General features: G+C 65.1%; 56 protein-coding genes, 1 other RNA gene, 1 pseudogene and 1 riboswitch (1 of these 59 cut by a window edge). Of the genes and pseudogenes, 29 read left to right on the top strand and 29 right to left on the bottom strand.

Going from position 1 to position 55,543, the window contains the following annotated elements:
- Both AB3X89_RS31030 and AB3X89_RS31025 read right to left on the bottom strand, forming a co-directional pair.
- A pseudogene (locus AB3X89_RS31030) lies at positions 1-577 on the bottom strand (translocation and assembly module protein TamB); its annotated part reaches 1,033 nt to the left of the window's first position; the annotation flags it as partial.
- 44 nt (positions 578-621) lie between these two features.
- Positions 622-2,469, bottom strand: coding sequence for an autotransporter assembly complex family protein (locus tag AB3X89_RS31025; protein ID WP_368586682.1), 1,848 nt, complete (start codon positions 2,467-2,469; stop codon positions 622-624).
- A gap of 267 nt (positions 2,470-2,736) precedes the next feature.
- On the opposite strand from AB3X89_RS31025, the gene AB3X89_RS31020 reads away from it, so the two are divergent.
- From AB3X89_RS31020 to panD, 4 genes are all read left to right on the top strand, one after another.
- A complete protein-coding gene (locus AB3X89_RS31020; protein ID WP_013088716.1) occupies positions 2,737-2,922 on the top strand; it encodes a DUF3460 family protein in 186 nt (61 codons plus the stop codon).
- Positions 2,923-2,942: 20 nt separating this feature from the next.
- Positions 2,943-3,866, top strand: coding sequence for a ScpA family protein (locus AB3X89_RS31015; protein ID WP_368586681.1), 924 nt, complete (start codon positions 2,943-2,945; stop codon positions 3,864-3,866).
- Positions 3,867-4,125: 259 nt separating this feature from the next.
- The gene (gene panC / locus AB3X89_RS31010) at positions 4,126-4,959 is read left to right on the top strand and encodes a pantoate--beta-alanine ligase (protein WP_013088714.1); all 834 of its coding nucleotides are present in this window, start codon (positions 4,126-4,128) and stop codon (positions 4,957-4,959) included.
- Between the two features lie 60 nt (positions 4,960-5,019).
- Entirely contained in the window at positions 5,020-5,406 is a 387-nt protein-coding gene (gene panD / locus AB3X89_RS31005; RefSeq protein WP_018431692.1) for an aspartate 1-decarboxylase, read from the top strand.
- A 44-nt stretch (positions 5,407-5,450) separates the two neighbouring features.
- Here the strand turns inward: panD and AB3X89_RS31000 are convergent, their stop codons facing one another.
- Entirely contained in the window at positions 5,451-6,089 is a 639-nt protein-coding gene (locus AB3X89_RS31000; RefSeq protein WP_368586680.1) for a ParA family protein, read from the bottom strand.
- Positions 6,090-6,334: 245 nt separating this feature from the next.
- Here AB3X89_RS31000 and AB3X89_RS30995 point away from each other — a divergent pair, with 245 nt between their 5' ends.
- Entirely contained in the window at positions 6,335-6,754 is a 420-nt protein-coding gene (locus tag AB3X89_RS30995; protein ID WP_368586679.1) for a PaaI family thioesterase, read from the top strand.
- A 56-nt stretch (positions 6,755-6,810) separates the two neighbouring features.
- Here the strand turns inward: AB3X89_RS30995 and AB3X89_RS30990 are convergent, their stop codons facing one another.
- Positions 6,811-8,337, bottom strand: coding sequence for a cobyric acid synthase (locus tag AB3X89_RS30990; protein ID WP_368586678.1), 1,527 nt, complete (start codon positions 8,335-8,337; stop codon positions 6,811-6,813).
- 89 nt (positions 8,338-8,426) lie between these two features.
- Between AB3X89_RS30990 and cobU the strand changes: the two genes are divergently transcribed.
- The 4 genes from cobU to AB3X89_RS30970 are packed head-to-tail and all read left to right on the top strand — an operon-like array spanning position 8,427 to position 12,037.
- A complete protein-coding gene (gene cobU, locus AB3X89_RS30985) occupies positions 8,427-8,981 on the top strand; it encodes a bifunctional adenosylcobinamide kinase/adenosylcobinamide-phosphate guanylyltransferase (protein ID WP_368586677.1) in 555 nt (184 codons plus the stop codon).
- Positions 8,981-9,922, top strand: coding sequence for an adenosylcobinamide-phosphate synthase CbiB (cbiB, locus tag AB3X89_RS30980; RefSeq protein WP_368586684.1), 942 nt, complete (start codon positions 8,981-8,983; stop codon positions 9,920-9,922). Before cobU ends, cbiB begins: the two co-directional genes overlap by 1 nt.
- Positions 9,923-9,955: 33 nt before the next feature.
- Positions 9,956-11,032 (top strand): threonine-phosphate decarboxylase CobD, encoded by a 1,077-nt coding sequence (gene cobD / locus AB3X89_RS30975; RefSeq protein WP_368586676.1) that lies wholly within the window; start codon positions 9,956-9,958, stop codon positions 11,030-11,032.
- Between the two features lie 54 nt (positions 11,033-11,086).
- Positions 11,087-12,037 carry a cobalamin-binding protein gene (locus tag AB3X89_RS30970; protein ID WP_368586675.1) on the top strand — a complete coding sequence of 317 codons (951 nt, stop codon included), beginning with the start codon at positions 11,087-11,089 and terminating at the stop codon, positions 12,035-12,037.
- 53 nt (positions 12,038-12,090) lie between these two features.
- On the opposite strand, the gene cobC is transcribed toward AB3X89_RS30970, so the two are convergent.
- The 6 genes from cobC to AB3X89_RS30940 form a co-directional block, all read right to left on the bottom strand.
- Positions 12,091-12,681, bottom strand: a complete 591-nt coding sequence (cobC, locus tag AB3X89_RS30965) for an alpha-ribazole phosphatase (protein ID WP_176121149.1) — start codon at positions 12,679-12,681, stop codon at positions 12,091-12,093.
- A complete protein-coding gene (locus tag AB3X89_RS30960; RefSeq protein ID WP_368586674.1) occupies positions 12,666-13,442 on the bottom strand; it encodes an adenosylcobinamide-GDP ribazoletransferase in 777 nt (258 codons plus the stop codon). The genes cobC and AB3X89_RS30960 overlap by 16 nt, the downstream gene beginning before the upstream one ends.
- A 73-nt stretch (positions 13,443-13,515) precedes the next feature.
- Complete coding sequence (gene cobT, locus AB3X89_RS30955) at positions 13,516-14,577, bottom strand: nicotinate-nucleotide--dimethylbenzimidazole phosphoribosyltransferase (RefSeq protein WP_368586673.1); 1,062 nt, start codon at positions 14,575-14,577, stop codon at positions 13,516-13,518.
- Positions 14,578-14,612: 35 nt separating this feature from the next.
- The gene (locus tag AB3X89_RS30950; protein ID WP_368586683.1) at positions 14,613-15,467 is read right to left on the bottom strand and encodes an ABC transporter ATP-binding protein; all 855 of its coding nucleotides are present in this window, start codon (positions 15,465-15,467) and stop codon (positions 14,613-14,615) included.
- A complete protein-coding gene (locus tag AB3X89_RS30945) occupies positions 15,464-16,528 on the bottom strand; it encodes a FecCD family ABC transporter permease (RefSeq protein ID WP_368586672.1) in 1,065 nt (354 codons plus the stop codon). The genes AB3X89_RS30950 and AB3X89_RS30945 overlap by 4 nt, the downstream gene beginning before the upstream one ends.
- A gap of 39 nt (positions 16,529-16,567) precedes the next feature.
- Positions 16,568-18,499, bottom strand: a complete 1,932-nt coding sequence (locus AB3X89_RS30940; RefSeq protein WP_368586671.1) for a TonB-dependent receptor — start codon at positions 18,497-18,499, stop codon at positions 16,568-16,570.
- 89 nt (positions 18,500-18,588) lie between these two features.
- Positions 18,589-18,853, bottom strand: a riboswitch (cobalamin riboswitch).
- A 221-nt stretch (positions 18,854-19,074) separates the two neighbouring features.
- On the opposite strand from AB3X89_RS30940, the gene AB3X89_RS30935 reads away from it, so the two are divergent.
- From AB3X89_RS30935 to AB3X89_RS30915, 5 genes are all read left to right on the top strand, one after another.
- The gene (locus AB3X89_RS30935) at positions 19,075-19,434 is read left to right on the top strand and encodes an ATPase (protein ID WP_368586670.1); all 360 of its coding nucleotides are present in this window, start codon (positions 19,075-19,077) and stop codon (positions 19,432-19,434) included.
- The gene (locus AB3X89_RS30930; protein ID WP_013088698.1) at positions 19,431-19,745 is read left to right on the top strand and encodes a cell division protein ZapA; all 315 of its coding nucleotides are present in this window, start codon (positions 19,431-19,433) and stop codon (positions 19,743-19,745) included. The genes AB3X89_RS30935 and AB3X89_RS30930 overlap by 4 nt, the downstream gene beginning before the upstream one ends.
- Positions 19,746-19,823: 78 nt before the next feature.
- A non-coding RNA gene (ssrS, locus tag AB3X89_RS30925) (6S RNA) lies at positions 19,824-20,005 on the top strand.
- 139 nt (positions 20,006-20,144) lie between these two features.
- Positions 20,145-20,603, top strand: coding sequence for an EVE domain-containing protein (locus AB3X89_RS30920; RefSeq protein WP_176121144.1), 459 nt, complete (start codon positions 20,145-20,147; stop codon positions 20,601-20,603).
- A gap of 256 nt (positions 20,604-20,859) precedes the next feature.
- Complete coding sequence (locus AB3X89_RS30915; RefSeq protein ID WP_368586669.1) at positions 20,860-21,588, top strand: SIMPL domain-containing protein; 729 nt, start codon at positions 20,860-20,862, stop codon at positions 21,586-21,588.
- A gap of 114 nt (positions 21,589-21,702) precedes the next feature.
- On the opposite strand, the gene lgt is transcribed toward AB3X89_RS30915, so the two are convergent.
- The gene (gene lgt / locus AB3X89_RS30910) at positions 21,703-22,608 is read right to left on the bottom strand and encodes a prolipoprotein diacylglyceryl transferase (protein ID WP_176109317.1); all 906 of its coding nucleotides are present in this window, start codon (positions 22,606-22,608) and stop codon (positions 21,703-21,705) included.
- A gap of 58 nt (positions 22,609-22,666) precedes the next feature.
- Entirely contained in the window at positions 22,667-23,653 is a 987-nt protein-coding gene (locus tag AB3X89_RS30905; RefSeq protein WP_368586668.1) for a LysR family transcriptional regulator, read from the bottom strand.
- Between the two features lie 159 nt (positions 23,654-23,812).
- Here AB3X89_RS30905 and ilvD point away from each other — a divergent pair, with 159 nt between their 5' ends.
- On the top strand, positions 23,813-25,486 hold the full coding sequence (ilvD, locus tag AB3X89_RS30900; RefSeq protein WP_368586667.1) for a dihydroxy-acid dehydratase: 1,674 nt from the start codon (positions 23,813-23,815) through the stop codon (positions 25,484-25,486).
- Positions 25,487-25,632: 146 nt separating this feature from the next.
- Positions 25,633-25,971, top strand: a complete 339-nt coding sequence (locus tag AB3X89_RS30895; RefSeq protein ID WP_368586666.1) for a c-type cytochrome — start codon at positions 25,633-25,635, stop codon at positions 25,969-25,971.
- Positions 25,972-25,995: 24 nt separating this feature from the next.
- Here AB3X89_RS30895 and AB3X89_RS30890 read toward each other — a convergent pair whose 3' ends face one another.
- From AB3X89_RS30890 to AB3X89_RS30880, 3 genes are all read right to left on the bottom strand, one after another.
- Complete coding sequence (locus AB3X89_RS30890) at positions 25,996-26,787, bottom strand: DUF2486 family protein (RefSeq protein WP_368586665.1); 792 nt, start codon at positions 26,785-26,787, stop codon at positions 25,996-25,998.
- A gap of 85 nt (positions 26,788-26,872) precedes the next feature.
- The gene (locus AB3X89_RS30885) at positions 26,873-27,289 is read right to left on the bottom strand and encodes a DNA polymerase III subunit chi (RefSeq protein WP_027196963.1); all 417 of its coding nucleotides are present in this window, start codon (positions 27,287-27,289) and stop codon (positions 26,873-26,875) included.
- Between the two features lie 52 nt (positions 27,290-27,341).
- Positions 27,342-28,853: a leucyl aminopeptidase gene (locus tag AB3X89_RS30880; protein WP_368586664.1), complete on the bottom strand. Its 1,512-nt coding sequence runs from the start codon at positions 28,851-28,853 to the stop codon at positions 27,342-27,344.
- Between the two features lie 137 nt (positions 28,854-28,990).
- Between AB3X89_RS30880 and lptF the strand changes: the two genes are divergently transcribed.
- The 3 genes from lptF to AB3X89_RS30865 are packed head-to-tail and all read left to right on the top strand — an operon-like array spanning position 28,991 to position 31,668.
- Positions 28,991-30,088: an LPS export ABC transporter permease LptF gene (gene lptF / locus AB3X89_RS30875; protein WP_368586663.1), complete on the top strand. Its 1,098-nt coding sequence runs from the start codon at positions 28,991-28,993 to the stop codon at positions 30,086-30,088.
- A gap of 3 nt (positions 30,089-30,091) precedes the next feature.
- Positions 30,092-31,240, top strand: coding sequence for an LPS export ABC transporter permease LptG (gene lptG, locus AB3X89_RS30870; protein WP_368586662.1), 1,149 nt, complete (start codon positions 30,092-30,094; stop codon positions 31,238-31,240).
- A gap of 47 nt (positions 31,241-31,287) precedes the next feature.
- Complete coding sequence (locus tag AB3X89_RS30865) at positions 31,288-31,668, top strand: sirohydrochlorin chelatase (RefSeq protein ID WP_368586661.1); 381 nt, start codon at positions 31,288-31,290, stop codon at positions 31,666-31,668.
- 57 nt (positions 31,669-31,725) lie between these two features.
- On the opposite strand, the gene cobA is transcribed toward AB3X89_RS30865, so the two are convergent.
- From cobA to AB3X89_RS30835, 6 genes are all read right to left on the bottom strand, one after another.
- Entirely contained in the window at positions 31,726-32,481 is a 756-nt protein-coding gene (cobA, locus tag AB3X89_RS30860) for a uroporphyrinogen-III C-methyltransferase (RefSeq protein WP_368586660.1), read from the bottom strand.
- Between the two features lie 88 nt (positions 32,482-32,569).
- On the bottom strand, positions 32,570-33,886 hold the full coding sequence (locus tag AB3X89_RS30855; RefSeq protein ID WP_368586659.1) for a sulfate adenylyltransferase subunit 1: 1,317 nt from the start codon (positions 33,884-33,886) through the stop codon (positions 32,570-32,572).
- Positions 33,887-33,910: 24 nt separating this feature from the next.
- Entirely contained in the window at positions 33,911-34,873 is a 963-nt protein-coding gene (gene cysD / locus AB3X89_RS30850; protein ID WP_013088683.1) for a sulfate adenylyltransferase subunit CysD, read from the bottom strand.
- 99 nt (positions 34,874-34,972) lie between these two features.
- Positions 34,973-35,719: a phosphoadenylyl-sulfate reductase gene (locus AB3X89_RS30845; RefSeq protein ID WP_176366992.1), complete on the bottom strand. Its 747-nt coding sequence runs from the start codon at positions 35,717-35,719 to the stop codon at positions 34,973-34,975.
- A complete protein-coding gene (locus AB3X89_RS30840) occupies positions 35,716-36,261 on the bottom strand; it encodes a DUF934 domain-containing protein (RefSeq protein WP_368586658.1) in 546 nt (181 codons plus the stop codon). Before AB3X89_RS30840 ends, AB3X89_RS30845 begins: the two co-directional genes overlap by 4 nt.
- Positions 36,262-36,283: 22 nt before the next feature.
- Complete coding sequence (locus tag AB3X89_RS30835; protein WP_368586657.1) at positions 36,284-37,963, bottom strand: nitrite/sulfite reductase; 1,680 nt, start codon at positions 37,961-37,963, stop codon at positions 36,284-36,286.
- 243 nt (positions 37,964-38,206) lie between these two features.
- On the opposite strand from AB3X89_RS30835, the gene AB3X89_RS30830 reads away from it, so the two are divergent.
- From AB3X89_RS30830 to AB3X89_RS30815, 4 genes are all read left to right on the top strand, one after another.
- Positions 38,207-39,148 (top strand): CysB family HTH-type transcriptional regulator, encoded by a 942-nt coding sequence (locus AB3X89_RS30830; RefSeq protein WP_368586656.1) that lies wholly within the window; start codon positions 38,207-38,209, stop codon positions 39,146-39,148.
- Between the two features lie 51 nt (positions 39,149-39,199).
- A complete protein-coding gene (locus AB3X89_RS30825) occupies positions 39,200-40,369 on the top strand; it encodes an ABC transporter substrate-binding protein (protein WP_368586655.1) in 1,170 nt (389 codons plus the stop codon).
- 137 nt (positions 40,370-40,506) lie between these two features.
- Complete coding sequence (locus AB3X89_RS30820; protein WP_368586654.1) at positions 40,507-40,917, top strand: DUF302 domain-containing protein; 411 nt, start codon at positions 40,507-40,509, stop codon at positions 40,915-40,917.
- Positions 40,918-41,014: 97 nt separating this feature from the next.
- A complete protein-coding gene (locus AB3X89_RS30815) occupies positions 41,015-41,779 on the top strand; it encodes a ParA family protein (RefSeq protein WP_368586653.1) in 765 nt (254 codons plus the stop codon).
- Positions 41,780-41,791: 12 nt separating this feature from the next.
- Here the strand turns inward: AB3X89_RS30815 and AB3X89_RS30810 are convergent, their stop codons facing one another.
- Complete coding sequence (locus AB3X89_RS30810) at positions 41,792-42,556, bottom strand: hypothetical protein (RefSeq protein WP_368586652.1); 765 nt, start codon at positions 42,554-42,556, stop codon at positions 41,792-41,794.
- A 54-nt stretch (positions 42,557-42,610) separates the two neighbouring features.
- Positions 42,611-43,294, bottom strand: a complete 684-nt coding sequence (locus tag AB3X89_RS30805; RefSeq protein WP_368586651.1) for a class I SAM-dependent methyltransferase — start codon at positions 43,292-43,294, stop codon at positions 42,611-42,613.
- 90 nt (positions 43,295-43,384) lie between these two features.
- Between AB3X89_RS30805 and AB3X89_RS30800 the strand changes: the two genes are divergently transcribed.
- Positions 43,385-43,645 (top strand): hypothetical protein, encoded by a 261-nt coding sequence (locus tag AB3X89_RS30800; RefSeq protein WP_368586650.1) that lies wholly within the window; start codon positions 43,385-43,387, stop codon positions 43,643-43,645.
- 39 nt (positions 43,646-43,684) lie between these two features.
- Here AB3X89_RS30800 and AB3X89_RS30795 read toward each other — a convergent pair whose 3' ends face one another.
- From AB3X89_RS30795 to AB3X89_RS30770, 6 genes are all read right to left on the bottom strand, one after another.
- A complete protein-coding gene (locus AB3X89_RS30795) occupies positions 43,685-44,836 on the bottom strand; it encodes a Gfo/Idh/MocA family protein (protein WP_368586649.1) in 1,152 nt (383 codons plus the stop codon).
- A 16-nt stretch (positions 44,837-44,852) separates the two neighbouring features.
- Positions 44,853-45,902: a sugar phosphate isomerase/epimerase family protein gene (locus AB3X89_RS30790; RefSeq protein ID WP_368586648.1), complete on the bottom strand. Its 1,050-nt coding sequence runs from the start codon at positions 45,900-45,902 to the stop codon at positions 44,853-44,855.
- A gap of 68 nt (positions 45,903-45,970) precedes the next feature.
- Positions 45,971-46,933, bottom strand: coding sequence for a substrate-binding domain-containing protein (locus AB3X89_RS30785; RefSeq protein WP_368586647.1), 963 nt, complete (start codon positions 46,931-46,933; stop codon positions 45,971-45,973).
- Between the two features lie 101 nt (positions 46,934-47,034).
- The gene (locus tag AB3X89_RS30780) at positions 47,035-48,048 is read right to left on the bottom strand and encodes an ABC transporter permease (RefSeq protein WP_368586646.1); all 1,014 of its coding nucleotides are present in this window, start codon (positions 48,046-48,048) and stop codon (positions 47,035-47,037) included.
- Positions 48,029-49,516 carry a sugar ABC transporter ATP-binding protein gene (locus AB3X89_RS30775; protein ID WP_368586645.1) on the bottom strand — a complete coding sequence of 496 codons (1,488 nt, stop codon included), beginning with the start codon at positions 49,514-49,516 and terminating at the stop codon, positions 48,029-48,031. Before AB3X89_RS30775 ends, AB3X89_RS30780 begins: the two co-directional genes overlap by 20 nt.
- Before the next feature lie 3 nt (positions 49,517-49,519).
- Entirely contained in the window at positions 49,520-50,608 is a 1,089-nt protein-coding gene (locus AB3X89_RS30770) for a LacI family DNA-binding transcriptional regulator (protein WP_368586644.1), read from the bottom strand.
- A 285-nt stretch (positions 50,609-50,893) separates the two neighbouring features.
- Here AB3X89_RS30770 and AB3X89_RS30765 point away from each other — a divergent pair, with 285 nt between their 5' ends.
- From AB3X89_RS30765 to urtA, 5 genes are all read left to right on the top strand, one after another.
- On the top strand, positions 50,894-51,547 hold the full coding sequence (locus AB3X89_RS30765; protein ID WP_368586643.1) for a protein-L-isoaspartate O-methyltransferase: 654 nt from the start codon (positions 50,894-50,896) through the stop codon (positions 51,545-51,547).
- 89 nt (positions 51,548-51,636) lie between these two features.
- On the top strand, positions 51,637-51,960 hold the full coding sequence (locus AB3X89_RS30760; protein WP_018431735.1) for a rhodanese-like domain-containing protein: 324 nt from the start codon (positions 51,637-51,639) through the stop codon (positions 51,958-51,960).
- Positions 51,961-52,382: 422 nt separating this feature from the next.
- Positions 52,383-53,120: a LysM domain-containing protein gene (locus AB3X89_RS30755; protein WP_368586642.1), complete on the top strand. Its 738-nt coding sequence runs from the start codon at positions 52,383-52,385 to the stop codon at positions 53,118-53,120.
- An 11-nt stretch (positions 53,121-53,131) separates the two neighbouring features.
- Positions 53,132-53,533, top strand: a complete 402-nt coding sequence (locus AB3X89_RS30750) for a hypothetical protein (protein WP_368586641.1) — start codon at positions 53,132-53,134, stop codon at positions 53,531-53,533.
- A 539-nt stretch (positions 53,534-54,072) separates the two neighbouring features.
- Positions 54,073-55,371, top strand: a complete 1,299-nt coding sequence (gene urtA, locus AB3X89_RS30745; protein ID WP_368586640.1) for an urea ABC transporter substrate-binding protein — start codon at positions 54,073-54,075, stop codon at positions 55,369-55,371.
- The last annotated feature ends 172 nt before the right edge of the window (positions 55,372-55,543 follow it).

The following is a 55,543-nucleotide window of genomic DNA, read 5'->3' as shown; positions in this document are numbered from 1 at the left end:
CCGTCGTCGACGCGCCCTGGTGCAGCAGCAGCCACTCGACCCGCACGTCGCGGATCTCCAGCTGCATCGGCAATTGCAGATCCTGCGGCAGTTTCATCGGCTCGTTGCTGCTCGGCGACGATGGGCCCATGCGCGCCTCGATCGTGCCGACGTGCAGGTAATCGATCGTGAACCGCCACGGCTCGCGCGCGAGCGCCCAGCTGCCCGCGACGCGGTCGATCTGGATGTCGGTGCCGTTGCCGTCGAGGCTGCGCCAGCGCACGTCGCGCAGTTGCACGCCGTGCGCGAGCGTGCCGCCGTCGAGCGTGCCGGCGAGCCGGCCGCCCAGCAGCTTCACGGCCGCGTGCCATGCGTACGCGGTGCCGCGCTCGGTCGTCAGCGCGCCGTACAGCAGGCCGACCGCGAGTACGGCCAGCAGCGCCAGCATGATCACCGTGCCCGCGATCGCCTTCAGCAGCAGCCGGCCCCAGCGCCGTTTCGGCGGCGGCGTGTCGGGCGGCTGCTGCCCGTCCGGCGGTCCTGGCGGCGTGGCGCCGGGCGGCTGCGCGGGGGGCGGGTCGGTGACGTCGGTGGTCATGCGTGAATACGGTGGCAAATAAGGTGGCGGGTTGTCGTCAAACGTCAGAACGCGATGCCGAGCGTGATGTACGGCCGCACCCTGTTGTCGCGAATCCCGTAGGCGACATCGAGATTGACCGGGCCGACCGGGCTGCGCCAGCGCGCGCCGACGCCGGCGCCAGGATAGAAGATTTTCTCGCCCCAGGTGTCGGTCGCGGTGCCGATGTCGAAGAACACGGCCGCGCCCCAGTTGTGCGAGAACCAGTGCTGGTATTCGGCCGCGCTCGTCACCAGGTATTTGGTCGGCAGGACCGAGCCGGCGACGTTGTTGCCGATGCTCTGGAAGCCGTAGCCGCGCACCGAGTTCGAACCGCCCGCGCGGAACAGCAGCGACGCCGGAACGCCGCTCGAGCTGCCGCTGGTGAATACGCCGCCGAGCTCGGCGCGGATCAGCACGATGTCGTTGTCGCCGATCGGGAAGTACTGCTGGCCGCGCGCGTAGCCGCGGATGAACGACTGGTCGGCGAGCACTCCCTTGACCGCGAAGCCCGCCTCGACGTGGATCAGGTTGCCACGGCGCGGGAACAGCGGGTCATCGGTGTCGCGCCGGGTCCAAGACCACCCCGGCACCAGCGCGTGCGCGCGGGTCGGCGGCGCGGCGTTCTGGTTCAGCTGATCGTTGTAGAACAGCAGCGAATAGCTGTAATCGAGGAACTGCGACGTGCGCGAGCGCTGCACGCCGCCGCGGATGCTGTAGATGCGCGTGTCGGAGACGTCGGTGGTCGTGTACGACGCGAGCACGCTGTTGGTCCAGCCGCGTTGGCCGGGCGGCATCGATAGCTGGACCTGGCCGTATTGCTGCGTCTGGTCGGCGCGGCCCTCGACCGTGAACGGCCACGCCGCGCCGAACGTGTTCAGATACGTGTAGCCGCCCTGCACGAGCGGACCGTTGTCGGTCGAATAGCCGACCCCGCCGCGGAAGCTGTGATACGGAAACTCCGACACCTTCACGTGCACCGGCGTGTCGAGCGGCTTGCTGGGGTCGTTGTCGAGGTCGATCGCCACGCTCGCAAAGTACGGCGTGTTCTGCAGTTGCCGCTGCAGTTCGGCGACGGTGCGCGTGTCGTAGATGTCGCCCGGCGAGATCGGATTGACGTTATGGACGATGCGTTCCGGATAGCGCTTCGTGCCCTGCACGTCGAGTTGGCCCATCGTGAAGGTCGGCCCGCTGTCGTAGATCACCGACAGCTTCGCGGTGTGCGTGCGCGGATCGATCAGCGCCTCCGAGTGGTAGATCTTCGCGGCGAGGTAGCGGCGCGATTGCAGCTCGCGCAGCGACGCGTTCTTCGCGTCGTCCCAGTCGCTTTGCGAGAACGGCTGGCCCTCGTGCAGCGAGAACGCGAAGCGCGTCGCGTTTTCGCGCGACGGGTCTTCGGTCAGCACCGCGCCGCGAAACGACAGATCGACCGACGTGACTTTGGTCTGCGGGCCCGGCTCGACGCGCACGGTGACCTGGCGGATGTTGTCGACGGTGCGCACGTCGGTGCTGACGAGCGGTGAGAAATAGCCCTGCGTCGCGGCGAGATCGCGCGCCTGCTGTGGCGTCGCGGTGATCAGGAACGAGAACTGGTCGTCGCTGACGTCGGGGCGCTTCGCGAAACGCGAGATATCGAGGTGCTGTTGGAGCAGCCGGCGCAGCGCGCGCGGCTCGGCGACCACCTCGACTTTATAGCTGGGCGCCTTGCTCGCCGCGTAGGCCTCGCCTCCGGCGAGCAGCAACATCAGGAGGCCGAAGGCGAACGACACGCGCAGCCAGCACCGCGCGAGCGCCTCGCGCTCGCGCGCGGGCCCTCGCGTCTGGCCGGTCTCGCCGCGCCACACACGCGGCTTGTCGATCGTACCTCCCGCCAAACAGGACCTCCGGCCTCAATGAGTGAATTCTTGCGCCCCGGCCGCGCCGCGCGATCGAGGCATGCTATTTGACCACAATGCGACCCCAATCGGCCCGTATCGTGCTCCAGGCGGCACCCCGCGCTTCATCTCAAAAATAGACGGCTTGCGGCGATTTTCGACCGCGCGCGGCGCATGCGGTAAAATCGCGGATGACGGCGCCCTCCTAGCGGCACCGCGCAGCGGCCAGCGGAGAGCCGCCACCTTACCCACCACGGACGTCGAGCCATGTATCAATCGGACATCACCCAGTTCCTGAACCAGCTCAAGCAACAGAAGCCCAATCTCGAGGCCGAGCAACGCAAAGGCCGCGCACTGCTGTGGGACAAACAGCCGATCGATCTGGAAGAGCGCGCCGAGCAGAAAGCTTCGCGCGTGCAGCAGACGCCTTACTCGTACTACCAGAACTTCTAAGCGCCCCAGTCACGCCGACGATGAGTCACGCTGACGAGGTGCATGGTCCGCTTCACGGCCCAGTTCACGAACCGGTCCACGGCCCGGTTCATGGCCCAGCGCCGGCACCGTCCGCCACCGCGCTTTCCACGCCCGCGACCGATTCGACGCCCGATACGGTCGACGGCGTCGCTTTCGCGCGTCTGTACGGCGAGCCGCTGTTCAAGCTGCCGAACGACCTGTACATCCCGCCGGACGCGCTCGAAGTGTTCCTCGAAACCTTCGAGGGGCCGCTCGACCTGCTGCTGTACCTGATCCGCAAGCAGAACTTCAACGTGCTCGACATCCCGATGGCGGACGTCACCGAGCAATATCTCGGCTACGTCGAGCAACTGCGCAAGACCAATCTCGAACTCGCGTCCGAGTATCTGCTGATGGCCGCGATGCTGATCGAGATCAAGTCGCGCATGCTGCTGCCGGTCAAGAAGGCCGACACCGGCGAAGAAGCCGAAGACCCACGCGCCGAACTGGTGCGCCGCCTGCTCGAATACGAGCAGATCAAGCTCGCCGCGCAACGCATCGATCAATTGCCGCAGCTCGGGCGCGACTTTCTGCGCGCCGAGGTCTACATCGAGCAGAGCGTCACGCCGCGGTTCCCGGACGTGAACAGCGACGACCTGCGCGCCGCGTGGGCCGACGTGATCAAGCGCGCGAAGCTGGTCCAGCATCACAAGATTTCGCGCGAGGAACTGTCGGTGCGCGAGCACATGAGCCTGATACTGCGGCAGTTGCAGAACGCGCGCTTCATCGAGTTTTCCGATCTGTTCGACACGAGCCGCGGTGTGCCGGTGGTCGTGGTGAACTTCATCGCCGTGCTCGAGCTGTGTCGTGAATCGCTCGTCGAAATCACCCAGGCGGAGCCGTTCGCGCCGATTTACGTGCGACTGGCGTATCTGCCGGCCTGATTGCGAAATAGCGGCCGGACCGCGGGAAAATCGTTAGGAACCGTCGCAGCGAAGCCTGGCGGGCCTCCGCGGGAACCGCGCGGCAAGCTCGCGGCGCGCCGCTCCGAGGAGCCGCCGCGATTCGGTGCGCCCGCTGCCCAAATCCACTACAATCCGCGCTCCGAACCCGTCATTTGCCGGCGAGGCGATGACCCGCGCGATTCCGCCAGGTGTCGCGCCAACCGGATCGCGCGCCGCGCGAGCCTTTCCCTGTCCGATCATGAAAGTCATCAGCTCGATCCATGAATTGCGCGACCAGTTGCGCGGCCAGAATCGCACGGCCTTTGTGCCGACGATGGGCAACCTGCACGAGGGCCATCTGTCGCTGATGCGCCTCGCGCGCCAGCATGGCGACCCGGTCGTGGCGAGCATTTTCGTCAATCGCCTGCAGTTCGGCCCGAACGAGGATTTCGACAAATATCCGCGCACGCTCGAAGCCGACATCGAGAAGCTGCAGAAGGAAGGCGTCTACGTGTTGTTCGCGCCGACCGAAAAGGACATGTATCCGGAGCCGCAGGAGTATCGCGTCCATCCGCCGCACGATCTCGGCGACATCCTCGAGGGTGAATTCCGCCCCGGCTTCTTCCACGGCGTCTGCACCGTGGTGATGAAGCTGATGTCGTGCGTGCAGCCGCGCGTCGCGGTGTTCGGCAAGAAGGATTATCAGCAGCTGATGATCGTGCGCCAGATGTGCCACCAATTCGCGCTGCCGACCGACATCGTCGCCGCCGAAACCGTGCGCGACACCGACGGCCTCGCGCTCAGCTCGCGCAACCGCTACCTTTCGGCCGCCGAGCGCGCCGAGGCGCCGATGCTGGCCGCCGAACTCAATCGCGTGCGCGACGCAGTGCTCGCGGGCGAGCGCGACTTCGCGAAGCTCGAGGAGTCGGCCAAAGCGACGCTCGCGGCGCGCGGCTGGAATCCCGATTACATCGCGATCCGCAAGCGCTCGAACCTGATCGCGCCCGGCGCGCAGGACGCCAACGCACCGCTCGTCGTGCTGGCCGCCGCGAAGCTCGGCGCGACCCGGCTCATCGACAACCTCGAAATCTGACGCCGTCACCCGCGGCGCGAACCTGATTACACTGCGCAGTCACACAGGATTGGATTGATCATGCAACGCAATATGCTGAAGTCGAAGATTCACCGCGTCGCGGTCACGCACTGCGAGCTGCACTACGAGGGCTCGTGCGCGATCGACGAAGACCTGCTCGAAGCAGCGAACATCGTCGAAAACGAACGGATCGACATCTGGAACATCAACAACGGCGAGCGCTTCTCGACCTACGCGATCAAGGGTGAGCGCGGCAGCGGGATGATTTCGCTGAACGGCTCGGCCGCGCGTCGCGCGCAGCTCGGCGATCTGGTCATCATCGCGGCGTTCGCGGTGGTCGACGAGGCGGAGCTGAAGGCGGGCTGGAAGCCGGACTTGGTGTTCGTCGATGAAAACAACAAAATCAAGGGCAGCCGCGACCATGTGCCCACCCAGGCCTGGAGCTGAGCGCAGCTCGTGATGCGCGACTGAGGGCGGGCAGCCCCCCGCCCTCAGCCCTTCTTCCCCGTGCCGTTCGTCCACTCGACGATCGGCTGCCACTGCTCCAGATCCTTCTCCACGCGGCTTTTCGCGACGTCCCACAGCGTCAGGCCGTGCGCCGCGAGCTGCACGTAGTTCTGCGTGTCGCGCAGAAAGCCGAGCACCGGCAGCTTCAATCCCTCGACGAAACGATGCAGCTGCTCGGCCGAGCGCGTGCGTGCATCGACGCGCATGCCGACCACGCCGATCTCGATCGCGCCCTTCCTGACCGCCTTTTCCTTCGCGAGCCGCTCGAGAAATTCCTGGGTCGCGAGAATATCGAACATCGACGGCTGGAGCGGCACGATCACCTTGTCGGCGAGATCGAGCGCGATGTTCATGCGATTGCCATGCAGGCCGGCCGGCGTGTCGACGACCGCGTGCTCGAGGCCTTTCGGCGGCTTGGCCGGCGTGTCGGGATTGACCTCCCAGGTTTCGATGGCCGGCAGCGTGGAGGGCCGCAATTCGAGCCACGCATGCGCGGAGTGCTGCTTGTCGAGGTCGGCCAGCGCGACCCATTCGCCCTCCGCGGCGAAATAGCCGGCCAGATTGGTCGATAGCGTGCTCTTGCCCACGCCGCCCTTCGGATTCGCCACCACGATCACCGACATGAAATCTCCCGGAAAGAAGGCTGGACCGCTGCCAGCCGGTTTGCCGCGCTATTGCTCCGTACCCGCCGATCCGCTGTGACCGGCGCCGGCGGGCTCCATGATCGCTGCCGTTCGAAGATCGGTCTCCAGGTACGCCCACCGGTTCAGCCGTTGATAATATCGACAAATCCCGCGCGGCCGAAACCCCCGCATCGCGAATCAGCCGCCGCAAACCGCCGTTTTTATCGACAAGGACCTGAAATCTCATGAGCAAACTGCGCCCGGAATACACCGTCGAACGCCTGCAGCAGCGCCAGAAGGGCACGCTGCCGGACCTGCTGGGCCTACGCGTGCTGACCGTGGACCAGGGCACGCTGATCGCCGAACTGACCGTGCGCGACGAGCTGCTCGCGCCGAACGGCTTCCTGCACGCGGCCACCGTGATCGGCCTCGCCGACACCGCCTGCGGCTACGCGTGCATCGCGCATCTGCCCGAAAATTCGCGCAATTTCACGACGGTCGAGCTGAAGAGCAACTTTCTCGGCACCGCCACGCAGGGCACGATCCGCGCGGTCGCGAAGAGTGTGCACCTTGGGCGCAGCACGCAGGTCTGGGACGCGACGGTCACTGGTCCCGATGGTAAGACCATCGCACTGTTTCGTTGCACGCAGATGGTGTTGTACTAGGCGCCCCGCCCGCGCAGCAATGCCTTTCGATCCGATCGAAAGGCCAGCGCAAAGCGTCACCGCAGCGCCGCGAACAGCCCGCGCATATCGACGTGCTCGGCGAGCGTATCGGCCAGCCGCTCCAGCGACGCCTCGCGCAACGCCGGATAGTCCCCCGTTTCGGCATCGCTCAACCCCGCCCACGCGAGCAGCGCCGCGCACGCGGCCGGCGTGTCGAACAGGCCATGCACGTAGGTCGTGAGAATCTGGCCGTCGGCGGACAACGCGCCATCGGGACGGCCGAAGTCCGCGCCGCCCTCGCGCGGACCAGCACGGTCGAGCCGCAGCGCCGGCGCGTCCAATGCCGGTCCGCGCGTTTCGCCCATGTGAATCTCGTAGCCGGCGACATCCGGTGCGCCGGGCAGCGCGAGGCGCCCAGTCACGTTCTTCAGCGTCTTGTCGCGCGTGAGCACCGTCGCGTAGTCGAGCCAGCCGAAGCCTGCGAAGGTGCCGGGTGCGCCCTCGACGCCGTGCGGATCGGCGATCTCGCGGCCCAGCATCTGCATGCCGCCGCAAATGCCGATCACGCGGCCGCCATAGCGCAGATGCCGCGCGAGCACGTCGCCCCAGCCCTGCGCGCGCAGAAACGCGAGGTCGTCCGGCACGTTCTTCGAGCCCGGCAGGATGATCAGATCGGCGGCCGGCGGCGGCGTGCCCGCGCGCACATAGTGAAAATCGACCTGCGGATGCGCGCGCAACGCGTCGAAGTCGGTGTGGTTGCTGATGTGCGGCAGCACCGGCACGACCACGCGCAGCAGGCGGCGCGCTTCCCCGCTAGCCGCCGCGCGCAGCTCGGGCGGCAGCATGTCCTCGGCGTCGAGCGTCAGGCCGTGCAGATACGGCACGACCCCGAGCACCGGCTTGCCGGTCTTCGCTTCCAGCCAGTCGAGCCCGGGCTTGAGCAGACCGATGTCGCCGCGAAAGCGGTTGATGATGAAGCCGCGCACGCGCGCCTGCTCGCTGTCGGACAGACACGCGAGCGTGCCGGTCAGGTGCGCGAACACGCCGCCGCGATCGATGTCGGCGACCAGCACGACCGGACAATCGACCGCCTCCGCGAAACCCATGTTCGCGATGTCGCGCTCGCGCAGATTGATCTCGGCCGGACTGCCCGCGCCTTCGACGAAAATCGTGTCATACGACGCGCGCAGCCGCGCATACGACTCCAGCACCGCCTCGAACGCGACCGGCTTGTAGTCGTGATACGCGCGCGCGTCGAGATTGATGCGCGCCTTGCCGTGGATGATCACCTGCGCACCGCGATCGCTGGTCGGCTTCAACAGCACCGGGTTCAGATCGGTATGCGCGTCGATGCCCGCGGCAAGCGCCTGCAATGCCTGCGCGCGGCCGATCTCGCCGCCGTCGACGGTCACCGCGCTGTTCAGCGCCATGTTCTGCGGCTTGAACGGCGCGACCCGCGCGCCCGCGCGCCGCGCGAGGCGGCACAGTCCCGCGACCAGCGTGCTCTTGCCCGCATCGGACGTGGTGCCCTGGATCATCAGCGTGCCGCGCGGCACAGGCAGGGTGTCGGGGGAAATGGGCATTCGGGTCACGGCGGTGCAGGTGGAGGGTGGACAGTGGCGTTGTAATGGAATCGAGCGGCATTATCCCATCGCGCCGGTACAATCATAGGATGACTCCCCGCGACCTCACCTTCGTCCTCGGTGGCGCCCGCTCGGGCAAGAGCGCGCATGCCGAGCGGCTCGCCAGCGACAGCGCCCTCCCCGTCACCTACATCGCCACCGCCCGCGTCACCGACGACGCCGAATTCAACGCGCGCATCGCGCATCATCGCGAGCGGCGGCCCGCGCATTGGGGGCTCGTCGAAGCGGACGACGATCTCGCGGGCGCGCTAGCGCAACACGACGCGCCGGGCCAGTGTCTGCTGATCGACTGCCTGACGCTGTGGCTCGCCAACCTGCTGTGTCCCGCCGACGGCGCCGCACCGCCGCTGTCGCACTACTACGAGCAGGCCACCGCGTTCGAAGCCGCGCTCGCCGGCGCGCGCGGCAAGATCATCATCGTCAGCAACGAGATCGGGCTCGGCGTCGTGCCGCTCGGCGAAGCCACCCGCCTTTACGTCGACGAACTCGGCCGCCTCAATCAGCGCATCGCCGCATTGAGCAGCGTGGCCACGTTGATGGTGGCGGGACTGCCGCTCGCGCTGAAAAGCGCGAGCCACGCGTGATGCCGCCGCTGACGATGCCGCTGGTCGCGACACTCGCGGTCGCGGGCATCGCCGTCGATCGGTGGTTCGGCGAGCCGAGCCGCCGGCATCCGCTGGTCGGCTTCGGCAACTGGGCCACGCGCATCGAGGCGCGTTTCAATCACGACCGGCGTCTGCGGCTCAAGGGGCTGCTCGCATGGGCGCTCGCGGTGCTGCCGCCGGTGTTGACCGCGTGGTGGCTGGTCGCCGTGCTGCCGTTGTTCGCGGCCTGCGCGCTGCATGTCGCGCTGCTGTGGTTCGCGCTCGGCGCGCGCAGCCTGCGCGATCACATCGCACCGATCTCGAGGGCGCTGGGCCAACACGATCTCGCCACCGCACGTGAGCTGACCGCGCGGATCGTGTCGCGCGACACCAGTCAGTCCGACGAAGCCGCGCTCGCGCGCGCCGCGGTCGAATCGGCGCTCGAAAACGGCAACGACGCGATCTTCGGCGCGCTGTTCTGGTTCGCGCTCGCGGGCGGGCCTGGCGCGCTCGGCTTTCGCCTCGCCAATACGCTCGACGCGATGTGGGGTTATCGCACGCCGCGCTATCTGCGCTTCGGCTGGGCCGCCGCGCGCATCGACGACGTGCTGAACTGGATTCCCGCACGGCTGACCGCCACCAGCTACGCGCTGCTCGGCGACACACTGACCGCATGGCGCTGCTGGCGCGAGCAGGCGCCGCGCTGGGACAGCCCGAACGCAGGACCGGTGATGGCGTCCGGCGCCGGCAGCCTGAACGTGCTGATCGGCGGGCCGGCCGTGTATCACGGCACGCTCGAGCATCGGCCGACGCTGGGCTTCGGGCATCGCGCCGAGGCGCGTCATGTGGGCGCCGCGTTGATGCTGGTCGAACGCACGGTGATTCTGTGGCTGGCCGTGCTGATCGTGCTGGCCTTGTTGAGCGTGCCGTTTCATGGCTGAGCGAAACGACACGCGTAGCGATGGGACGAGCGCATGACCGACCGGATGCACGCGCGCGAGCAAGCCGCAAGCGACACGATCGCACACGGCGGCAACCTGCACGAAGCGGCGACGCGCTACGGCATTCCGTACGCACATTGGCTCGATCTGTCGACCGGCATCAATCCGCACGGCTACCCGGTGCCGCCGCTGCCCGCCGATGCCTGGCGCCGGTTGCCCGATGAAGGCGACGGCTTCGCCGAGCGGGCCGCGCGCTACTACGGCGCACCCGATGCCGCGCACGTGCTGCCGGTGGCCGGCAGCCAGGCGGGGATTCGCGCGCTGCCCGCGCTGCTGCCGCGCGCCACGGTCGGCATCGCGCCGCTGACCTACGGCGAGTACGCGCCGGCGTTCGCGCGCGCCGGACACGAGGTCGCGCCGCTCGACGTGCAGCTCGACACGCTGCCCGCCGCGCTCACGCATGTCGTGATCGTCAATCCCAACAATCCGACGGCTACCCATATCGATGCCGCGAGGCTGCTGCACTGGCACGCGCAGCTGCGCGAACGCGGCGGCACGCTGCTGGTCGACGAAGCATTCGCCGATACGCTGCCGGCCGCGCGCGTCGCGTCGCTGGCGGCGCATACGGGGCGAGACGGGCTCGTCGTATTACGCTCGCCCGGCAAGTTCTTCGGGCTCGCGGGGGTGCGCGCCGGCTTCGTGCTGGGTGCGCCGGCCTTGCTCGCCGCGTTGCGCGACAGTTTGGGCGCGTGGACGGTCAGCGGTCCCGCACGTCATGCGGTGAGCGCCGCGTTCGCCGATGCCGTATGGCAAACGCGGATGCGTGAGCGGCTGACCACCGAAAGCGCGCGGCTTGCCGGGCTGTTGCATGCGCACGGTTTCGCGACACGCGGGACCCCGCTTTTCGCATGGACCGACGATGCGCGCGCCGCCGCATTGCACGAAGCGCTCGCGCGGCGCGGCGTGTGGACGCGTCTTTTTCCGCCATCTCCGCGGATGCCATCGGCCAGCGTACGCTTCGGGCTGCCGGGCGATGAAACCGAATGGACCCGCTTCGAACAACAGCTGCAACAGGCGATTGATTCGATCGATACCGCGCGCTCGGGTTAGCGCACCGTCCTTCGCACCCCAGCCGTTCAACGCTTCGTGATCCGCCCTCGCCCGATGACCCGCTTCACTCGCTCCACCCGCCTTGCCGCGCCCGCGCGCCGATCGATCCAGTGGTTCAGCGCCGCGGCGCTCGCTTTATCTGCGCTGAGCGCGCACGCCGCGATCACCGTCACCGACGACAGCGGCGCGACCGTCACGCTCGCCGCGACCGCGCAACGCGTGATCAGCCTCGCCCCGCACGTGACCGAATTGCTGTACGCCGCGGGCGGCGGGCCGAAGATGGTCGGCGCGGTGTCGTACAGCGACTATCCGCCCGAAGCGAAGCAACTGCCGCGCGTCGGCGACAACAAGGCGCTCGACCTCGAACGCATCGTCGCGCTGAAACCAGATCTGATCGTCGTTTGGCGGCATGGCAATGCGCAGCGCCAGCTCGAGCGCTTGCGCGAGCTGCACGTGCCGCTCTTTTTCAGCGAGCCGCGCCGTCTCGACGATATCGCCGTGTCGCTGACGAAGCTCGGCCGGCTGCTCGGCACCTCGGCGAGCGCGGACGCGGCGGCGGCCGCCTATCGCGACGACATCGCCCGTCTGCGCGCGCGGTATGCGAACCGCCCAGTAGTCAGCGTGTTCTATCAGGTATGGGACCGGCCGCTGATGACGCTAAACGGCGAGCACATGATCAGCGACGTGATCACGCTATGCGGCGGCCGCAACGTGTTCGCGGATCTGCAGCCGCTCGTGCCGACCGTATCGACCGAAGCGGTGCTCGCGGCGAATCCGCAGGCGATCGTCACGGCCGCGCCCGGCGCGACGCAGCCCGACACGACGCTGCCGCAACTCGACACATGGCGCGCGTGGCCGCGTCTCGCGGCCGTCGCGAACAACAACCTGTTTGCGATCGACGGCGATCTGATCAATCGCCCCGCGCCGCGCATCGCGCAAGGCGCACGGCAACTGTGCGAGGACCTTGAACTGGCGCGCTCGCGCACAAACAAAACCGAGCGATGACGCGCCGCGGGACGCGCAAAAAATACGCTCAGTTCTCCGGATGAGCACGCGGGTCACGCATTCCATCGCACCAGCGACCACTGCAGCGTCTCGTCGTTACGCCGCAACCAGACGATCCCCGCCATATCGAGCGACCACTGCAGGCAACGTGCGAGCGGCACCTCCAGCACCCACGACGCGATCGCGCGCATCACGCCCGCGTGCGTGACCACGTACGCGGGCGACAGCTCGCGCGTCAGCGCGAACGCATCGAACCACGCTCGCACACGAGCGACGAATTGCGCGACGCTCTCGCCGCCATGCGCGCGCGCATGTTCGAAATTGGCGGCCCAGTCGTCGAGCTGGGCGCGATCGATCGTATCCCAGCGCTGCGCTTCCCATTCGCCGAAATCCATCTCCTTCAGACGCTCGTCGTGGCTGACCACGCAGCCGAAGTCGTTGGCGATCTCGTTCGCGAGCGCGGCGCAGCGCGTGAGCGGACTCGTGATCAGCACGCGCGGCGCCGGCACCTGCAAGCTCGCGAGCTTCACCGCCAACGCGTTGGACGTGACCTCGGCGCTTTCCGCCAACGCGACATCACTATGGCCATAACAAACCCCCGCCTCGAGCGCGACAGCGGGATGTCGAATCAGGACGATATCCATGCAAGCCCCACCAGATAGATGCTCAATTCGAAGATCTGCTGCGCGAAGCCGAGACAGTCGCCGGTATAGCCGCCGATGCGTCTGACGAAATAACGGGCCATCGCGAAGCGCAGCGCCAACAGCACGACACACGTGAGCGCGGCGAAACGCCAGTCGGGCGCGCCGGGGCCGTTCGGCCACAGCAGCCACGGCAGCCCGAACAGCGCGGCGCACAGCAGGGCTGGCCCGCTCAGACGCTGCGCGACCGGCTTGGCTTTGCCCGCGGTGCGCACATAGTCGAGCGTGGCCAGATAACTGATCGCGCACGCGCGGCTCGCGCCATGCGCCGCAACCATCAGACTTGCGGCGGAAAGCGGCGGCAACGCGGCGAGCGTTTGCCACTTGATCGCCAACGCGATCACGAGCGCGATGGCACCGAAAGCACCGATGCGCGAGTCGTGCATGATGCGCAACGCATCGTCGCGCGTATAGGCGCCACCGAACGCATCGACGCAATCGGCCAGACCGTCCTCGTGGAACGCGCCCGTCACGAGCAGCGATGCGGCCATCGACAGCAGCACCGCGACGCCCCCCGGAAACACGCGCAGCGCGGCCAGGTAGACGAGCGCGCTGAAGCCGCCGACCAGCACGCCGACGAGTGGAAAATAGCGCGCCGCCGCGTTCAGATAATGCGGCTCGTAGCCGACCCAGCGCGGCACGGGCACGCGCGTGAAGTAACCGAGCGCCGTGAAGAAATAGCGCAATTCCGCGAGCGGGTTCATGGACGTGTCGAGTGCATGTTCACAGCGATGCGAGCCGGGCTTCGCGTTGCCGCGAAGCGTGGGTTCGAGTGCATCACGGTTCGCGATCCGCGACGCCCGCGGAATCGAAGCTGGCCATCTCATTGATGAAGGCCGCCGCCGCGCGCAGCACCGGCACCGCGAGCGCGGCGCCGGTGCCCTCGCCGAGCCGCATGTCGAGCGACAGCAGCGGCTGCGCGCCGAAATGATCGAGCATGCGCCGATGCCCGGCCTCGTTCGACGCATGCGCAAACACGCAGTACTCGCGCACGTCGGGCGAGAGCGCATCGGCGACCAGCAGCGCGGAGGTCGCGATGAAGCCATCGACGAGGATCGTCATGCGCGCCTCGGCGGCCGCCAGAAACGCGCCTGTCATCATCGCGATTTCGAAGCCGCCGAAGGTCGCCAGCACGTCGAGCGGCGCGCAGGCGTCCGGATGACGCGCGAGCGCCGCCGCAAGCACGTTGCGCTTCTTCGCGAGTCCGGCATTGTCGAGACCGGTGCCGCGGCCGACGCAGTCGTCGATCGGCACGCCGCACAGGCGGCTCATCAGACAGGCGGCCGCCGACGTGTTCGCGATGCCCATCTCGCCGAAGCCGATCACGTTGGTGCCGAGCGCCGCGTGATGACGCACGCGCGCGGCGCCTGCCTGCATCGCGGCGAGCGCTTCGGCGTGCGTCATCGCGGCTTCGTGCGCGAAGTTGCGCGTGCCGCGCCCGATCGGAATATCGACGAGTCCGTCGGTGGACGGCAGCGGCGTCGCGATGCCCGCGTTGACCACTTCGAGTTCGAGACCGGCGACGCGGCTGAGCGCATTGATCGCCGCGCCGCCCGCTATGAAGTTCGCGACCATCTGCGCGGTCACCGCTTGCGGGTACGGGCTCACGCCTTCGGCTGCGATGCCGTGATCGCCCGCGAACACGATCATCGCGGGACGTTGCACACTGGGACGCGTACTGCGCTGGATCAGGCCCATCTGACGCGCGAGCGTTTCGAGCCGGCCGAGGCTGCCGGGCGGTTTGGTGCGCGTATCGATGATCCGTTGCAGCTCGGCGCGCAGCGTCTGATCGAGCGGCGCGACTTCGGGCAAACCGGCCGGGAGTGGGATGCGAGTCATAGGTGTGATCGAGACAAGGTATGGGGGATGAATAGTCAGCCTGACTGTCCGTCATGACCGGCAGGCGATTCATGACGCGCGCGCGGCGCGGGAATCAGCGCCTCGTGCTCGCCATCGCGAATCAGAATCAGCGGATAGCCGAACGCGCGGCTCGTCAACGCGGGCGTCAGCACGTCGCGCACCGGGCCCGCATACGCGCCGCCCGCGCCGTCGAGCAGCAACGCGTGCGTCGCGAAGCGGCGCGCGAGGTTCAGGTCGTGGCATGAGAACAGCACACTGCGCGGTAGGTTGCGTCCCGGTTCGCTCGTCCATGCGACGAGCGCTTCGAGGCAATCGATCTGATGATGCAGATCGAGATGCGACAACGGTTCGTCGAGCAGCAATAGCGGCGCGTCCTGGCACAGCACTGCCGCGAGCGCGACGCGCTGACGCTCGCCGCCCGATAGCGACAGCACATCGCGCGCCGCAAAGTCCGCAAGGCCGAGCGATTCGAGCGCCGCCTGCGCGGCCGCACGATCTTCATCGCGCTCCCAGCCCCAGCCGCCCAGATGCGGGAAGCGGTTCAGCAGCACGATGTCGAGCACGCTGGCATTGAACGCATCGGCCGCGCTTTGCGGCATCAGCGCGCGGCGCCGCGCGAGCGGCAGCGGCTGCCAGTCGGCCACGCGCACGCCATCGAGTTCGACATGGCCCGCCGTCGGATGCAACAGGCCTGCCAGAGTCGACAGCAAGGTGGTCTTGCCCGCGCCGTTCGGCCCGGCGATACACCAGATTTCTCCCGCATGGAAGGTGTGCGTGAACGCATCGAGCAAGGTGCGCGCGCCGGCGCGCAGCGTCAGGCGTTGCGTGCTCAGCATCGAAGAGGTGGGTCTGGGTTCGGCTTGCATCATCGGCGGCGTTTGAGCAGCATCCACAAAAACACCGGCACGCCGACCAGCGAAGTGATCACGCCGACCGGCAACTGCGCGGGTGCGATCACGGTACGCGCGATCAGATCCGCGCCCATCACCGCGACACCGCCGCCGAGCGCGGCCGCGGGCAGCAGCATGCGCTGGTCGTTGCCGAACGCGAGCCGCAGCATGTGCGGCACGACGAGACCGACGAAGCCGATCGTGCCGGCGGTCGTCACCGCCGCGGCCGCCGCCAGCGAAGCGACCAGGTACACGCGCAAACGCAGCGGCATCACCGCAACGCCCAACGCTTGCGCGGCCGCGTCGCCGCGCAGCAGCAGGTTCAAACGCGGCGCGGCCGGCACGATCGCCAGCAACACGAGCGCGAGCGCGATCAGCGCGGTCCACGGCAGCGCGCCGCCGTTGAGGTCGCCGGTCAGCCAGAACAGCATGCCGCGCAGACGGCTATCGGGCGCGAGATTGAGCAGCAGCGTGATCATCGCGCCCCACCCGGCCGCGATCACCGCCCCGGTCAGCAGCAAACGCGGCGACGTATCCTGCGGCTCGCCGCGCCACAGTTCGCGACGCGCGAGTCCGAGCACCAGCAGGATCGACACGAACGCACCGGCGAACGCGCTCGCATCGACGATCCACCAGGCGCCGCCCGCGATCATCGCGACCAGCGCGAAGCTGGCAGCGCCGCCCGACACGCCGAGCACGTACGGCTCGGCCAGCGGATTGCGCAGCAGCACCTGCAGCAGCGCGCCGGCGAGCGCCAGCAACGCGCCGCACGCGAAGCCCGCGAGCGCGCGCGGCAATCGCAACGTGCGCACGATTTCGCCGGTGAGAGCGTCGCTGCCCGTGGCGCCGAACGTGTGCGTTGGCACGAGCGCCGCAAGCACGCGCGACGGCGCGAGAGGCACGCTGCCGAGCACGAGCGACGCGCCGAGCAGCGCGACGGCGGCGAGCGCGAGTCCGAGCCAGATCGCGGCCGCGCGTTTCGCATTCATCGGGCGCGGCGTTGCCATCGCGGCGGACAGCGAACCGGACGCGCGACTCATCCGCGTGCGCTCACGCATGCGGGCAGCCCGGCGCGCGCGTCACTGCTGCTGCCAGCCGAGCGTGACATACGCACCGCGTCGCGGCGAGTTATACGAGTAGGCCGTTTCATAGTCCTTGTTGAACAGATTGTCGATTTGCGCGCTGACGTACCACGCCTTCGTGATGTTGTAGCGCGCCGATAGATTCACGATGCCATAACCGCCGAGGTTGCCGGTGCTGTCTGGACGCGGACCACTGACGATCCACTCGCCGCCGACCCGCCATCCACCGATGCTGCGATTCACCGCGAACGACCCGAAGCGTCGCGCGCGCCGCACGAGGTCGGTACCGCTGTCGAGATCGACCGGATTCTGCAGCGTCAACGTCGCGCGTACGTCGGTCTTGCCGACATGACCGCTCCACGATCCTTCGAGTCCCTGCACCTTCGCATGGCCGACGTTCTCCGCGAGATAAATGCCGGGGATCGTCTGTACGTAGTTGATCAGATTCGTATAGCGCGTCTGGAATGCGTTCAGACGCATCACGCCGAGCGCATCGGTCGCGTACTGCAAACCGGCTTCGACCGAGTGACTGCGCTCGGGCTGGATCGACGGGTTGCCGCTGATCGGATAGTACAGATCGTCGAAGCTCGGCGCGCGGAAAGCATCCGAATAGCTTGCGGTTACCTTCCAGTGCGACGTGATGTCGAAACCGTAGCCGAGATAGTAACTGTTCGCTCCGCCGAAATCGGAGTACTGATCGCGGCGTACGTTGGCCTGAATCTGGTTGCGGCCGAAGCGCGCGCTGTAGCCGGCGAAGACCGAATCGACGTGACGGTCGGGCGCGGCGAACGTGTCGGAGTCGAGAGTCTGGTCGAGATGCTCGTAGCCGAGCTGCAGCTTCTGGTTCGCGGCGAGCGCGAAATCGTTCTGCCACGTGTACTGGCGATTGTCGGTATCGAAGCGGTCGTCGTAGATGCCATTGGTGTTCGAGACGCTGCGGTCGTCGCCCTCGGCGAGCGTGAAGTGGGTGGTCCACCAGTCGGTCAGCTTGCCGTTCGCGAACACGGACGCCTGGCGAAACTTGCTATAGAGGTTGTTCAGATCGGTCGGCACGCCGTACGCATTGTCGTAGCTGTTGTTGTTGTTCGACTGGAAGTAGCTGACGCCCGCGTCCCACTTGTCGTTGAACTTGTGGCGCAGCGACGCGCTGATGCTCTCGTTCAGATTGCCGTTCGCGTTCGGATTTGCGGCCGGCGCCTCGAGCGGATTGAGCGACGAAAAGCCGTCGCCCTTCGTGCGCGCGAGCGAAATGTTGAAGGTCGTGCGGCCGTCCTGATCGAGCGCGCCGTTCACGCCGGCCGTTTGCGTCTGCGTGTGATAGCTGCCGTAGCCGACAGAAAAATTGAAGCGCGGCGGATGATCGCCGCCGTCTTTCGTGAACACCTGCACGACACCGCCGATCGCGCCCGAACCGTACAACGCCGACACGTTGCCATTCACGACTTCGACGTGATCGACCTGGTCGAGCGGGATCTGTGCGAGCTGAGCGGAGCCGAGACTCACAGAATCGACGCGCACGCCGTCGATCAGCAGCAGCGATTGTGTCGACGACGCGCCGCGCAGAAAGAGGCTCGTGGTCGAACCGGGGCCACCCGTGCGCGAGATTTGCGCGCCGGGCGCGAGTCGCAGCAAGCCGGGCAGATCGGTCGCGGTCGTGTCGGCGATGTCCTGCTGATCGAACTGCGTGGTCTGCGGGATCGCATCGCGCAACGCTTGCGCGCCGCGCTGCGCGGTCACGACGATCGGCGACAGCACGTTGCCCGACGCATCGGCGGAAGCGGGATATGACGAATCGGCAACGTTTGCGGCGTTCGCGGTGCTTGCATCCGCATTGGACGATGAAGACACAGGCTCGGCGCTTTGCGCATGCACGACGAGCGGCATGCTCGCGAACGCGAGCAGCGTCGCGCGGGCGATGGGGGACAACATGGGATGACATTCCTGTGGATAGCGTGCGCGGCCTGCTTCCCCGCGGGCCGACGCGTCACGAGGCGTCCCCTTGTTTAACGTTTTCGCGGGGGACGTCCCTCTTTTCTGGCCGGTATCCGGGCTACGACACATCGATCCCGCCTTCCCACGCGTGACGCGCAGTGGCACACTCGCAGATTGAACTTCCAACCTTGCGACCAGGACCGACCTGCATGAGCACATCACATGCGGTCGTTTACCGTTGCGGGGGCAGCGCAGGTTCGCGCATCCGGTTTGGCACCGCGCGCGCCCTGCTTCCCGTTTAACTGCGCGCGCCGAAAAGCGCGCGCGGGCACCAGAGTGCGGGAAGTGTAGGAGCGGCTTCGCGGGGCGTCAAGAAACGCCAACCGGAGCGCAATCCGTTCTGTCGAATGCAGGGTTATTGTCCGATGGATTGCCGGTCTTTTATCTTATGGTCGACGACACGACTCGCAACGAACCTGCACGAAGCGATGCTGTTACGTCTCGAAACGAGACAATTGTCGGAACCTGTAATATTCCGCGCTAAAATGCGATGTCTTTAGAGGACGCAGCACATGCTCACCGAACTCGAATCACTCTCCCAGAACATCGGCAAGCTGATTGCGATCAGCCAGCGCCACAATGAAGCGCGGATCGCGCTCGAAGAGCAGCTCGCGCAAACGCGTGCGGAAGTACAAGCCACGCACGCAGAACTTGCGCAATTGCGTGCCGAGCGCGACGCACTGCAAGCTGAACGCGACGCGCTGTCCGCCAAGATCGACGACGCTCAGGTGCGCCTGAATGCGATTCTCGAAAAATTGCCGCGCGCACGCGCGAGCAGCGAACCGGATAACCAGCTCGATCTGCTCGAGTCCGCCCAGCCCGAACACGAGGAAGCGGCAAGCGACGTGAGCCGACACGGAGAAAGCGCATGACCACCAAGCAGATCGAAGTATCGATTCTCGAAGTACCCTACCGTCTCGCCTGTTCGCCTGAAACGGAAGGCGCGCTGCTCGAGGCGGTCGCGCGCGTCGACGCCGAGATGAAGAAAATCCGCAGCGGCAGCAACGTGCGCGGCACCGATCGCATCGCGGTCATGGCGGCGCTGTCGCTGGCATCGGAACTGCTTAAGCTGCAAAGCAGCGTGCGACACGGAGAAGCATTTCCTGCTGAAGAAATCCGGCGTACAATGCAGCAAATGAACGAACAACTAGGTACTGTGATTGAGCAGTACAGCATGCAGTAAGCAGTAGTTGACTCAATAGCAGGCCGGTTTCGAACCGGTCACTTGTTCAACGGTTTGTGTTGTAGCTTCATCTGTTTAGCTTCCCTGCCTGGTTCGCCAAGGTCATATATTCCTTGAACCAATGCCATGTGCACGGTTGCGGAAATTTGTAGCACGGGTGTGCGCGTCACTCTGTCTGATGTACCCGAAGTGTTGCTAACTGCGACCAATTCTGAACCCTCGGTTCAGGATGCCGGCCTAGCGGCTAAGGCGGGGACCTTATCTGGAACGGCATCGGACTTCGGTTCGATGCCGTTTTTCTTTGGTCGTCGTTTTTTCGTTTGAGTGCCTGTTTCAGGGGCTTTTCCGCACGCGCCTGTTGTTGGCGCCTCGTTCAATCTCACACGCTCACGCCGATTCATGCGCTACTGGCTGATGAAGTCCGAACCGGACGAAGCAAGCATCGACGACCTCGCCAACGCACCGCATCGCACCTTGCCGTGGACCGGCGTGCGCAACTATCAGGCGCGCAACTTCATGCGAGACGTGATGCAGGTCGGCGACGGCGTGCTCTTCTACCATTCGAGCTGTCCGGAGCCCGGCATCGCGGGCATCGCGGAAGTCTCGTCGACCGCGTATCCGGATCCGACGCAGTTCGATAAAAAGAGTCCGTACTACGACGCGAAATCGTCGCCGGAAACGCCGCGCTGGATGCTCGTCGACGTCGTGTTCAAGAAGAAAATCCCGCTGATTCCGCTGGCCGCGCTGCGCGAACATGCCGAATTGCAGGACATGCGCGTGCTCGCCAAAGGCAACCGTCTGTCGATCACACCGGTGACCGACGCCGAATGGCGCTTCATCACTAAACAGCTGGTTTAAGGGCAAATGCGCGACGCGGCACGTGTCGTGATCGCGTCCAGGCCATCATTCCCGATGCGGCGGCGAAACACTATTTGGGGAACCAAGCGTCAATAAAACGCGCCTAATCGGTCGACGAAAGCGCGAGCTCGAATCAACCGTTCGACGGCACCCCGATCCATTCGCTAGCGCTTCCGTCAAACCGCGCGCCGCCATCGCGTCATCACTCGGCGCACGCGTCGAACGTGCACAACCTGTTCAAACAAGGATTCCAGCCATGACGACAAAAACCGCGCGGGCCCTCGCACTCGCGCTCGCCTTTGGCGCGCCTGTGGCGCTCGCGCTGAACCCTGCGCCCGCTCGCGCGCAGACCATGATGCCGCAGCCTTCGGGCGTGCTGTCGCTGAATGCGCAGGCGAGCGCGGAAGTCCCGCAGGACGAAGTCGAAATCACGCTGTTTTACGAGCAGGAAGCGAGCGAGCCGTCCGCGTTGACGTCGACGCTGAACCAGCGCGCCGACGCGGCATTGCAGAAGGCGCGCGGCGTGGCCGGCGTGACTGCACGCTCGGGTGCGTTCTCGATCTTCCCGTCGACGGACCGCGACGGACGTATCTCGGCGTGGCGCGGCCGCACCGAAGTCGTGCTCGAATCGCGCGACTTCGCCGCGGCCTCGAAGCTCGCCGGACAGATGGCATCGATCATGCAGGTGGGCAACGTGCGTTTCTCGCTGTCGCCGGAAGCGCAACGCGCGGCCGAACAGCGGCTCAGCGGCGAGGCAATCAAATCGTTTCGCGAGCAGGCCGCGGCGTCCTCGCAGGCGTTCGGCTTTAGCGGCTATTCGATCCGCGAGGTCAACGTGAATCACAGCGGCGCGATGCCGCGTCCGATGATGATGATGATGAGCGCACGCGCGATGGGCGCCGACGCGAAGAGCGCGCCGATGCCGCTCGAAGGCGGTACGTCGACGGTGACGGTCAACGTGTCGGGGTCGGTGCAGATGAAGTGACGCGCACGCGCGAACGTCAGCGCCTCAGTCAGCGCCCCAAAGAGAAACGCCACGGCATCCATCGATGCCGTGGCGTTTTTTCATGCAGCGTTCGCTACGCTAGCCGGGCGCAGCTCAGTTCGCGCCAACCGCCTGCGCCGGCTCGCGGCGCCCCCGGCGATACGCCCACACCATCAGGCCGATGCCCGCGAGGATCATCGGCAGCGACAGCCATTGACCCATTGACAGACCCATTGCGAGCAGGCCGAGGAAATCGTCCGGCTCGCGCGCGAATTCGACTGTGAAGCGCGCGAGGCCATAGCCGATCAGGAACATCGCGGAAATCGCGCCGAGCGGCTTGGGCTTGCGCGAGAAAAAGATCAACACGAAAAACAGCGCCACGCCTTCGAGCGCGATCTCGTACAGCTCCGACGGATGCCGCGGCAGCATGTGATATTGCGCAAACACTTCGTTCAGATGCCATTGCGCGGCCAGTTGCGGATGCGCGGCGAGCCAGCTGGCGTCGTCGGGCGCGGCGCCCGGGAACAGCATCGCCCACGGCGCGGCCGGATCGGTCACGCGGCCCCACAGCTCGCCGTTGATGAAGTTGCCGAGGCGCCCCGCCGCGAGGCCCGTGGGCACCATCGGCGCGACGAAATCGGTGACCTGCAACCACGAGCGCTTGCGCTGATACGCGAACAGCATCATCGCGATGGTGACGCCGAGAAAGCCGCCGTGAAACGACATGCCGCCTTCCCACACCTTGAAGATGTCGAGCGGATGCGCGAAATAGAAGCTCGCCTTGTAGAACAGCACATAGCCGAGCCGGCCGCCGAGGATCGTGCCCAGCACGCCGAAGAACAGCATGTCGTCGATGTCCTTCGCGGTCCAGCCTTGCGCGGCGACGTACGGCAGCCGCAGCCGCAGCCGGGCGACCACGATCGCCGCGACGAACGCGACGAGGTACATCAAGCCATACCAGCGCACGGCGAGCGGCCCCAGATGGATGGCGACAGGGTCGAAATTCGGGTGAATGAGCATCGTGTAGTTATGGGCAGTTCAGGTTCGAAAGCAGTTTTACAGGGATCAGAAGCGGGATCTAGACACGCGACGCCACGCTCGCCGCATGGGCGCGCACGATCTCGATGAAGCCCGCCAGCACCGGGCTGACCTCGTCGGTGCGCCAGACGAGTCCCGTTTCGATCGCGGGCACCGACTCGGACAACGGCCGGTAGACGACGCCCGTGCGCCGCAGGTTACGCAACGATTGCGGCACCAGTGCGACGCCCATGCCGGCCGACACGAGACTCACGATGGTCTGCATCTGGATCGCCTCCTGGCCGATCCGCGGCGCGAGGCCCGCGACGCCGTAGCAATCCATAATGATGTCATAAAAGCCTGGCGCGAGACGTCTTGGGAAGATCACGAGCGGCGCGTCGCCGAGATCGCGCAGGCTGACGGGCGTGTCGAGCCATTCGGCGGCGGGGTCTTCTTTTGGCTTGCCCTTGCCGTTTTTGTTCACGCTGCCTTGCAAGCGTTGCGCCATCTCCGTCGACATCGCGATCACCAGCGGCTCGCGCGCGATTGGCAGCCACGACAGCTGCGCCGCATGCCGCGACGGCAGCGGCGCGATCACCAGACCCGCGTCGATACGCCCGGCCACCAGTTCGTCCACCTGCACGTCGCTGGTCGCCTCGGTCAACTCGAGCCGCACGCGCGGATGCCGCGCGCCGAAATCGCGCAACAGCAGAGGCAGCAGGCCGTAATCCGCGGTCGACACGAATGCGAGCGACAGCACGCCCGCCTCGCCGCGCGCGAGGCTCTGCGCGAGCGGCCTCAACCCTTCCGCGGCCGCGAGCAGCCGCTGCACCTCGGGCAGCAGATCGGCGCCGACCGCGGTCAGCTCGACCGAACGCTTGGTGCGCGCGAACAGCTCAACGCCGAGCGTCTCCTCCAGCGCGCGGATCGCCTGCGACAGCGGCGGCTGCGTCATCGACAGACGCGCGGCCGCGCGCCCGAAGTGCTTTTCCTCGGCGACGGTGACGAAATAGCGCAACTGGCGCAGATCGGGAATCGTCGGCAGCATGATTAATATATTTTACGACCTAAACAGCCGCGAATAATACACGCGACGCCGGCCACGCAAAACCGCCTGTTTGCACGGTCTGGCGGAACTACACTGAACGGATGCGCGCGCGGACGCCGTCGCGCGCATTCATCAGAACAGCCAGACTTGGAGCTCCCCATGGCCTACAACCGTCGTTCAAAGAACATCACGCAAGGCATCGCGCGTTCCCCGAATCGCTCGATGTACTACGCGCTTGGCTACCAGAAGGAGGATTTCGACAAACCGATGATCGGCGTCGCCAACGGTCACTCGACGATCACGCCATGCAACGCCGGCCTGCAGCGCCTCGCCGACGCGGCCGTCACCGCGATCAAGCGCGCCGACGCGAATCCGCAGACTTTCGGCACGCCGACGATCTCCGACGGCATGTCGATGGGCACCGAAGGCATGAAGTACTCGCTGGTGTCGCGCGAGGTGATTGCCGACTGCATCGAGACTTGCGTGCAGGGGCAATGGATGGACGGCGTGGTCGTGATCGGCGGCTGCGACAAGAACATGCCGGGCGGCATGATCGGCCTCGCGCGCATGAACGTGCCGGGCATCTACGTGTATGGCGGCACGATCCGGCCGGGCAACTGGAAAGGCACCGATCTGACGATCGTGTCGTCGTTCGAGGCAGTCGGCGAATTCACGGCGGGCCGCATGTCGCAGGAGGACTTCGAGGGCATCGAGAAGAACGCGTGTCCGTCGACCGGTTCGTGTGGCGGCATGTACACGGCCAATACGATGAGCTCGTCGTTCGAGGCGCTCGGCATGTCGCTACTGTATTCGTCGACGATGGCGAACCCGGATCAGGAGAAGGTCGACTCGGCCGCCGAATCGGCGCGCGTACTCGTCGAAGCGGTCAAAAAGGATCTAAAGCCGCGCGACATCATCACGAAGAAATCGATCGAGAACGCGGTCGCGCTGATCATGGCGACCGGCGGCTCGACCAACGCGGTGCTGCACTATCTGGCGATCGCACACGCGGCCGAGGTCGAATGGACGATCGAGGACTTCGAGCGCATGCGCAAGAAAGTGCCGGTGATCTGCAACCTGAAACCGTCGGGCCAGTATGTCGCCACCGATCTGCACAAGGCGGGCGGCATTCCGCAGGTGCTGAAGATTCTGCTCGATGCCGGGCTTCTGCATGGCGATTGCATGACGATCACCGGCAAAACGCTCGCCGAGGAACTGAAGGACGTACCCGGCAAACCGCGCAGCGATCAGCAGGTGATCTTCCCCGTCGACCAGGCGCTGTACGCGGAAGGCCACCTCGCGATCCTGAAGGGCAATCTCGCCGAAGACGGCGCGGTCGCCAAGATCACCGGGCTGAAGAACCCGGTCATCACAGGTCCGGCGCGCGTATTCGACGACGAGCAGAGCGCGCTCGAAGCGATCCTCGCCGACAGGATCGTCGCCGGCGATGTCGTGGTGCTGCGCTATCTGGGCCCGAAGGGCGGCCCCGGTATGCCGGAAATGCTTGCGCCGACCTCGGCGATCATCGGCAAGGGGCTCGGCGAGTCGGTCGGACTGATCACCGACGGCCGCTTCTCGGGGGGCACGTGGGGCATGGTGGTCGGGCACGTCGCGCCGGAGGCGTTCGTCGGCGGCACGATCGCGCTCGTGCAGGAAGGCGATTCGATCACGATCGACGCACACCGGCTGCTGCTGCAATTGAACATCGACGACGCCGAGTTGCAGCGCCGCCGCGCCGCATGGCAGGCGCCGAAGCCGCGCTACACCCGCGGCGTGTTGGCGAAGTATTTCGCGCTCGCGCTGCCGGCGAATCGGGGGGCGGTGACGGGTTAATTACTACGGGCCGGCGCGCCCGCTTCGCTGGACGAACCCGCCGCCACGCTACGCAAAAACGCAAGGGGCGCACGAAAATCCGTGCGCCCCTTTGCTCTTATAATGCGTGCACCACGAGCCGGGCATCTGCACTGGCGGAGACCATAATGAAATCGATGTCGTACGCAGCCGTAGCAGCTTCTGTTGCGCTCGCCGCCGCATTGAGCGCCGCCAGTCCCGCAGCCAGTGCCGAAGCAGCCGGCCTCGCGCTCGCCCAGCAGAAGAACTGCATGAGCTGCCACTCGGTCAACCGCCCGTTCATGGGGCCGGCGCTGCACGACGTCGCTATCCGGTATGCGGGGCGCGACGACGCCGCGACCTATCTGAAGCACAAGATCCTCGATGGCAGCACCGGTGCATGGGGAACCGTGCCGATGCCCGCGAACACGCAACTGACGCCCGATCAGGCGGCCACGCTGGCGGCCTGGGTGCTGACGCTCAAATAACGGACCTCTCGTGTCGCCGCGGCCTCAACGCGAGCGCCGCGCGATTTCTTCTTCCACCGCTTCCCGTACCCAATCGGTCATCTCGGCTTCGAGCGTCTGCGCGACCTCGCGCGTGATCTGACTCACGAGTAGGCTCGTGTGCTGCTGCACTGCGTCGCGGCAGCGCGCCTCGATGATGCCGCGCCCCTCGCCCGTCAGAAAACGCTGGAAGCGTCCGTGCAAACGTTCGGCGAGCGCGTCGGCGTCGAATGGGAGCTGAGCGGGGGCGGCTTCGTGCGCGCCCTCCTCGAGATCCGGCGGCACGGTCGCGCCGGCTTCGAGCGGTATGAAGGGCTCGGTGCGATCGAACACGCCGGCCGACACCTCGGCCACGTCCTCATGCAGGCCTTCATGCAACTCCTCATGCCCATGTCGCGCATGAATGCCGTGATGCGGCCGGGCCTGCTTTCTCGCGTGCGTGTGATCGGCCACGTGCGGCGGATGAAGTTCGGTCTGCGCCGGCTGCGGCGCGAGAACCGGCTCCGGCGAACTCAGTTGCTCGGGTGTGGGCACGGGCTGCGGCGCGAGCACGGGCTCGGGCGCCAGCGTCGGTTCGGCCGGATGTGCGGCCGGCGGCGCAGCCGGAGGCGCGAACGCGGGCTCGGTGCGCAATCCCGGCTCGCGCGCCGCCGGTTGCGCGGCGGCTGGGGCTGCGGGCTTGGTGCCCTGAGGCGCGGGTGCGGCGGCATCGGCCAACGCGTCGCGCGTTTCGCGCGCGCGGCCCGGCACGATGACCTCGTTCAGGATCGGGATCGAATTGTCGTTGGGATCGGACACGTGCGCTCTCCGTGTTTGAGTCGAAGCCAGGGCTGGCGGTCCGCATGCCGCGCTCCTCGCGGCCATGACGCGAGAGCGGAACGAATTAGCCGCCCTGCTTGTAGTTGTTCAAAGCATAGCCGCGATCGCGATAGAAGCGATAGCGCTCGCGGCCCGCAGCGAGTTCCTCGTGTGCGTTACCGACCACTTCGAGCAATCTTTCGAAGCGCGCAAACTGCGCTGGCACCGTTGCGCCCAGATTGAGCAGCACCTGATGATGCGGCACGTCGTCGAGATTCGTGGCCAGCACGACGGGTGTATCGGCGGCAAGCGGCGTGCCCGCCATGCAGTGCGGCACGAAGTCGAGCGGCGAGAAGGTCCACAGCATTTCGTCGAACGCGCGCAGGCGCGCAGGCTCGGCCAGCACGACGAGCGGCTGGCCCGCCAGATATGCCTTGCGCGCGAGGCGGCACGCGTACAGCAGCGAATCGCCGACGTTCGAGTGAAAGTCGATTCTCGTCATCGGCCGCTCCGCCCCGCTTGCCGCGCGCCGTGTACGCGCTTACCGCACTGCGTCATTGGCCGGCGCGGTCGATCAGGAACTGCGCGAGCAGCGGCACCGGACGACCCGTCGCACCCTTCGCCGCGCCGCTCTTCCACGCGGTGCCGGCGATGTCGAGATGCGCCCACGGGTACGAATCGGTGAAGCGCGACAGGAAGCACGCAGCCGTCACGCTGCCCGCCGGACGCCCGCCGATGTTCGCGACGTCGGCGAAATTCGACTTCAGCTGATCCTGGTACTCGTCGTCGAGCGGCAGGCGCCAGGCCGGGTCGGCCGCTTCGCGCGACGCGTCGAGCAGTTCGCCCGCGAGCGCGTCGTCCTTCGAGAACAGGCCGCTGTTATGATGGCCGAGCGCGATGATGCAGGCACCCGTCAGCGTCGCGATGTCGATCACCGCGGCCGGCTTGAAGCGCTCCGCGTAGGTGAGCGCGTCACACAGAATCAGGCGGCCCTCGGCGTCGGTGTTCAGCACTTCGATCGTGATGCCCTTCATGCTGGTGACGATGTCGCCCGGCTTGGTGGCCGTGCCCGACGGCATGTTCTCGACGGCCGGGATGATGCCGACCACGTTGATCTTCAGCCCCATTTCGGCGACCGCGCGCAGCGTGCCGAGCACCGAGCCCGCGCCGCACATGTCGTACTTCATCTCGTCCATGCCCTCGCCCGGCTTCAGCGAGATGCCGCCCGTGTCGAACGTGACGCCCTTGCCGACCAGCACGACCGGCGCGGCCTTCGCGGCGCCGCCCTGGTACTGCAGCACGATGAACTGCGCCGGTTCGACCGCGCCCGCGGTAACCGACAGGAACGAGCCCATCTTCAGCGCTTCGCACTGCTTCTCGCCGAGCACCTCGACCTTCAGCTTCCAGTCTTTCGCGAGCTTCTTCGCGGTGTTCGCAATGTAGGTCGGCGTGCAGACGTTGCTCGGCAGATTGCCGAGGTCGCGCGTCAGGTCCATGCCGTTCGCAAGCGCGGCGCCCTGCTTGGCGGCCAGCTTGGCGGCCTTCTCGTCGCCGGTGTTGACGCTGATCACGACGCGCTTCAACGCGCGCGGCGTGTTCTCCGCCTTGCTCTTCATCTGCGTGAAGCGATAGGTCAGCTCGCGCAGCGCGAGGATCGCGGCGCGCACGCACCAGTCGGCCGTGCGTTCGAGCACCGGCAGTTGCGCCAGCGTGAAAGTGACCTGCACGATCTTCGTGCCGAGCAGCGCGCGCCAGGCAGCGCGGACCGCCTCGCCGTAGGCTTTCTGACTGAAAGCATCCTGTTTGCCGAGGCCGACGAGCAGCACGCGCGACGCGCCGATGCCCGACACTTCGTGCAGGAACAGCGTGGTACCCGCCTTGCCGTCCATGTCGCCCGCCTTGATGATGCGCGTGAGCAGGCCCTTGGTGGCCGCGTCGATCTCCAGCGCGGCGCCCGACAGCGTTTGCGACTCGAACACACCGATCACGATGCAATCGGATTTCCCGGTGAGGAAACCGTTCGTCGAGCCTTTGGTCCAATCACAGGCTTTTATGCTAAAGTCCATCGCGCTTGTCCTCGGATAAAATCTGGGCTTAGGATGAAAGCCGCAATTATCCGCTATTTTTCCCGCGGCGGCTGCACCGGAGGCGTGACGGGAACGAACCCCCGCGTCGCCGTGAGCGCCCCCTCTCGTCATCAATAATGATCTTTGAACGCTCCCTCCAGCGCGAGCTCGCGTACACGGCTGGCGCCGTGTTCATGGTTCTCCTCACGCTCGTGCTGACGACGATGATGATCCGCATCGTCGGCTTCGCGGCCTCGGGTGAGATCGATCCGCGCGACGTGCTGGTCCTGATCGGCCTCACCGTGATCGGCTATCTGGCCATCATGCTCGTCGCGACGCTGTTCGTGTCGATCCTGTTCGTGCTCACACGCTGGTACAAGGACTCCGAGATGGTCGTGTGGCTATCTTCGGGCGTTAGTCTCACGCAATTCATCAAGCCGATCGGCATCTTCGCCACGCCGATCATCATCCTGATCATGTTCTTCGTGTTCGTCGGCTGGCCGTGGTCGAACCAGCAGAGCAAGCTGATCCGCGCGCGCTTCCAGCAGCGCGACGAGGTCTCGCTGCTGGCTCCCGGGCAGTTCCGCGAATCCCCGACCACACACCGCGTGTTCTTCATCGAGAAGATGTCGCCCGACCAGGGGCACGTGGAAAACGTGTTCGTGACGAGCACCGAGGGCGGCAAGGTTAACGTCGTGGTGTCGAAGAACGGCCACATCGAGACGCACAAGAACGGCGACCGCTTCGTCGTGCTGGAAAACGGCCGCCGCTACGACGGCGAGCCGGGCCACCCCGATTTCCGCATCATGGAGTTCGAGCGCTACGGCGTGAAGATCCAGAGCCAGCCGGTCGTCAATACACCGACCACCACCGGCTTGCCGACGATGACGCTGCTGCGCAATCCGACCAACGAGAACCTCGCCGAATTCGCGTGGCGCGCGGGTCTGCCGTTGATCGCGATCAACCTGATGCTGCTCGCGATTCCGCTCGCGCACCAGAACCCGCGGCGCAGCCGCACGATCAACCTCGTGATGGCCGTGTTGATCTACCTGACCTATTCGAATCTGCTGAACGTCGTGCAGGCCTGGATCGAGCAGGGCAAGATGTCGTTCGGCATCGGGCTCGTGATCCTGCACGTGATCGTGCTCGGCATCGTCGCGTTCATCTTCTGGATGCGAGTGCGCAACCGGCCGCTGTTCACGCGCGCCATGTTCAGCCGTTCGCAGGGAGCCTGACCGATGCGCATTTATGAAAGGTATTTCGCGCGTCAGATCTATCTCACGTTCGTCTTCATCCTGTTTGCATTTTCAGGTCTGTTCTTCTTTTTCGATCTGATCAACGAACTGAACTCGGTCGGCCACGGCAACTACAAGTTTCAGTACGCGGTGCTGCGCGTCGCGCTGCAAACGCCGTCGCGTTTCTATGAAATCATTCCGGTCGCGGCGCTGATCAGCGCGATCTACGTGTTCGCACAGATGGCGGCCAACTCCGAGTACACGATCTTCCGCGTGTCCGGTCTCGCCACCAACCGGGCGCTGCGCTCGCTGCTGAAAATCGGCATTCCGCTCGTGATCGTCACCTATCTGATCGGCGAAGTGGTCGGGCCGTACACGGACCAGCTGTCCGAGCGCGTGCGGCTCGAGGCGCTCGGCTCGTCGGTGTCGAGCAACTTCCAGTCGGGCGTGTGGGTCAAGGATACACTGACCGAGCGCGCCGACGGCGAGCAGGTCACGCGCTTCGTCAACGTCGGCGAGCTGAGACCCGACGCGACGATCAGCAACGTGCGCATCTACGAGTTCGATTCGAAGTTCCGTCTGTCGAACATCCGCATCGCGCAGAGCGGCCGGTATCAACCGCCGGGTCACTGGCTGCTGACCGGCGTGACCGACACGCAACTGCTGGACGTGGCCCGAGTTCCCGGCACGCCGGCCGATGCGCTCAATCCGGTGTATCGCGCCAACCAGGTCACGCTGCCCGAGTATTCGCTGCGCTCTGAGCTGACGCCGCAGATTCTGTCGGTGCTGCTGGTGTCGCCGGACCGCATGTCGATGTTCAATCTGTTCCGCTATATCCAGCATCTGACCGAAAACCATCAGGACACGCAGCGCTATGAAATCGCGCTGTGGAAAAAGGTACTGTATCCGTTCGCGGTGTTCGTGATGCTGGTGCTGTCGCTGCCGTTCGCGTATCTGCATACGCGCGCGGGCGTGGTCGGCATGAAGGTGTTCGGCGGCATCATGCTCGGCATGAGCTTCCAGCTGTTCAACACGCTGTTCTCGCACATCGGCACGCTCAATACGTGGCCTGCGCCATTGACTGCGGCGACGCCGGGGCTCATTTACCTGGTGCTCGGGCTCGTCGGGTTGAAGTGGGTCGACCGGCACTAACTCGCAACGCCAGAGGGCGTTGAAGGGCATCGTCAGGAGCTGACGCGATGGCTACGCACGGACTGATTCTGTTTGGCCACGGCGCACGCGATGCGCGCTGGCGCGAGCCGTTCGAGCGGCTCGCCGACAAGCTGCGCACCGCGCGCGCGGCGACGGGCGAAGCGCAGGCGGTTACGCTTGCCTTTCTGGAACTGATGGAACCCAGCCTGCCGACGGCCGTCACGCAACTGGTTGCGCAAGGCTGCGCCGCGATCACCGTGGTGCCGGTGTTCTTCGGGCAAGGCGGACATGTGCGCCAGGATTTGCCCGCGCTCGTCGAGCAATGCCGCGCCGCGCATCCCGGTGTCGAGATTCGCTGCGCGGTGGCGGCCGGTGAGGATGATTCGGTGCTGGATGCGCTCGCGCAATATTGCTTGCGGCAACTCTGATTTTTTCGTTCTGCTTGCTCAGATTCGCCGCTGTCAGGCCGGCCCTGCCGGGGACCTTCAGGCCGCGACCAGCATCCCGTTCGACGAGCGCTTTGCCTCGGTCTGCCGCGCCGCGAATGCCTCGCCGATCATCAACAGACTCGGCTGCGACGCATCGACCCAGCGCTGCGCTTCTCCCGCAGCCAGATCTTCCAGCGTCAGCGTCAGCATGCGTTCGCGCGGCGTGCTGCACGCCTCGACGATCGCCACGGGCGTAGCCGCGGGCTTGCCGGCGTCGATCAGTTGCTGCGCGATCTCAACACCGCTGTCGCGGCCCATGTAGAACACCAGTGAATCGGCGTTGACCTGCTCGCGAATCTCGTCAGAACCGGGTGCGCGGCTGAACGTCGCGAGCGCGACGCTGCGCGACACGCCGCGCAACGTCAGCGAACGCTTCAGCGTGGCCGCGCTCGCCAGTGCGGCGGTAATGCCCGGCACCACTTCATACTCGATGCCCGCGGCTTCCAGCGCGCGCATCTCTTCGTCGGCGCGGCCGAACAGCATCGGATCGCCGCCCTTCAGACGCACGACCACGCCGTGCTCCAATGCCGCATCGACGATCTGCTTGTTGATGAACTGCTGGGCCGTCGATAGCTGGCCGCAGCGCTTGCCGACCGCGATGCGCTTTGCGTGCGCGGGCGCGTAGTCGAGCATCGCCGGCTCGACCAGCGCGTCGTGCAGCACCACATCGGCGGCGCCGAGCAGCCGCGCGCCGCGTACCGTAATCAGGTCCGCGGCACCGGGTCCCGCGCCGATCAGATAAACCTTACCCATTGACCTCAACCTGTTCGTTGGAGCGAACGCAGGCGGCGCGTTGCGTCGCCTGCCTGGCCCTTCCGTTACCTACCGGCCTATGCCGCACTCAGGCGGAAAACGCCCGGATCATGCCGGCCGCGACGGTGTGGTTCGTCGCCTCGTCGATCAGCACGAACGCGCCTGTGCCCTGATGCGCGTCGTACGCGTCGCACACGAGCGGCTTCTGCAAAGTCAGCGCGACACGACCGATGTCGTTCATCGCCAGTTCCTTGCGATCGGTCGCCTGCGACAGCGTATGCACGTCGAGCACTTCCTTGATCGCGCCGATCTTCGCGAACACCGTGTTGGTGGTCTGCTTCAGCAGATACTTGCGTTGCGTCGACAGCGGCGTGTCGTCGAACCAGCACAGGTCCGCTTCGAGCTTCTTTGCCGGCTCCGGCGCCGCTGCGCGCAGCACGAAGGTGTCGCCGCGCGACACGTCGACGTCTTCCGCGAGACGGATCGTCACCGTCTGACCGGCGAACGCGCGGTCCACCTGCGCGGTGCCGCCGACCACCGGCGCGATGATCTCGGCCACGGTCGCCTCGCGATTGGCCGGCAGCACGACGATCGTGTCGCCGAGCTTCACTTCACCCGATTCGACGCGGCCCATGTAGCCGCGGAAATCGTCGGCCTGGCTGCCGTCCTGGCGCGCGACCCACTGCACCGGAAAGCGCAGCGCCTCGCCGCTCGCGGTTTCGACGGGCAGCGCTTCGAGCACGTCGAGCAGCGGCTGGCCCGCGTACCACGGCATCCGCTCGCTGGCCGTGACGATGTTGTCGCCCTTCAGCGCCGACACCGGCACGAAGCGCACGTCCTCGAGACCGAGGTGACGCGCGAGCTCGACATACGCGTCGCGGATCTCGTTGAAGCGCGCTTCGCTGTAGTCGACGAGGTCCATCTTGTTGATCGCGACGATCACGTGCTGCAGACCGAGCAGCTTGACGATCGCGCTATGACGCTTGGTTTGCGGCAGCAGTTGCGCGACGCCGTTCTCGAACGTCACGCGCGTCGCGTCGACGAGGATGATCGCCGCATGCGCGGTCGACGCACCCGTCACCATGTTGCGCGTGTACTGCTCGTGCCCCGGCGTATCGGCGATGATGAACTTGCGCTTGGCGGTCGCGAAGTAGCGATACGCGACGTCGATCGTGATGCCCTGCTCGCGCTCGGCTTCGAGGCCGTCGGTCAGGAGCGACAGATCGATCTCGTCGCCGACGGTGCGCTTGTTCTTCGCGCGCGACAGCGCCGAGAGCTGGTCGCTCAATACGGCCTTGCTGTCGTACAGCAGGCGGCCGATCAGCGTGCTCTTGCCATCGTCGACGCTGCCCGCGGTGATGAAACGCAGCACGCCGAGGTCTTCTGGTTGATGAATACTGCTCATGGTTACGTTACCCTCGTCGTGTGCTTAGAAATAACCCTGCTTCTTGCGCTGTTCCATCGCCGCTTCAGAGACCTGATCGTCCATCCGCGTCGCGCCGCGTTCCGTGATTTCCGTAACGGCGGTCTCGGCGATGATCTTCTCGATGTCGTCCGCGTCGCTTTCGACCGGGCACGTGCAGCTGATGTCGCCGACCGTACGGAAACGCACGAGCGCCTGTTCGCTCGTCTCGCCTTCGCGCATCGGCGTGAGCGGCGTGACCGGCACGAGCAGGCCATTGCGGCGCACGATCTCGCGCTGGTGCGCGTAGTAGATCGACGGCAGTTCGAGCTGTTCGCGCGCGATGTACTGCCAAACGTCGAGCTCGGTCCAGTTCGAGATCGGGAACACGCGCATGTGTTCGCCGTTGTGCAGACGCGCGTTGTACAGGCTCCACAGTTCCGGGCGCTGCGCCTTCGGGTCCCACTGGCCGAATTCGTCGCGGAACGAGAAGATGCGCTCTTTCGCGCGGGCCTTTTCTTCGTCGCGGCGCGCGCCGCCGATCATCGCGGTATAGCCGTATTGCTCGATCGTTTCGAGCAGCGTGACCGCCTGCGCGGCATTGCGCGAATCCGTTTCGCGACGCAGACGCACGGTGCCGCGCTTGATCGAATCTTCGACATGGCCGACCACCAGTTCCGCGCCGATCTCCTGCGCGCGACGATCGCGGAAGTCGATCACTTCGTCATAGTTATGACCGGTGTCGATATGCACGAGCGGGAACGGCAGCTGGGTCTTGCGGTTCGCGCCGAGGCCGAACGCCTTCAGTGCGAGCGCGAGCACCACGACGGAATCCTTGCCGCCCGAAAACAGCAGCGCCGGCTTGCTGCACTCGGCGACCAGTTCGCGCAGGATGTGAATCGACTCGGCTTCGAGCCAATCGAGGTGATCCATCCGGTTGACCGTGTTGGCAAGCGGAGCGTTGACAGCGGAATCGAGCGTGGTGCTCATAGCGGGTCCTTCGTTGGTTCGCCCGGCAAGCGCATGCGTGCGGACGGAAGTATTCAGATCGGTTTCGGCGGCGGTCGACCGCAAGCTCGTGCGCGGCGCTCAGGCCGGCGCGTTTTCGTTGCGTTCGACCGCAATCGGGGTAATCGCCGTGATATGCAAGCCGCATTCCTTCGTATCGCGCGACTCCCACCACCAGCGCCCCGCCCGGCTGTCTTCGCCGGGGCGGATCGCACGCGTACACGGCTCGCAGCCGATGCTCGGATAACCGCGCGCATGCAGCGGATTGACCGGCACATCGAACGCCTTCAGATAATCCCAGACTTCGGCTTCGGTCCAGTCCGCGAGCGGGTTGAACTTGGCGATGTTGCGCGCGCCGTCGTGCTCTTCCTCGTGCAGTTCAGCACGCGTGACCGACTGCTCGCGGCGCTGCCCGGTCACCCACGCGCTGACGTCGGCGAGCGCGCGATTGAGCGGCTCGACCTTGCGGATCTCGCAGCAGCGCTTGCGCAGCTCGACGCTTTCGTAAAACGCGTTCAGGCCGTGTTCGCCCACGTACTGCTCGACCGCGGCCGCCTGCGGATGAAACTGCTCGATGTCGTAACCGTAGCGCTCTTTCACGCGATCGAGCATGCCGAGCGTTTCCGCATGCAGACGGCCGGTGTTCAGCGAGAAGATGCCGATCTTCACGCCGCGCGACAGGATTGCGTGCGTGAGCAGCATGTCTTCGGCGGCGAGGCTGCTCGCGAGCTTCACGTTCGCGTGGCGCGCGGCGATCGAGTCGAGCAGCGCGTCGAGTCGCTCGACCTTCGCTGCCAGCTCCGGGCTCAACGATTGGGCGGTGTTCATGCCGGCACCTTGTCGGCGCCAGCCTGGGCGGCACGGCGGCGGAACAGCGGCGACGGGTCATCGACGGCGCCCTGGTACTGCACGGTGAAGTCGTCGAACGCCTTCAGCGCGTCGTTGATGTCCTTGTCCGCGCGCACCGCGAACGCGTCGAAGCCGCAGCGGAACATCAGCCTGACCTGGTCGCGCAGCACGTCGCCAATCGCGCGCAGCTCGCCCTTGTAGCCATAGCGCTCGCGCAGCAGACGGCCGATGCTGTAGCCGCGGCCGTCGCGGAACACCGGGAAGTCCACGGCGATCAGCGCGAGTTTGTCGAAGTCGCCGGCGATGTCCGCCGGTTCGCTATCCGGCGCGAGCCACACGCCGATTTCGGTGGCGCCGCGCGCGGCGATCAGCGCTTCACGCTCGGCCTGCCACAGCACCAGCGGCACGATGACCTTGCCGGCCGGCAGTTCGCTCACCGCCGGCAAAGCGCCGTCTTCCGCGGCACGCACGACGCTCCAGTCGTCGTTGACGATGTCGCGGTTCTTGATGATAGAAGCCATCTGTTCAGTATCCTTTGCGCGGTTACGCGTGAGCCGGTTGACGCGCGGCGTACACGCGCTCCTTGAACGGCGCGATGCCGATGCGGGTGTACGTATCGATGAAACGCTCGCCTTCCTGGCGGTTGTCCACGAACGTATCGATCACCTTCGTTATCACGTCGGGCATTTCCTCGGCCGAGAACGACGGGCCGATCACGCGGCCAAGGTGAGCGCCGGTCGCGCCCGTACCCTGCTCGCCGCCGAGCGTCACCTGGTACCACTCGGAGCCGTCCTTGTCGACGCCCAGAATGCCGATGTTGCCGACGTGGTGGTGACCACACGCGTTGATGCAGCCCGAGATGTTCAGCGACACGTCGCCGAGGTCGTACACGTAGTCCAGATCGTTGAAACGTTCCTGGATCGCGAGCGCGATCGGGATCGACTTCGCATTCGCGAGCGAGCAGAAGTCACCGCCCGGGCACGAGATGATGTCGGTCAACAAGCCGATGTTCGGCGTCGCGAAACCCTGCGCCTTGGCCTTTTCCCACAGCGCGAACAGGTCGCGCTTCTTCACATCGGCGAGGATCAGGTTCTGTTCGTGCGACACGCGGATCTGGCCGAACGAGTATTCGTCGGCCCAGTCGGCGACCGCTTCCATCTGCGCGTCCGTCGCGTCGCCCGGCGCGACCGTGGTCGGCTTCAGCGACAGCGTGACCGACGCATAGCTCGCGACCTTGTGCGGACGCACGTTGCGCTCGACCCAGCGCGCGAACGCGCGGTTTTCCAGCAAATGCTTTTCGAACGACGCATCGGTATCCGGCAGCTTGTCGTAAGCGGGCGGCGCAAAGTACTGCGACACGCGATCGACTTCGGCTTGCGTCAGCGTCGACGGGCCGTCCTTCAGGTGCTGCCACTCTTCCTCGACCTGCGCGGAGAACTTCTCCGGCGACAGCGCCTTCACCAGGATCTTGATCCGCGCCTTGTACATGTTGTCGCGGCGGCCGTAGCGGTTGTACACACGCAGCACGGCTTCGCTGTAGGTCAGCAGATGCTGCCACGGCAGATCGCGGCGGATGATCGCGCCGACGATCGGCGTACGGCCCAAACCGCCGCCCGCCAGAATGTCGACCACCAGTTCGCCTTGCGCGTTCTTCTTCAGATACACGCCCATGTCGTGGATCTGCACGGCCGCGCGGTCTTCCTTCGAACCGGACACGGCGATCTTGAACTTACGCGGCAGCCACGCGAATTCCGGGTGGAACGTCGACCACTGACGCAGAATTTCGGCCCACGGACGTGGATCGACCACTTCGTCGGGCGCGACGCCGGCGAATTGATCGGCGGTGATATTGCGGATGCAGTTGCCCGAGGTCTGAATGCCGTGCATCTGCACGGCAGCGAGCTTGCGCAGGATTTCCGGCGTTTCTTCGAGCTTGATCCAGTTGTACTGGATGTTCGAGCGGGTCGAGAAATGGCCGTAGCCGCGGTCGTGTTCACGCGCGATCTGGGCGAGCACGCGCAGCTGGTCGCTGCGCAGGTTGCCGTACGGAATCGCGATGCGGTGCATGTACGCGTGGCGCTGGTAGTACAGGCCGTTCTGCAGACGCAGCGGACGGAACTCCTCTTCGCTCAATTCGCCCGACAAGCGGCGGCGAACCTGATCGGCGTACTGCGCGACCCGTTCATCGACGATGGTCTGGTCGTATTGATCGTATTGGTACATTCGGGGACCCCAATTTTTTTCGAAACTTGCGTGACACACGGCAGTCCGGCGGCCGGCGCTCCGGTTCTGCTGCGGCTTGAACATCCGTGTTTGTCAGCTGCCGCAAGCAAGCGTTTAGACCCATCGCTCATTTGCTTATAACAAATACAGATATCCATATTGAAAAAGATGGACAGATCGTAATAAACTCGCCTTATATTTCAAACGACTAAAAAATTCTTTTTATATGCGGCGAGGTTATATATGAACCTGCACCAATTCCGCTTCGTCCGCGAGGCTGTGCGGCAGAATTTCAACCTCACCGAAGCGGCCAAGGCGCTGTTTACGAGCCAGCCGGGGGTCTCGAAGGCGATCATCGAGCTTGAGGACGAACTCGGCGTCGAAATCTTCACCCGCCACGGCAAGCGCGTGCGCTCGCTGACCGAGCCGGGCCGCATCATATTGCAATCGATCGAAAAAATTCTGCAGGAAGTCGAAAGCCTGAAGCGGGTCGGCAAGGACTATGCGGCGCAGGATCAGGGCAACCTGACGATCGCCGCGACCCACACGCAGGCGCGCTACTCGCTGCCGGCGGCGATCGCCGAGTTCAAAAAGCGCTTCCCGAAGGTCCACCTTTCGATTCTGCAAGGCAGCCCGACCCAGGTCGCCGAAATGGTGCTGCACGACCAGGCCGACCTCGCAATCGCGACCGAGGCGATCTCGAACTACAAGGATCTGGTGTCGCTACCTTGCTTCCAGTGGCACCACGTCGCCGTGATGCAGCCGGACCATCCGCTGCTCGACCGCAAGCTGCTGTCGCTCGACGACCTGACCCAGTACCCGCTGATTACGTACGACAACGCGTTCGCCGGCCGCACCAAGATCAACGAGGCGTTCCGCCTGCGCGGGCTGCATCCGGACATCGTGCTCGAGGCGATCGACGCCGACGTGATCAAGACCTACGTTGAGCTGGGCCTCGGCATCGGCATCATGGCCGACATCGCGTTCAACGGCGAGCGCGACCGCCATTTGCGCGCGATGCCGGTCGGCCATCTGTTCGGCAGCAACGTGACGCGCGTCGCGCTGAAACAGGGCGCGTATCTGCGCAGCTACGTGTACACGCTCGTCGAGCTTCTGTCGCCGAGCCTGAACCGCAAGCTGATCGAGCAGGCGCTGAAGGGCGAACACGAGACCTATGAGCTTTGAACCGCTTTCATACCGCTTCCATACCGCTCTCTCGCTACGGAGACACTTCTGATGAAGTTGCACAACAATAAAGTACGCAACACCCTGCGCGGCCTCGGGGCCGCGGCCCTGCTCGTCGCCGGTGCGGCGCACGCCGACCTGAAAGTCGGCATCGATCTGTCGAACACGGGGCCGGCCGCCGTGATCGGCATCACCAGCAAGAACGCGATGCTGATGTGGCCGCAGACGATCGCCGGCCAGAAAGCCGACTACATCTTCCTCGACGACGCATCCGACCCCGGCAACGCGGTGCGCAACATCCGCAAGCTGATCAACGAGGACCACGTCGATGTGGTCGTCGGGCCGAACATCACGCCGGCCGCAATGGCCGCGCTCGATCCGGTCGCCGACAGCCAGACGCCGATGATCACGCTGATCGGCTCGGCGAGCGTCGTCGAGCCGCAGGAAGGCAAGAAGGTCTGGGCCTACAAGATGGCGCAGACCGATAGCGCGATGGCCGACGTGATGACGCGCTACATGTCGAATCACAGCGTGAAAACGGTCGGCTTCATCGGTTTCGCGGACGGCTACGGCGAAAGCTGGCTCAATGAATTCAGCAAGTTCGCGGCGCTGCGTCATATCCAGCTGGTCGCGACCGAGCGCTACAACCGCACCGACGCGAGCGTGACCGGCCAGATCCTGAAGCTGATGGCCGCGAAGCCCGACGCGATTCTGATCGCCGGCGCGGGCACGCCGACCGTGCTGCCGCAGCGCACGCTGATCGAGCGCGGCTACAAGGGTCCGATCTATCAGACGCATGGCATCGCGACGCCGGAGTTCATCAAGCTCGGCGGCAAGGACGTGGAAGGCACGCTGTTCCCGACGCAGCCGGTCGTCGTCGCGCGCACGCTGCCGGCCGATCATCCGTCGAAGAAGGCGGCGCTCGCGTTCGTCGACGCGTACGAGGCGAAGTACGGTCCCGGCAGCGTCACGCAGTTCGCGGGCGACGCGGCCGGCGTGTACCCGCGCCTGCAGGACGCCGTCGCGCGCGCGTTGAAGACCGCGCAGCCGGGCACGCCGGCGTTTCGCGTCGCGTTGCGCGATGAACTCGAGCACGCGCATGAGCTGGTGGTGCCGAACGGGGTCGTCAATACGAGCCCGAAGGATCACGTCGGTCTCGATCAGCGGGCTAGCGTGATGGGCACCATCAAGAATGGCAAGTTCGTTTATCTGAGCCAGTAATCCGGCAGCGGGGCGTCGATGACGCTCCGCCTTTCGGTAGAACTGCCCGCCCGGCGCCTCCGCACGATCGGCCACACCGCGCCGACGAACGCCTACACTGCATGGGTTCGCGTCACCGTTGGCGCACGGGAGGCAAGATGGCTACCGCTTCGATCGCAGAGAACGCCAGTACTGGCATCGTCACCGTTCCAAGCGCCCACGCGGGCAGCGCAACGGCCGAGCGTCTGCAAACCCTGATTCTGGAGCGCGGACTGACGGTTTTCGCGTGCATCGATTTCAGCGGCGACGCTGCGCGCGCGGGACTGACGATGCGGTTCAGCCGGCTCCTGATCTTCGGCAATCCCAAAGCCGGCACACCGTTGATGCAACTCGCGCCGACCGCGGCGCTCGATCTCCCCCTGAAGGTGCTCGTCTGGGAGGACGCGGACGGCCGCGCGTGGCTGTCGTTCAACTCGACGGCCTATCTTCGCGAACGTCATGGTCTGCCGGACGACGTGATGAAGCCCGTGAGCGGTGTGGCCGCCCTCGTGGATGCGGTCGCGCGGTAAAGCGTCGAACGGTCACGAACAACCCAGCGAAATCAGCGCCGTCACGCGACTCAGGTATGCTGGGCCCTTTGTAACTGCTTCCGTTCAAGGGGAGACCATGCGGCGCGTTGTATTCAATCAGAAAGGTGGCGTAGGCAAATCGACCATCGTCTGCAACCTGGCGGCCATCAGCGCGAGCGAAGGACTGCGCACGCTGGTGATCGACCTCGATGCCCAGGCGAATTCGACCCAGTATCTGCTCGGCCCGCAGGCGAGCGAAGTCCACCCCACTGTCGCAGGCTTCTTCGAAACCGCGCTCGGCTTCAGCTTCAAGCCCGTCGAAGCGACCTCGTACATCCATCCGACGCGCTTCGAGAATCTGGACGTGATGCCCGCCCATCCCGACCTCGACTCGCTGCACGGCAAGCTCGAATCGCGCTACAAGATCTACAAGCTGCGCGACGCGCTGAACGAACTCGACATGTACGACGCGATTTACATCGACACGCCGCCCGCGCTGAACTTCTACACGCGCTCGGCGCTGATTGCCGTCGAGCGTTGTCTGATTCCGTTCGACTGCGACGACTTCTCGCGTCGCGCGCTCTACACGCTGCTCGAAAACGTCAAGGAGATCCAGCAGGATCACAACGACGCGCTGCAGGTGGAAGGCATCGTCATCAACCAGTTCCAGCCCCGCGCGAGCCTGCCGCAGAAGCTCGTCGACGAACTGATCGGCGAAGGCTTGCCGGTGCTGGGGTCGCGCTTGTCATCGTCGGTGAAGATCCGCGAGTCGCATCAGTTGGCGACGCCCGTCATTCATCTCGATCCGGGGCATAAGCTCGCGCAGGAGTATCGGGCGTTGCATCGCGAATTGAGCGAGTAAGCCCGAGCGACGTCATTGCCCCATCGATCTCAGCAGCCGCGCGAGGTTTTGCGGCTCGATATGAATGATCCCGCCTCGCGGACTGTCGATGTCCGCGATCAGCGTCAGCGACAGCGCAACCGTGACGGGCAGCACGATGATCAGGATGCCTCGTCGAACGCTGCCCCTCGCTCCATAACCTTGCACGACGCACGCAAATAGTCCGATCAGGATCATCAGCGTCCACGCGCCCAGCGGAATCCGGTTCAACAGCGCCGCCTCGGAATAGTCCTGCGAATTGAGGACGTCGTTCATGCCGGTCATCACGACCGCGCCGATCGGCGTCGGCTGGTCCTTCGCGACCTGCGCCGCGAGGCGCCAAAGTACGGCCTGAGACTTCGCTGTGTCTGCCTCGATGCGAGCGATGTCCTGCGCATCTCGGGTTTGAAAATGCGCGAGTCTCAATTGCGCGTAATGCGTCAATTCAGCCTTCATCTGCGCGCCGATGGGCGGCGCGACCACATCGGCCCGGGCGTACTCGGTTCCGATCGCGTTCGCTTCGTTTTCTTCCAGGTTCTTGCGCTGGTCGTAGCGATTGACCGCCATCGACAGATTGAAGCCGATCAGCAGCGCGAGCAACGTCAACGTCGACGTCTCCACGATCGTGAAATCTTCGCGCTCCTCGCTCTTCAGTGCGAAAACACGTCGCAGCGCCAATGCGCCGAACGTGATCGCGCCGATGAAAGCAACCAGCAGTACCACGAACAGCGTGCCAGGACGATCGACGAATGCTTGCATGCCATGCCTCCGTTGCGGACATCTGCGTGAGACGCGGTAACTTGCGGCGGCCGGCTAACCGGTCGACCGGGCGCGAAAAATCACCGACGCCGGTTTGCCGGTTCGCGGATGCAACGGCTCTTGCATCTGCTGCAGGGTCAGCCCGCTTGTTGCCAGCAGTTCGACCCACGTTTGCAAGGTCCGAAAGTACCACGGCGGGGCATCGCTGAATGCGTCACCGAAGCCCGCCCACGAACCCGCTCGCCAGCCATTCACGTACGGCAGTTCACCGCATGCGACGAGCGGATGCAGCGTCTGTGTCACCAGCGATCCACGGTGTGTGAGCAGCGTCGGCATCGCACGCAGCAGTCCGTCGACCGACTCCTTGCCGAGCAGCGAAAAATTGCAAACGACGACGTCGGCGCGCAGCTCTAGCCCGCCTGCCGCGATCTGTTCATACGACAGCGTTCTCGCGTCAGTCACGCCGGCATCGGTCGCGGCACGCACTAGCTCGGCAATCGCGTCCACCGCCGTCACCTGGATGCCGTGGCGCTGAAGCGCGAGCGCGAGCCAGCCTTCTCCGCAACCCAGGTCGAGGACCGTGGCCGGGTCGCAAGAAAGGACCGCGTCGAGCACGGCCTGATCGGTGACCAGTCGGCGGCTGTCGATCTCACCCGCGCGCACCGCATTCGTCCACGGCGACGCGTTGCGCTGCCAGCTTTCGATGATCTTGTCGTCGCTGAGCGGGTCGAGGTTCATCGCGTGTTTTGATTCGTTGGCGCCAACCGCACACCGTCAGCAAAATTGTTAAAGTAACGCTCTCGTCAATCAGCAGCCGCAGTCCCCATCATGCGCACCACCCGAGCCATCCACGCCGTCGAGCGCCTGAAAACGCGCACCGGCAACCCGCGCTTCGCCGCGATCAGCCTGTCCGGCGGCCTGTTCTACCTGGTCGACAAATCGAGCGGGGTCGACAAGAAGGTGTCCGACCCGCTGGCGCTCGACGACTTCGTCAAGTTCGTCGACGCGTACGGCCCGCAGAAACCGCGCAAGGCCAGCAAGCTCGATATCGCGTTCGAAGCGCAGATCAAGAAAAGCAAGGGCGGTTGACGCTCCGGCTTCGCCGACCTGGCGCTTCGCTGCAACGCTTTACGCCCCTTCGATCTCCACCCACCGTCCATCCGCCGCACTGCTTCTCAGCACCGCGTCGATAAACCGCAATCCGTCGACGCCATCATCGACCGTCGTCAACAGCAGGCTTTCCGCCGGCGGTGCACGACCTTCGTTCAGTGCATCGATCTGCAACGCCGCATCTTTGTACAACTGCGCGAACGCTTCCAGATAGCCTTCCGGATGCCCGGCCGGCACGCGCGTCGCATGCGCGGCAACCGGACTTTTCACACGGGCGCGGGTCAATCGTTCGGCAGCGCCGCCCAGCGGCGTGAACCACAACGCGTTCGGCTCCTCCTGATCGAACGCAAGGCCCGCCTTGGTGCCATACACCCGCAAGCGCAGCGCGTTCTCCGCGCCGCTCGCCACCTGGCTCGCCCACAACATGCCGCGCGCGCCGTTCGCATAACGCAGCATCGCCTGCACGTGATCGTCGATACGACGCCCCGGCACGAACGTGTGCAGCTCGGCCGACAGCGCGCGCGGCATCATCCCCGTCACGAAGGCGGCCAGCTGATACGCGTGCGTGCCAATATCGCCAAGGCACCCGGCCGGCCCCGCCAACGCCGGATCGGTACGCCAGCCCGCCTGCTTGTTCGCGCCGCCCGTTTCGAGCGGCTCGGCGAGCCAGTCCTGCGCATATTCGACCTGCACGACGCGTATCTCGCCCAGCTCGCCACCTTCGACCAGCTCGCGCGCATGCCGCACCAGCGGGTAGCCCGAATAGGTATGGGTCAGCGCAAAGAGCCGCTTGGTGGACTGCGCGAGCTTCGCGAGCGCTTCGCCTTCGGCGAGCGAAACCGCGAGCGGCTTGTCGCAGATCACGTGGATGCCCGCTTCGAGAAACGCCGTCGCGACCGGCGCGTGCAGATGATTCGGCGTGACGATCGCGACCGCGTCGATGCCGTCGTCGCGCGCGGCCTCGGCGCGCGCCATCTCGCGCCAGTCCGCGTAGCTGCGCGCGATGCCCGCTTCGGCGGCGCTCGCCCGCGCACGCTCGGGATCGGACGATAACGCGCCCGCCACCAGTTCGAAACGATCGTCTAGCCGCGCGGCGATCCGATGCACGGCGCCGATGAACGCGCCCTGCCCGCCGCCGACCATGCCCAGCCTGAGCCTTCTTCTCTGCATCGTTTGCGCTCCCATGTCAGATGCCCAGCACGCTCTTCAACTGCGCGGTATCGACACCGCTGCCCGCGAAGTCATCGAATGCATGCTCGGCCACGCGGATGATGTGCCGGCGAATGAACTCCGCGCCTTCGCGCGCGCCGTCGTGCGGATGCTTCAACGCACATTCCCATTCGAGCACGGCCCAGCCCGGAAAATCGAACTGCGCCATCTTCGAGAAGATCGCGCCGAAGTCGATCTGCCCGTCGCCGAGCGAACGAAAGCGCCCCGCGCGTTCGACCCAGCCGCTATACCCGCCGTACACGCCCTGCTTGCCGGTCGGACGGAACTCCGCGTCCTTCACATGAAACGCCTTGATGCGCTCGTGATAGATATCGATGAACGCGAGATAGTCGAGCTGCTGCAGCACGAAATGGCTCGGGTCGTACAGGATGTTCGCGCGCGGATGCTGTTTGACCGCCGCGAGAAAGCGCTCGAACGTCACGCCGTCGTGCAGGTCTTCGCCGGGATGCAGTTCGTAGCAGACGTCGACGCCTGCCGCGTCGAACGCATCGAGAATCGGCGTCCAGCGGCGCGCGAGTTCGTCGAACGCGGCCTCGACGAGACCGGCCGGCCGCTGCGGCCACGGGTAGATATACGGCCACGCTAGTGCGCCCGAAAACGACACGTGCGTGCTCAGGCCCAAACGACGCGACGCCTGCGCCGCGAACTTCATCTGTGCGATCGCCCACTCGGTGCGCGCCGCCGGCTTGCCGCGCACGTGCGGCGCGGCGAAGCCGTCGAACAGCGTGTCGTACGCCGGATGCACGGCAACCAGTTGCCCTTGCAGATGCGTCGATAGTTCGGTGATCGCGACGCCCGCGTTGTCGACGGTCTCGCGCAATTCGTCGCAATACGCGTCGCTCACGGCGGCTTTCTCGAGATCGATCAGACGCGGGTCGCACGGCACCTGGATGCCCTTGAAGCCGAGGCCCGCGGCCCATTCGGCGAGATGCGCGAGATTGTCGAACGGCGCGTCGTCGCCCATGAACTGCGCGAGAAAAATCGCCGGCCCTTTGATGGTTTTCATCTTTACGGTTCCTCGAACGTTGCGCGCGGGCCGCACCCGCGCGCGTTAGACGATGCGTGGAGCGCCGCTCAGAACGGCGAGTCGGGGAAATAGAACTGCTGCGCGTTTTCCTTCGTGATCAACACCGACGGGATGATCGTCGTGGCGGGCAGCTTGTCGCCCTTCAGCCGCGCTTCGGCGGTCAGCTTGATCGCGTCGTAGATGAATTTCGGCGAGTACGACACGTCGGCCTTGATCATCGGCGCGCCGTCCATCACGTTCTTCACCATGCCCTTCGAGCCCGCGCCGCCGAACACGATCTTGATGTCGTTGCGCTTGGCCTGATCGATCGCCTTCAGCACGCCGACCGCCATGTCGTCGTCGGCGGCCCACACGGCGTCGATGTGCTTGAAGCGCGTCAGGTAGTCCTGCATCACCTTGAACGCGTCGTCGCGATTCCAGTTCGCGTACTTCGCGTCGAGAATCTTGATGTCCGGATAGTTTTTCATCACGCCGGTGAAGGCGGTCCAGCGCTCGTTGTCGAGCGTGGTCGGAATGCCGCGCAGCGCGACGACGTTGCCTTTGCCGTCGAGCGCCTTCGCCAGGTACTCGGCCGGAATCTTGCCGAACGCGGTGTTGTCGCCGGCGACGTACGCATCCTGCGCACTCGTGTTCGTCAGACCGCGATCGACCACCGTCACGTACACGCCTTTGCGCTTCACCTGTTCGACCGGCTGCGTCAGCGTCGCCGATTCGTACGGGAAGATCACGAGCGCATTGATCTTGTTGACGGTCACCAGATCCTGCAACTGGTTCGCCTGCTCGGGCGCGTTGGCCGCCGTTTTCACGATCACTTTCAGATCGGGATGCGCTTTCTCGAGATCCTCCTTCGCCTTGTTCGCCCACCAGACGATGCCGCCGGTGAAGCCGTGATCGGCCGTCGGAATCGCGACGCCCAGCGTGACCTTGTCGTCGGCGCGCGCCGCGCCGCTCGTGCCCAGCATCCCCAACGCCAGCACGCCGGCGCCGATCGCTCGAATGACTTGCTTCATGGTGTGTGTCTCCAATCAAGAGGCGTTCGTTCGCCCCGATTTATCGGACCTGCCGTTGGTTTTACCGCGCCTGCCTTGCTACACCTGCTTGAAACGCCCGCCTACCGCCGCCCACGCTGCACGAACGCGACGAAAATAATCACGACGCCCTGCACCGCCGCGTTCAGATACACACTGATGATGCTGGTCAGGTTCAGGATGTTCGCGATCACCGACAGCAGGATCGCGCCGATCACGGTGCCGATCACGCGTCCCTCGCCGCCCTTGAGCGCCGTGCCGCCGACCACCACCGATGCAATCGCTTCGAGCTCCCACAACAGGCCCGTGGTCGGCGTGGCGGAGCCGAGGCGCGGCACGTAGAGCACGGTGGCCACGCCCACGCAGATCCCGAGCAGCACGTACGTGACGATCTTGACCGTGTCGACGCGAATTGCCGCATAACGCGCGACCTGTTCGTTCGAACCGATCGCCTGCACGTGCCGGCCGAACGCGGTGCGATTCAGGATCAGCGCGCCGCCCGCCGCGACCACGAGAAATACCCAGATCGGCACCGGCACACCGAACAGGCTCGCGTAATAGACGGGACCATACAGATTGGAGAGTGAATCATTGAGCGTCAGCGCGCCGCCATCGGCGAGCCATGTCAGCACCGCGCGAAAAATCCCCAGCGTGCCGAGCGTGACGATGAACGGCTCGATGCGCCCTTTGGTGATCAGCAGCCCATGCGCGCAGCCGAACAGCGCGCCGAGCACGAGTGCCGCGACGATGCCGATCGTCACGATCAGCAACGGCGGCAACGCATGACCGGTAGCACCGGCCGCGAGCCCGTTCATCAGCCAGATCATGATGCCGGCGATCAACGCGGCCATCGAGCCGACCGACAGATCGATGCCGCCCGAGATGATCACGAAGGTCATGCCGACCGCGATGATGCCGATGAACGACGTGCGCGTGAGCACGTTCATCAGGTTGTCGAGCGTCGCGAAGTCGCGATTGAGCAGCGTGCCGACGATGCACAGCACGATCAGCCCGGCAAGCGGCCCAAGCGTGTAGAGCCGCTGCGCGACGCGCAGCGCGCGCCGTGATTGCACGGCTTCAGTGGGTGCCGGTCGCATGAGCGATCAACTCCTCTTCGGTCAGATGCTCGAGCGTCAGCGTCGCTTGCAGGTGTCCCGCGCGCATTACCGCGACACGATGGCACAAGCCGATCAGCTCGATCAGTTCGGATGAAATGACGATCACCGCGCGGCCCTGCGCGGCGAGACGATGAATCAGGAAGTAAATGTCGCGTTTCGCGCCGACGTCGACGCCGCGTGTCGGCTCGTCGAGCACGATCACGTTCGGGTCGGGCTGCAGGAACTTCGCGAGCGCGAGCTTCTGCTGGTTGCCGCCCGACAGCATGCGCGCGCGGCTCGACAGGTCGCCGGTACGAATGCCGAATTCACCGACGGCCTTCTGCAACGCCGCGCGCCCCGCTTTCAGGTCGAGCAGCGGATGCGCGTAGCGTTCGAGCGTCATCAGCGTGACGTTGTCCTGCAGGCTCATGTTGACGTGCAGGCCTTTGCCTTTGCGGTCCTCGCTCAGATACGTGAGACCGTGGCGCATCGCGTCGCGCGGGTTCTTCAGATCGACTGCCCGGCCGGCGATTTCGATCGTGCCGCCAGTGCGTTTGCGCAAGCCGATGATCGCCTCGAACGCCTCGGTGCGGCCCGCCCCGACGAGGCCCGCGAAGCCGAGCACTTCGCCCGCGCGCACGTCGAAGCTCAGATCCTCGACCCAGTCGGGCACCGTCAGGCCGCTCACACGCAACGCGACCGGCGTGTCGGCAGGCACCGTCTGCTTGTCGGGGAACATGTCGGACACATCGCGCCCGACCATCAGGTTCGCCATCTGCTGACGCGCGAGCCCCGCGGTTTCACCGCGCGCGACGAAGCGGCCGTCGCGCATCACGATCACTTCGTCGGTGATGCGCTCCACTTCATCGAGCTTGTGCGAGATGTAGACGATCGTCACGCCATCGGCCTTCAGCTTCAGCATCAGCGCGAACAGCCGCTCGGTCTCGGCCGGCGTCAGCGTCGCGGTCGGCTCGTCCATGATCAACAGACGCGCGCGGCGCGACAGCGCCTTCGCGATCTCGACCATCTGCTTTTCCGCGACGATCAGCTCGCGCACTTTCGTGTCAGGTGCGCGCTCGAGCCCGACCTGCGCGAGATAGCGCGCGGCGTCGCTGCGCATCGCGGCATCGTCGACGAACCAGCCGCGGCGCTTCTCGTGGCCCAGGTACATGTTCTGCGCGATCGTCAGATGCTCGGCGAGGTTGAACTCCTGGTGGATCAGCACGATGCCCTGCGCCTCGGCGTCGCGCGAACCGGCAAAGCGCTGCGCGTGGCCATCGACCAGCACGCTGCCCGAGGTTACCGCTTCATAGCCGGCGAGAATTTTCATCAGCGTCGACTTGCCTGCGCCGTTCTCGCCGAGCAGACCGTAGATGCGGCCGGGTGCGAGCTCGAAGCTCACGCCGTGCAGCACGCGCACGGGACCGAAGTCCTTGCGGATGTCGTCGAAGCGGATCGCGAGGCTCATGGTTCACGCGCTCCCACGAATCACCAGACGATGCGGCAGCAGCACGCCCGGCACGTTGGCCTGCGGATTCGCGAGGCGTTGCAGCAGCAGACGCGCGGCGGTCTCGCCGAGCTCGCGCATCGGCTGCGCGATCGTCGTGAGCGGCGGATCGATCTGCGCGGCGAGCGAGATGTCGTCGAAGCCGGCCACCGCGACGTCGTCGGGCACGCGCTTGCCGACGCTGCGCAAGCCGTGGATCACGCCGATCGCGAGCGTGTCCGACACCGCGAAGATCGCGCTCGGCGCATCGGACTGCTGCATCAACCCGGCTGCGGCCGACGCGCCCGCCTCGTAATCGAGGCTGTTCAGATTCATGCGCCAGCGCGGATCGGGCGCGATGCCGGCGTCGCTCAACGCGTCGAGGTAGCCCTGCTGACGCTGGCGCGCATACAGATAGTCGACGTCGGAGTTGATCAGGCCGATACGCCGGTGCCCGCGCGCGAGCAGATGGCGCACCGCGTCGCCGGCCGCGCGGTAGTTGTCGATGCCGACGTACGGCACGCCCATCTCCGGATCGAACTCGCAGCACGCGACCCACGGCAGCGCCTGCGACGCCTCGCCGAGCGCCTGCTGGATCGTCGCCGGATCGAGGCAGATCGCGCCGTCCGCGCGGCGACGCCGCAGCATGTCGAAGTAGCTGCGCTCGCGGCCCGGGTCCGCGCCGGTGTCGCATAGCAGCATGAAGTAGCCGTGCTGACGCGCGACGCTGTCGATGCCGCGCACGATCTCCGCGTAAAACGGATTGCCGAAGTCCGGCACCATCGTCAGCAGCAGGCGGCTTACGGCCGTGCGCAGATTACGTGCGAGTTCGTTGACGCGGTAGCCGCTCGCGTCGATCGCGGCGAGCACCTTGTCGCGCGTGGCGGGCCGCACATTGCCGTGGCCGTTCAGCACGCGCGACACCGTCGCCACCGACACGCCCGCCTGCTCGGCCACGCCGGCGATCGACGACCCGTCCTCCGTACGCGGCGAGCGCCTCTGCGGCGGACGTAGCGGTTGACTGCTCGCGCCGGACAGCGTGGCCGGCGACGATCGGGACGGCGTTCGGGACACACGACCTCGCAGCGAAATGTAATCGATTACATTTTGTAGCGATCGCGATGCGAATCGCAAGCTCGGATCGCTAGGGATTAACACGGGGGCGGCCCGGCCGGCACTTGCCCGCGAGCGTCCGGCGCGAGTCCGCCATTTGGTACAATCCCGCAGTTCCCCTGACGCGGCTTGCAAAGCGAACGCCTTTCGGAGGCCTCCGCCGCCGGCAATCCGCCGGGGCCGGGTCAGGAAAAAAGTCAGCGGCAATCGTCGCCCGCTCGCCAAACCAAAACCGCCGAATCCACCATGAACATCGAGCAAGCGCGTTTCAACATGATCGAACAGCAGATCCGCCCCTGGGAAGTGCTCGACCAGGACGTGCTGAATCTGCTGTCGATCGTCAAACGTGAGAAATTCGTCCCCGCCGCTTACCGTGATCTCGCTTTCGCCGACTTCGAAGTGCCGCTGCCGGCCGGCCAGCACATGCTGGCGCCGCGCGTCGAGGCGCGCGTGCTGCAGGAGCTGGCGGTGAAGAAGCACGAAAGCGTGCTCGAAATCGGCGCGGGTTCGGGCTACATGGCGGCGCTGCTCGCGCATCGCGCGCAACACGTGTTGACCGTCGACATCGAGCCGGAACTGGCCGAGCTCGCGAAGAGCAACCTGATCGCCAACGGCGTGCTGAACGTCGAAGTCGCGACCGGCGACGCTTCGCGCGGCTGGAGCGGCGCGGCGCCGTACGACGTGATCTGCGTGTCGGGCGGCCTGCCGGTGCTGCCGCAGGAAATCCTCGAACAGCTGAAAGTCGGCGGCCGTCTCGCGGCATTCGTCGGCAGCGCGCCGGTGATGAAGGCGCAGATCATTACGCGCATCGACGAGAAGCAATACCGCATCTCCGACGTGTTCGAAACCTATGTCGAGCCGCTCGCCAATGCAGTGCAGCCGGCGCGGTTCAGGTTCTAAGCGGCGGTTTTCGCTGCGTTTCGAGTTGTATTGTTGATCCGGACGGGCGGCGAGCAAGCCCACCGTCCCACGAACTGGATGTCCCGCTGATGCAAAACCTGACCGCTCCCGCACTCGCCGAATGGCTCGCCGATACCTCGCGTCCCGCACCCGTACTGCTCGACGTGCGCGAGCCGTGGGAACTGCAAACCGCGTCGATGGCCGGCGTCGTGTCGATTCCGATGCGCGAGATTCCCGCGCGCAGCGAAGAACTCGATGACGATGCGCAGATCGTCTGCATTTGCCATCACGGCGCGCGCAGTGCGCAAGTCGCGATGTTCCTCGAATCGCGCGGACACACCAATGTGTTCAATCTGCAGGGTGGGATCGACGCGTGGTCGCGTCAGGTCGATCCGTCGGTTCCGACTTATTGAGGTTTTGGCGCGAAGGTAGCGCGTTGAAGCGGCGCAAGGGCTGATGGTCCTTGCGCCGTTTTTCTTTTGTGCTGCGCCAGAATGGGTGCAAAGACCCCGCAAGCCATGGTTTTGGCTTGCGGGGTCTTTGTTTTTGCTGACGCGTTATTCAGCCCATCGGATGAGCAAGGACTAACGGTCCGTCGAGGAACTCCTGGCCGTGCCACGACTGGTGTGCACTTAGGAAAGTCGAGGAAATTTGGGCCATCGCCCATGTACATACAACCTGTCGCGAGGTGATTATCTGATCGCTGCCAATCCGAGCAGCGACTTTGCATAGATCTTCGACATACCGAAGTCCCTGTCCGTATTTGAGTCGTTTATTGGACACTATTGCTTCGGATTCCGGCGCTATGTTGAGTTCAACCCTAGGCAGGAGTCGTATGGCTGTTCGAGCACCACCGAAGACTGGCTATGAAAAATGGCAAGAGGGCATCAACAGCGCTGTGGGCAATGCCAAATGGGACCTCTACGATTGCGCAATCCAGATGACCGTGAACCAGTACAACCGTCATCTGTCGGGGACTGCCGGGTACAGGCCATTGGATTGGCGGCTCATCAAGGCGATGATTTGGGTGGAGACCGGTGCGGAAAGCAAAAAATGGGAATCGAATCCGATTCAAATAGGCAATCCCGGCGATCCAGGACTGCGAGCGCTATTAGCTGGCAATGAAGGAGGTGATTTGATTATTCCCCCAACGTGGAAAAATCGACTCACCCTTGGTAATGCGATAACGAATCCCCCTCACAATATCGCCGCTGGTATTGGCTACTTGCTGATGCGAACGGCGAACTATGCGATCAAAAACGTCCCAGACGCAGACGCCACAATCTACGAAGTCAGGGCACTGGCAGGGGATAGCATCGCCAAGATTACCAAGACAAATGGAAGCACTATTGAAGTGATACAGAAACTGAATCCCTCCTCTCATTTATTGAGAGCGGGTCAAGTACTGAAATATCAGAAAGCTTCGCTAAGGAAAGTCATTGTTAGCTGGAAAATCATTACGACATCAAGCATCGCGAAACACTATAACTCTGGCGATTCACTCTATGCCAAGAAGCTGGATTATGCGCTGAGCCTGATCCACAAGGGGGAGTCTGCATTTTGTGCTCAGTGAAGATTACGGCGATGTGCATCATTCTCTACAGCATATCAAGCATAGCGATTGGCGCCGAAGTCGGTTTTAAAGGGAATTTCGAGGGAACAGGTCGTGCGTGTTCCGGTGCGCTCTATGTGCGAGCCAACACAATTGAATGGAATTCAACATATAGCGTCTGTAAGCCGACACGCTACGAAATCACGGAAAAGAATTTCAGCGATGAGCAAAGACGCATTGTCTTTCACTTGAAAAATCCAAGTCGCCAGTGTCGATTCAGGATTGTGGAAGTTGAGCACGCAAGTGGGCACAACTGGAATGTGAGTGGTTACCAGTCCCCGGAAGGATTTCAAAAAAGGGATTTGCCAGACTGGAATAATTCCCCGTTACCCGAACGGCAAGTTTTGTCGTGTTTAATGGTAGGACCAGACTAAGCTCATTGCGTGGTGTAGTACATCGCTTTCGCGCTCGCGAGCAGCCGCGGCGTGCTCTCTAACTGACGGTTCGCGGTGAAGGGCATTCAGAAAGCGGACTTATCGGGCGGGCTGGCGACGGCGCGTTCGATCATGTCCGGTCTCCCTGATCGGCAGTCAGTATCACTGGTGTTCCGGTGTGGGCAGCGCCCACGCCATGCACAAAAGCGCGGCGTCCCCAAGGCGCCCATGCACCGCCGATGCCCCACCTGCGCCAGCGACGCTTCACTGGCGTCGAAGCACGCTTCGTCGCGGCGCGACACGCACCCGAACGAGGCGCGGCGCGCGCGACTGCACCAGTTTCGCGCCGCGCCATCGATGGACCGACTCGCCACCTCCGCTCCGATAACCGCGCCACCACAGGCATCGCACACGCATCGCGTCGAATGCATCACATGGCATGTGCCTTGCAGTAGACGAGCGGCAAGCCGTGCGAGCTCAGCCTGCTGGCTGAAATCGACGCTCATAAACAGTGACCATCAATGACAAGGGGAAAGCACATGAAACGTCGCAGTCTGTTGAAGTTCGGCTCCATGTCCGGCGCGCTCGCGCTCGCGGGCCGCGTGCCGTTCGCGCACGCGCAGTCCGATAGCGGTCCGATCAAGGTGGGCATCCTGCATTCGCTGTCCGGCACGATGGCGATCTCCGAGACGTCGCTGAAAGACACCGCGTTGATGACGATCGCCGACATCAACAAGAACGGCGGTGTGATGGGCCGTCAAATCCAGCCGGTGGTCGTCGACCCGGCGTCGAACTGGCCGCTGTTCGCCGAGAAGGCGCGCCAGCTTCTGACGCAGGACAAATGCGCGGTCGTGTTCGGCTGCTGGACCTCGGTGTCGCGCAAGTCGGTGCTGCCGGTGTTCGAGGAACTGAACGGCCTGCTGTTCTATCCGGTGCAGTACGAAGGCGAAGAAATGTCGCGCAACGTGTTCTATACGGGCGCAGCTCCTAACCAGCAGGCGATTCCCGCGACCGAATACCTGATGAGCGCCGAAGGCGGCGGCGCGAAGCGCTTCTTCCTGCTCGGCACCGACTATGTGTATCCGCGCACGACCAACAAGATCCTGCGCGCGTTCCTCAAATCGAAGGGCGTGCAGGAAACCGACATCCAGGAGGTCTATACGCCGTTCGGTCACAGCGACTATCAGACCATCGTCGCCAACATCAAGAGCTTCTCGCAAGGCGGCAAGACCGCGGTGATCTCGACCGTGAACGGCGATTCGAACGTGCCGTTCTACAAGGAACTCGGCAACCAGGGGCTGAAGGCGTCGGATGTGCCGGTCGTCGCGTTCTCGGTCGGCGAAGAGGAACTGCGTGGCATCGATACGAAGCCGCTCGTCGGCAATCTCGCGGCCTGGAACTACTTCATGTCGGTGCGCAATCCGTCCAACGAGAAGTTCAAGAAACAATGGGCCACGTGGGTCAAGGACAACAACCTGCCGGGCGGCACGAAGCGCGTGACCAACGACCCGATGGAGGCGACCTTCGTCGGCATCCATATGTGGAAGCAGGCGGTCGAGAAAGCAAAGAGCACTGAGGTCGACAAGGTGCGCGTCGCGATGGTCGGGCAGACCTTCGCGGCACCGTCGGGCTTCACGCTGGAGATGGACGGCAACCACCATCTGCACAAGCCGGTGATGATCGGCGAGGTACGCGCAGATGGCCAGTTCAACGTCGTATGGCGCACCAAGGGGCCGATCCGCGCGCAACCGTGGAGCCCGTTCATCGCCGGCAATGCGGGCAAGCCGGATGTGGTCAGCTCGATTCCGGCGTTCCTGCGGCGCTCGCGCGTTGCGTGAAGTGCCGGCGTGAGCCGCGGCGCGGCACGCGGCGAACCGCGCGTGCCTCGCCGCAACAGCCGCGTGCCGCGACGTGCGGCCTGCGTACCGGCACGCGCGGCGCTCGCGCGGCGGCGTCCCGCTGAAGCGGCAGCGGCACCCTCGCGCGCTGAGCGGCTCACCGATTCAACCC

The organism is Paraburkholderia sp. BR14320 (assembly GCF_040948665.1).
Classification (GTDB): Bacteria; Pseudomonadota; Gammaproteobacteria; order Burkholderiales; family Burkholderiaceae; genus Paraburkholderia; species Paraburkholderia youngii.
Note: the sequence above shows the minus strand (reverse complement) of the source record. Positions and strands in the feature narration are given on the sequence as shown.

Excerpts from the sequence above, each read along its gene's own strand:
- AB3X89_RS31015 (WP_368586681.1), top strand. The coding sequence starts at position 2,943 with ATGAGTCACGCTGACGAGGTGCATGGTCCGCTTCACGGCCCAGTTCAC.
- lptG (WP_368586662.1), top strand. The coding sequence starts at position 30,092 with ATGCGCATTTATGAAAGGTATTTCGCGCGTCAGATCTATCTCACGTTC.
- AB3X89_RS30940 (WP_368586671.1), bottom strand. The coding sequence starts at position 18,499 with ATGTTGTCCCCCATCGCCCGCGCGACGCTGCTCGCGTTCGCGAGCATG.
- AB3X89_RS30805 (WP_368586651.1), bottom strand. The coding sequence starts at position 43,294 with ATGAACCTCGACCCGCTCAGCGACGACAAGATCATCGAAAGCTGGCAG.
- cobD (WP_368586676.1), top strand. The coding sequence starts at position 9,956 with ATGACCGACCGGATGCACGCGCGCGAGCAAGCCGCAAGCGACACGATC.
- cobA (WP_368586660.1), bottom strand. The coding sequence starts at position 32,481 with ATGGGTAAGGTTTATCTGATCGGCGCGGGACCCGGTGCCGCGGACCTG.
- AB3X89_RS30790 (WP_368586648.1), bottom strand. The coding sequence starts at position 45,902 with ATGAAAACCATCAAAGGGCCGGCGATTTTTCTCGCGCAGTTCATGGGC.
- AB3X89_RS30995 (WP_368586679.1), top strand. The coding sequence starts at position 6,335 with ATGAGCAAACTGCGCCCGGAATACACCGTCGAACGCCTGCAGCAGCGC.
- AB3X89_RS30815 (WP_368586653.1), top strand. The coding sequence starts at position 41,015 with ATGCGGCGCGTTGTATTCAATCAGAAAGGTGGCGTAGGCAAATCGACC.
- panC (WP_013088714.1), top strand. The coding sequence starts at position 4,126 with ATGAAAGTCATCAGCTCGATCCATGAATTGCGCGACCAGTTGCGCGGC.
- AB3X89_RS30990 (WP_368586678.1), bottom strand. The coding sequence starts at position 8,337 with ATGCCCATTTCCCCCGACACCCTGCCTGTGCCGCGCGGCACGCTGATG.
- ilvD (WP_368586667.1), top strand. The coding sequence starts at position 23,813 with ATGGCCTACAACCGTCGTTCAAAGAACATCACGCAAGGCATCGCGCGT.
- AB3X89_RS30825 (WP_368586655.1), top strand. The coding sequence starts at position 39,200 with ATGAAGTTGCACAACAATAAAGTACGCAACACCCTGCGCGGCCTCGGG.
- AB3X89_RS30855 (WP_368586659.1), bottom strand. The coding sequence starts at position 33,886 with ATGAGCAGTATTCATCAACCAGAAGACCTCGGCGTGCTGCGTTTCATC.
- AB3X89_RS30905 (WP_368586668.1), bottom strand. The coding sequence starts at position 23,653 with ATGCTGCCGACGATTCCCGATCTGCGCCAGTTGCGCTATTTCGTCACC.
- cobU (WP_368586677.1), top strand. The coding sequence starts at position 8,427 with ATGACTCCCCGCGACCTCACCTTCGTCCTCGGTGGCGCCCGCTCGGGC.
- AB3X89_RS30935 (WP_368586670.1), top strand. The coding sequence starts at position 19,075 with ATGCTCACCGAACTCGAATCACTCTCCCAGAACATCGGCAAGCTGATT.
- lgt (WP_176109317.1), bottom strand. The coding sequence starts at position 22,608 with ATGCTCATTCACCCGAATTTCGACCCTGTCGCCATCCATCTGGGGCCG.
- AB3X89_RS30780 (WP_368586646.1), bottom strand. The coding sequence starts at position 48,048 with ATGCGACCGGCACCCACTGAAGCCGTGCAATCACGGCGCGCGCTGCGC.
- cbiB (WP_368586684.1), top strand. The coding sequence starts at position 8,981 with ATGCCGCCGCTGACGATGCCGCTGGTCGCGACACTCGCGGTCGCGGGC.
- AB3X89_RS30960 (WP_368586674.1), bottom strand. The coding sequence starts at position 13,442 with ATGAACCCGCTCGCGGAATTGCGCTATTTCTTCACGGCGCTCGGTTAC.
- panD (WP_018431692.1), top strand. The coding sequence starts at position 5,020 with ATGCAACGCAATATGCTGAAGTCGAAGATTCACCGCGTCGCGGTCACG.
- AB3X89_RS30830 (WP_368586656.1), top strand. The coding sequence starts at position 38,207 with ATGAACCTGCACCAATTCCGCTTCGTCCGCGAGGCTGTGCGGCAGAAT.
- AB3X89_RS31020 (WP_013088716.1), top strand. The coding sequence starts at position 2,737 with ATGTATCAATCGGACATCACCCAGTTCCTGAACCAGCTCAAGCAACAG.
- AB3X89_RS30845 (WP_176366992.1), bottom strand. The coding sequence starts at position 35,719 with ATGAACACCGCCCAATCGTTGAGCCCGGAGCTGGCAGCGAAGGTCGAG.
- AB3X89_RS30765 (WP_368586643.1), top strand. The coding sequence starts at position 50,894 with ATGAACATCGAGCAAGCGCGTTTCAACATGATCGAACAGCAGATCCGC.
- cobT (WP_368586673.1), bottom strand. The coding sequence starts at position 14,577 with ATGACTCGCATCCCACTCCCGGCCGGTTTGCCCGAAGTCGCGCCGCTC.
- AB3X89_RS30760 (WP_018431735.1), top strand. The coding sequence starts at position 51,637 with ATGCAAAACCTGACCGCTCCCGCACTCGCCGAATGGCTCGCCGATACC.
- AB3X89_RS30840 (WP_368586658.1), bottom strand. The coding sequence starts at position 36,261 with ATGGCTTCTATCATCAAGAACCGCGACATCGTCAACGACGACTGGAGC.
- AB3X89_RS30915 (WP_368586669.1), top strand. The coding sequence starts at position 20,860 with ATGACGACAAAAACCGCGCGGGCCCTCGCACTCGCGCTCGCCTTTGGC.
- AB3X89_RS30930 (WP_013088698.1), top strand. The coding sequence starts at position 19,431 with ATGACCACCAAGCAGATCGAAGTATCGATTCTCGAAGTACCCTACCGT.
- lptF (WP_368586663.1), top strand. The coding sequence starts at position 28,991 with ATGATCTTTGAACGCTCCCTCCAGCGCGAGCTCGCGTACACGGCTGGC.
- AB3X89_RS30950 (WP_368586683.1), bottom strand. The coding sequence starts at position 15,467 with ATGATGCAAGCCGAACCCAGACCCACCTCTTCGATGCTGAGCACGCAA.
- AB3X89_RS30970 (WP_368586675.1), top strand. The coding sequence starts at position 11,087 with ATGACCCGCTTCACTCGCTCCACCCGCCTTGCCGCGCCCGCGCGCCGA.
- AB3X89_RS30920 (WP_176121144.1), top strand. The coding sequence starts at position 20,145 with ATGCGCTACTGGCTGATGAAGTCCGAACCGGACGAAGCAAGCATCGAC.
- AB3X89_RS30795 (WP_368586649.1), bottom strand. The coding sequence starts at position 44,836 with ATGCAGAGAAGAAGGCTCAGGCTGGGCATGGTCGGCGGCGGGCAGGGC.
- AB3X89_RS30775 (WP_368586645.1), bottom strand. The coding sequence starts at position 49,516 with ATGAGCCTCGCGATCCGCTTCGACGACATCCGCAAGGACTTCGGTCCC.
- AB3X89_RS30785 (WP_368586647.1), bottom strand. The coding sequence starts at position 46,933 with ATGAAGCAAGTCATTCGAGCGATCGGCGCCGGCGTGCTGGCGTTGGGG.
- AB3X89_RS31000 (WP_368586680.1), bottom strand. The coding sequence starts at position 6,089 with ATGTCGGTGATCGTGGTGGCGAATCCGAAGGGCGGCGTGGGCAAGAGC.
- AB3X89_RS30820 (WP_368586654.1), top strand. The coding sequence starts at position 40,507 with ATGGCTACCGCTTCGATCGCAGAGAACGCCAGTACTGGCATCGTCACC.
- AB3X89_RS30880 (WP_368586664.1), bottom strand. The coding sequence starts at position 28,853 with ATGGACTTTAGCATAAAAGCCTGTGATTGGACCAAAGGCTCGACGAAC.
- AB3X89_RS30810 (WP_368586652.1), bottom strand. The coding sequence starts at position 42,556 with ATGCAAGCATTCGTCGATCGTCCTGGCACGCTGTTCGTGGTACTGCTG.
- AB3X89_RS30835 (WP_368586657.1), bottom strand. The coding sequence starts at position 37,963 with ATGTACCAATACGATCAATACGACCAGACCATCGTCGATGAACGGGTC.
- urtA (WP_368586640.1), top strand. The coding sequence starts at position 54,073 with ATGAAACGTCGCAGTCTGTTGAAGTTCGGCTCCATGTCCGGCGCGCTC.
- AB3X89_RS30865 (WP_368586661.1), top strand. The coding sequence starts at position 31,288 with ATGGCTACGCACGGACTGATTCTGTTTGGCCACGGCGCACGCGATGCG.
- cysD (WP_013088683.1), bottom strand. The coding sequence starts at position 34,873 with ATGAGCACCACGCTCGATTCCGCTGTCAACGCTCCGCTTGCCAACACG.
- AB3X89_RS30755 (WP_368586642.1), top strand. The coding sequence starts at position 52,383 with ATGGCTGTTCGAGCACCACCGAAGACTGGCTATGAAAAATGGCAAGAG.
- AB3X89_RS30885 (WP_027196963.1), bottom strand. The coding sequence starts at position 27,289 with ATGACGAGAATCGACTTTCACTCGAACGTCGGCGATTCGCTGCTGTAC.
- cobC (WP_176121149.1), bottom strand. The coding sequence starts at position 12,681 with ATGGATATCGTCCTGATTCGACATCCCGCTGTCGCGCTCGAGGCGGGG.
- AB3X89_RS30800 (WP_368586650.1), top strand. The coding sequence starts at position 43,385 with ATGCGCACCACCCGAGCCATCCACGCCGTCGAGCGCCTGAAAACGCGC.
- AB3X89_RS30750 (WP_368586641.1), top strand. The coding sequence starts at position 53,132 with ATGTGCATCATTCTCTACAGCATATCAAGCATAGCGATTGGCGCCGAA.
- AB3X89_RS30945 (WP_368586672.1), bottom strand. The coding sequence starts at position 16,528 with ATGAGTCGCGCGTCCGGTTCGCTGTCCGCCGCGATGGCAACGCCGCGC.
- AB3X89_RS30895 (WP_368586666.1), top strand. The coding sequence starts at position 25,633 with ATGAAATCGATGTCGTACGCAGCCGTAGCAGCTTCTGTTGCGCTCGCC.